The organism is Pseudarthrobacter sp. YAF2, from assembly GCF_052113345.1.
Classification (GTDB): domain Bacteria; phylum Actinomycetota; class Actinomycetes; order Actinomycetales; family Micrococcaceae; genus Arthrobacter.
Genome location: NZ_JBFRDA010000003.1, coordinates 1 through 55,723, shown reverse-complemented (window position 1 = coordinate 55,723; position 55,723 = coordinate 1). Strand labels below are relative to the sequence as shown.

Here is a 55,723-nt window from a genome sequence, read left to right as displayed (position 1 = left end):
ACTAGCTAGATGGGCTAGTTATATGTAAGCTTACGATTGTTCCCCGAAGCTGCTTCCCAACGGAGTCGTGAGTGAGTTGGTTACTTTCACCGAATTTTCACCGCCTGATCCGGGCGACGGCGTGGCTGTCCTGACCAGCCCCCTCCTGCTTCGACCATCCCTGGACGGCAATTCCGCCCCGCAGGGAAAGGCTGCGGTCCACTGTGGGACGGCAATGCGGCTGGTCACTCCCGCTCTGGGGCCCGAGGGCGCCAGCTACACGTTCGCGCCAGCCGGCGCCAACGGCATTGAACTTCCGCCGGTGTGGCGCTGCGGCTGCGGATTCCAGCTTGATGCGTGGCCTGTGAACGGTGCCCGTATGCGCTCGGCGGGCGATTCCCGCCAGGGATCCACCCCAGAGGCGCTCCGGGCATGACCGCCGTCGGGACGGTGATGCCCGCGGCAGTTCTGCAGCCTGTAGGTCCTGCCGAAGGCGTGGTGCTGGCCGGCCGGTACCGGCTTGGAGAGCGGCTCGGCCGCGGATCTGCCGCCGAAGTTTTCCGTGCGGTCGACCTGGCAGGCGGCCCCGATGCCGCCGTTAAGATCGCCACGGCTGACCACAGGAAACACCAACAGCGGATCCACAACGAAGCAGCAGTCCTGGCCGGGCTGGACCACCCCTCCATCGTGAGGTTTATCGCCGGCGGCGTCATGCCTGCCGGTGGCCCCTCGGCCGGGCATGCCTTCCTGATCGAAGAACTGGCTCTTGGGGCAAACCTCGCGGAAGCCATCCGTCTGCAGGGCCCGCGGCCGGCAGACGTAGCCGTGTGGGCGCGTGGCCTCTTCGGCGCGCTGGCGCACCTTCATGCCAGGGGCCTGGTGCATCGCGATATCAAACCGGCCAACCTGATGCTGAGCGGCCTGCGGAGGAGTCCGGTCCGCATCATCGATTTCGGAATCACTGCGGCGGCGGGGTCTGCTCCCGAACCGGGGATTTCCTCGGGAACAGTGCATTACATGAGTCCGGAGCAGGCCTCCGGCCAGGTAGCTGACCCGGCGTGGGACGTCTACGCCATGGGCCTGGTCCTGCTGGAGCTCCTCACCGGGACCAAGGCGTTCCCGGGGACGGCCATCGAGTCCCTCGTTGCCCGGACCCTGAGGTCCCCGAAGGTCCCTGACCACCTGGGCGACTGGGGCGTCCTGTTGCGCGCCCTGACTGCGATGGATGCCACGGAGAGGCCGACGGCGGCGGACGCCGCCGCGATGGCGGCGCAGCTTGTCCCCGCGGTTCCGCGGGGCAGCCAGGGCAGCCCGTGCAGGACGCGGCGGATCTTCCCCGGCCGGCGGCACCGGCAGCAGCTCTAGGGAGCCGTGACGTCCCGGCCGGTCGGATCCTCTGCGGCCGGGTCGGCCAAGGCAAGGCCGCCTACGGGACTGCCATCCCAGTGGATCAGGTTCCACCCGGCGTCCAGGCTGCCTTCGACTGCCACGATTCCGGTGTTCGCCAGGATGTGCCGTGCCGCGAACTCGTGGCCTGCACCCCGGGCCCGCAGGCCGGCCCAGGTGCGGATGGCGGCGCCGTGGCTGACCACGGCCGCCGTGCCGTGCTGTTCCCGCATCGCCCGCTCCACCACGTTCGCGATCGCAGCGTCGAAACGTTCGAAGAAGGCATGGCCGTCCGGCCCTGCCGGCATGCGCTGCTCCAGGTTCCCTGCAGCCCAGGAGATGACCGTCCCCATGTAGCGCTTGTGGGATTCGTGGTCCGTGAGCTTCTCCAGGGAGCCTGCCTCGATTTCATGCAGGCCGTCCAGGACCTCGATATCCAGGGAATGCAGCCGGGCCAGCGGGGCCGCGGTAATCTGCGTCCGGATCAGCGTGGAGGCGTAGAGTGCCCCGATGCGTTCGTTGGCCAGGGCCCGTGCCATGGCCTCGGCCTGGCGTTCACCCAGCTCGGTCAAGCCGGGGCCGGGGTGGTCGGTGTCCAGTTGGCCCAGGACGTTCCCGGGAGTTTCGCCATGTCGGATCAGAAGCAGCCTCATGATTCCAGTTTCCCACCCGATCGGACGCCGGCTCACACGCACCGCAACGGCGGGCAGGGCACACCGCGGGATACAAGGAAGGCGCCGGACCCTCCCGGGCCCGGCGCCGTCGTCGTACGTTCCTGCCCTGCTGCGGGCTTTACTTCAGGTGGTCCACCAGCTGGTCCGCGATGCCGGTGTACTTGCCGGGCGTCAGGGCCAGGAGCCGGGCCTCGGCTTCGGGGGACAGGCCCAGGCCCTGCACGAATTCCTGCATGCGGGCGGCGTCCACGCGGTGGCCGCGGGTAAGGTCCTTCAGCCGTTCGTACGGGTTCTCCATGCCGTCGACGCCGGCGATCGCCTCGGCGCGCATCACCATCTGGATGGCCTCGCCCAGGACTTCCCAGTTGGTGTCCAGGTCGCCGGCCAGCACGTCCTCGGCAACGTCCAGGCGCTCCAGGCCCTTGGCGACGTTCGAGATAGCCAGCAGGGAGTGGCCAAAGGCGACGCCGATGTTGCGCTGGCTGGAGGAATCGGTGAGGTCGCGCTGCCAGCGGGAAGTGACCAGGGTGGAGCCCAGGACGTCCAGCAGGCCGGAGGAGATCTCCAGGTTGGCCTCGGCGTTTTCGAACCGGATGGGATTGACCTTGTGCGGCATGGTGGAGGAGCCCGTGGCGCCGGCGACGGGGATCTGCGCGAAGTAGCCGATGGAGATGTAGCTCCAGATGTCCGTGCAGACGTTGTGCAGGATCCGGTTGAAGCGGGCGACGTCGGCGTACAGCTCGGCCTGCCAGTCGTGGCTTTCGATCTGGGTGGTCAGGGGGTTCCAGGTGAGGCCCAGCCCCTCGACGAAGGACTTGGAGACCTGCTGCCAGTCAGCACCCGGAACGGAGGCCACGTGCGCGGCGTAGGTGCCGGTGGCACCGTTGATCTTGCCCAGGTATTCGGTCTTGGCGATCCGGTCCAGCTGGCGGGTCAAACGGTGGGCGATGACCGCCAGTTCCTTGCCCAGGGTGGTGGGAGTGGCAGGCTGGCCGTGCGTACGGGACAGCATGGGTACCGCGCGGTTCTCCTCTGCCATCGTGCTGATCTGCGCCACGAGCTTGCGGGCTGCGGGCAGCCACACGTCCTCCACAGCACCTTTGACGCCGAGGGCGTAGGACAGGTTGTTGATGTCCTCGGAGGTGCAGCCGAAGTGGACCATGGCGGTCAGGTTTTCGATGCCGGCGGCCGGCAGGCGGCGGCCGATGTAGTACTCCACAGCCTTCACGTCGTGGACCGTGACGGCCTCGATTTCGGCGAGCTCCGCCACGGAGGCAGCATCGAATTCAGTGACGATCGCGCGGAGCTGGTCCTGCTGTTCGGTGCTCAGCGGGCCAGCGCCGGGAAGGACGTTGTTGCTGGTCAGGTGGATGAGCCATTCCACTTCAACGGCCACACGGTCCCGGTTCAGCGCTGCCTCGGACAGGTAATCGACCAGGGGCGCGACGGCGGGCTGGTAGCGGCCGTCGAGGGGTCCGAGCGCGATTTTTTCCGGCGACGCGGCGAGGGCCAGGCGTCCTGAGGGCGTACGGGTGTCAGCTGTGGCGGCAGTTTCAGGCATGTGCTGATTCTTTCACGAAGTCAGGCGGCGCCTTAAGCGGGCATCCCACGTTACTTTTCCACATAGCCGACGGCGGCCCTTATGCGCCGCGGGCCGTGTCCTTAGCGTTGGGGTTGGCAGGTGGCGAGGCGCGGGCGTCAACAGCCCGGAGGGCAGGGCAGGAGTGGGCATGGGGAATGATCTTGCGGACGGGATCTGGGGCAGCGGGCAGCGCTCCAGCAGTGAAGTTCAAGAGCTGGCCAGAAGAGTGGCGCATTGTGCCGACAGGACGGAAGAGGTCCTCGCCGGATTCCATGACATCCAGCTGTCAGACTGGGAATCACCGGCCGGAAAGGCATATCGCGATTCCGTCAGCCTTCAGGCCGTGGCGGTGCGAAGGACACTTGACCGGCTGCGGGAGGCCTCCGCCGCCGTAGCTGCCCATGCACTTGCAACCCTGACTTCCGAGTGTTCGCCGGACAGCCGCTTCTGATGGCCGACACAACGTCCGCCGGGTCGGGAGGCCCCATCCATGTGTCGCCCCCGCCCCCCGACGGCATCCTGGAGATCTCCGGAGGCGTGGGTGGCATCACTGTCCAGTTGGAGGAGCTCGATGCAGGCGCCGTCAAGCTCGATGGGTTGGCCGACAGGCTCGCCACCATCGAGATGGAGCTTTTCAACACATGGCAGCAGCTCGGTGCTTACCAAAACCAGCCGCGCATCACGGGGACCGCTGCACTAATTGCCGTTGGCGAAGCACGCGACGATGTCCAAAAAGTGCGCATGGAACTCCAGCGCACCAGCAGCCAGGTTCGCAGCTGCAGGAGTGAGTACGAATTTGCCGAAACTGCTGCGCGCACCTTGTGGATGCTGCGCCTGTCCGAACCGGGGGTTGAACTCCAGAAACACGTCGACTTCTGGCGCACGGGGTTCCTGAACGGGGACGCCACCGAGACGCTCGTGGCAAATGCGGCCGCAGTCCTGCCTGCGATCACACCGGGGGTTCAATGGGCCGTCCCCGCGCTGCATACCGGGACGGTCGTCGCCACGCCGGAAGAAAGCATGAGCATCGATCTCGATGCCACGCCGGCAGGGCTGTTGGACCGGGTCAGGCTGCTGGAGGAACGGGGCAGCGGCTTCATCGAAGTAATTGAGGTGGATAACAACGGGGCGAAAGCGTACGTGGTGATCATTCCCGGCACCCAGGTTCACGACCAAGACAGCGGAACCAATCCTTTCGATCTTGGCGGCATCGTCGACGGGATGGGCAACAATTCTGCGCAGGTAAATGCCGCCGTCCTCCAATCGCTGCGGGCCGCCGGAGCGCAACCGGGGGCGGACGTAGTGGGAGTGGGCTACAGCCAGGGCGGAATTCACGCCATGAACCTGGCGGCAGACGAGAGGTTCCGGAAGGAGTACCACATGAAGTACGTGCTAACGGCTGGATCGCCAATCTCGCGCATCACGCCTCCCCCCGAGGTCAGCACCCTTCACTTGGAGCACCGCACGGACTGGGTTCCGGGCAGCGATGGCCTTGCCAACCCGGACACCCGCAACCAGGTCACAGTCACCATGACCAACGACCTCTACGTTCGCGGCGGAGAAGACGCCGGGCTCGGACCGGGCCACAACCTCAGCGGCTATGAAGAGGCCGCCCGGCTCGTGGGTACCAGCAAGGACCCCTCTCTTGCACAGTCCACGGCCGTCCTCGGCGGCGTATTGGGTGCCGGAGGCGTTGCCACTGCCACGCGATTTTCCTTGGCGAAAACTCCGCCGCCCCCTCCACCCATGGAGCGCAGGGACCCCTTCTCTGGGCGCCCGCAACGGGGTGCCAAGTAGGAAGCGCGGCAAGACAGGCTCACGAGATCTGGGCGGCGTGCATTGCAGCGTAGGCATCGAGCGGGGCGGGCTCCGGCGGCGGGGGAGGGAGTGGCGCCGCAGGTGGCGGGGCGGCGGGGCACCGGTAGTTGTAGTCGAGGTCTCCGTCAGTGAACTGGGTCAGGGCTACCGTCCCGCCGGGCGCGAGGGGAGCGGCCCCGCATAGCTCCTGCGCTGTGGAGGTGGATTCCGCACCTGCCAGCCAGCTCCTAAGCCCGGAGAGCTTGCTTCCGGGAGTGATTCCGCCGGCGATTTCGCCGAATTGATAAGCCGTGGAGTAGATCCCGACCTCCGCGCCCGTGCTTTCCAGGTACGCCGCCATGCCTTCCAGCTCGGCTGCGTTGGCGGCCTTGTCCCAGAGCCAGCTGTTTCCGGTTTCGACATCCAGCCACCAAACGCGCCGCACCGCGCCGTCGCCCGCATCCTTCAGGATCACCACATCGTTGAAGGCCATGGCGTACCCGTGGACGTAGGCGCAGGCCGGGGATGCCGTGCCGTCGCACAATCCGTAGGGGTTGCCCACGTCGGTGCCCAGGTACGTGTTGCCCGCCGGCCACCACAGGGATTCCACCGGCCCGGTTGCGGCGGCGTTCACGTACACCGCCGCCGGAGTTCCCGCCGTGGCATCGGAGGTGCGGTCCGCCCAGGCCAGCTGGGCTGACAGGCACGGGTTGATCGTGTCCGGCCGTCCGCCGTTCACCCCCACTATCGCGAACGCCGGCGGTGCGGGGAGGCCGCCGCCGCATTGGGGCCAGGAGATGTCGTTGCCGAGCACAGCCCCGTCGTCAGGCGCCGGCCCTGCTGCGACTGCCCCGTGAGCCGGGTTCGCCTGCCAGGCGAAAAGCACGCAGGCGGCAAGCAGGATCCTTATCGCCTTCATTGATGGCCCCCGTTCCAGGAACTGACAGCAACGGGCCGTTCGGCGGCCCAACTGGCAGCAGCCTAAGAGGCCGCGTTCCGCGGGTCATGGGTGGCCGGTACTGCAGTTTCAGGAGGGTTTAGGGGAAGCGCACCTGCCGTGTACTTGTTTTGGGGCGTACCCCTACTTGGGACGGCAGATCCCGGACGGGCCGGCTCAGCGCCGGCCGCCTGGCAGGATGCCCGCCACCATGGAGACCAGGGAGATGATGATCGCAGCCAGCACCGCAGTCCAGAAGAAGGAGTCAATGGTGAGGTGCACGGGGGTGTAACTGCTGATCCATGCCGTCAGGTAGAGCATGGCGGCATTAATGACGATGGCGAAAAGGCCAAGTGTCAGGACAGTGATAGGCAGGGCCAGAAGCCTTACCAGTGGCCGCACAAAGGCGTTGACCACCCCGAAGATGAGACCGATGAAGAGATAGGCCAGGACAATCCCGATGGTGCCGGTATCCTGCGATATCCCGGACCTTGCCACCGCATCCGATGCTGCGGTGCTTGCGATGTCCATTCCCGGCAGGATCCAGCTGGCCACCCAGAGTGCTGCGGCGTTGACGATGACCCGAAGAATGAATGAACCCATGCCACCATGCTTCCACATGGCCCCGCGCGGTGGCTTGGGGTGCAGCCGGGATTTTGGAGTTTGCCTCCCGGGTGCCTCCGGCAGCCGCGAAGTAGGCTGGAACCATGACCTCATCTGAGACCAGGGCAGGCGGAATCGCGCCGCGCCCGGTGCTGGACCGGCTGCCCCGTTACGCCGCAGGAAAACCGCCCGCCGCCGTCAGCGGACTGGCCAGTTACAAGTTGTCATCCAACGAGAACCCGCTGCCTCCGATTCCTGCGGTGCTGGAGGCCATCGCCCGGCAGGATGACTTCAACCGGTACCCGGATCCGCTGAGCAGCAAGCTGCGGGCTGCGCTCGCCGGGTTCCTTGGCGTGCCGGCCGAGGACATTGTGACCGGTGCGGGAAGCCTGGGGGCCCTGAGCCAGATCCTCGCGGCCTTCGCCGGCCAGAATGAGGACGGCAAAGCCGATGAAGTGATTTATGCTTGGCGGTCCTTTGAGGCTTACCCCATCAGTGTCGGCCTTGCCGGCGCGGAAAGTGTGCGTATCCCCGTACTGCCGGACGGCCGGCATGATCTGGAAGCCATGGCGGCTGCAGTCACCGTCCGCACCAGGATCATCCTTCTCTGCACGCCGAACAACCCCACCGGCCCTGCCCTCACGGCAGCAGAAACCGAGGCCTTCATCCGGTCCGTGCCTGCCGATGTGGTGGTGGTGATCGACGAGGCCTACCAGGAGTTCGTCAGGGCGGCAGACGCCGTGGACGGGATTGACCTCTACCGGAAATACCCCAACGTCGTCGTGCTCCGGACGTTCTCCAAGGCACACGGCCTGGCAGGGCTCCGCGTGGGCTACAGTGTGTCCCATCCCGAACTGACCCAGTACCTTCGCATCGCCGCCACACCGTTTGCGGTGTCCCAAATTGCGGAGCGGGCCGCAATTGTTTCGCTCGAGAACTACGGCCAGGTTGTGGAAAGGGTACAAAAGCTTGTCGATGAGAGGGCACGCGTCACCGCCGGACTGCGGGATCTCGGCTGGGACATCCCCGACGCGCAGGGCAACTTCCTGTGGCTCGCCCTCGGCACCGAAAGTACCGCGTTTGCGGAGCTCGCCGGGACACGCGCCCTCTCCGTGCGGGCGTTTCCCGGCGAGGGTGTGAGGGTAAGTATCGGGGAGGCCGAAGCCAACACGCGTTTTCTCCAATTGTGTGCCGACTATACAAAGGCACCGGCCAGTTCCTAGCACTTAACAAGTAGCCCTTCCGCTACTTACCGAAGATAAAGTTAGGATCAGTAAGCCAATGTATATGCCGCAAGCGGAATGTATTCCCTCTGCTGCATATATCCCAGCGACATTTGCATTGCATCCGGATGCGGCAAGCAAGGAGACGGTATGGGCACTCATCTGCCTTCCACCGAGTTCGACGGAACAGCGGTAGACGACCAGCGGGAAGCTGATGCTGAAGCTGTCTTGGGCGAGCCCGCGGCCCATATGGTGCAGCTGCTCGGCCCCGATGGAAAGCTGGGCGCCGATCCGGTGTTCAGCAACTACGCGGATAAGCTCACCCCGGAGGCGCTGCGCGGCCTTTACGCCGACATGGCCGCGATCCGCCGGTTCGACGTCGAAGCCACCGCCCTCCAGCGCCAGGGCCAGCTGGCATTGTGGGTGCCGCTCACGGGCCAGGAGGCCGCGCAGATCGGCTCGGGCCGTGCCAGCCAGCCACAGGACTACATCTTCCCCACGTACCGCGAGCACGGCGTCGCGTTAACCCGCAACGTGGACCTTGCCGAGCTCCTGCGCCAGTTCCGCGGAGTCTCCAACGGGGGCTGGAACCCCAGGGACACCAACTTCCACCTCTACACGCTGGTCCTGGCTGCGCAGACCCTCCATGCGGTGGGCTATGCGATGGGAATCCAGCGCGACCAGAAGCTCGCCGCCGCAACCGGTGCTGCCGGCAAGGAACCTGATGCCGCCGTCATCGCCTACTTCGGCGACGGCGCCAGCTCCGAGGGCGACGTCCACGAGTCCATGGTGTTCGCCTCCTCCTACAACGCTCCGGTGGTGTTTTTCTGCCAGAACAACCACTGGGCCATCTCCGTGCCCAGCAACGTGCAGACGCGGGTTCCGCTCTCCAACCGGGCCAAAGGCTACGGCTTCCCGGGCATCCGGGTGGATGGCAATGACGTGATCGCCGTGCACGCTGTCACCGAGTGGGCGCTGGAGCACGCCCGCCAGGGCAAGGGTCCGGTCCTGATCGAGGCGTTCACGTACCGGGTGGGCGCGCACACCACCGCCGACGATCCCACCAAGTACCGTGAGTCGGCCGAAGAGGATGCGTGGCGTGCCAAGGATCCCCTGGCGCGGCTCGAGAAGTACCTGAGTGCCGAAGGCCTGGCGGACGACGCCTTCTTCGCCAAGGTCAAGGCCGACGGCGACGAGCTCGCCGCCTACGTCCGGCGTACCGCCCACGACCTCGAGGACCCGGACATCCGGCAGTCGTTCGCCAACGTCTACGCCGAGGCGCACCCGCTGGTGGCCGAGGAACTGGCGTGGTTCGAGGAATACAGCGCAGGATTCGCCGGCGAGGAAGAGTCCGCCGGGCAGGCAGCAAAGGCAGGCCACTGATGACCACCATGACCATCGCGAAGGCCATCAATGAAGGCCTCCGCGCCACGCTGGCGGCCAACCCCAAATCGCTGCTGATGGGCGAGGACATCGGCCCCCTGGGCGGTGTCTACCGGGTAACGGACGGGCTGATTGGCGAATTCGGCCCCGACCGGGTCGTCGACACCCCGCTTGCCGAGTCCGGAATCATCGGCACCGCGATCGGTCTGGCCCTGCGCGGGTACAGTCCGGTGTGCGAGATCCAATTCGACGGGTTCGTCTTCCCCGGCTTCAACCAGATCACCACACAGCTGGCCAAAATCCATTCGCGCAGCAACGGCAACCTCAGCGTGCCGGTCGTCATCCGGATCCCGTACGGGGGAGGCATCGGCTCCATCGAGCACCACTCCGAATCCCCTGAAGCCTTGTTCGCGCACACGGCCGGCCTGCGCATCATCACCCCGTCCAACCCGCATGACGCCTACTGGATGATCCAGCAGGCCGTGGAGTGCAAGGACCCGGTGATCATCTTCGAACCCAAGCGGCGCTACTGGCTCAAGGGCGACGTTGACGTCCAGGGTCCCGGCCCCTCGGAAGACCCCTTCAAAGCCCACGTCCTGCGGGAGGGAACCGACGCCACCGTGGTGGCCTACGGCCCCCTGGTGCCCGTGGCCCTGGCCGCCGCGAATGCCGCGGAGGAAGACGGCAGGAGCCTTGAGGTCATCGACCTCCGGTCCATCTCCCCGATCGACTTCGACACCGTCACCGCATCCGTCCGGAAGACCGGGCGGCTGATCGTGGCCCACGAGGCCCCCACGTTCGGCGGAGTGGGCGGCGAGATTGCCGCCAGGATCAGCGAGCGGGCGTTCCACTCCCTCGAGGCGCCGGTGATCCGCGTCGGCGGATTCCACATGCCCTACCCCGTTGCCAAGGTGGAGGAAGACTACCTTCCGGACATCGACCGCATCCTGGAGGCGCTGGACCGCGCCCTCTCCTACTGAGGACACCATGACCCTTAACAAGTTCAACCTGCCCGACGTCGGCGAGGGCCTCACCGAGGCTGAAATCGTCTCCTGGAAGGTCAAGCCGGGCGACGCCGTCGCCATCAACGACGTTATCTGCGAGATCGAAACCGCCAAGTCGATCGTGGAGCTGCCGTCCCCCTTTGCCGGGACCGTCAGCGAGCTGTTGGTGGCGGAGGGTGTGACCGTCGACGTCGGCACCGCCATCATCAGTGTCAGTGACGAAGTTTCCGGTGATCCCACCCCTGCCGACGTCCGCGCGCCGGAGGCCCCGGTGCAGCCGCTGTACGGCAAGCTCCCGGAGGATTCGGCAGAGGAGCCGACGGCGGCCGGCAGCGGGGGCGCCCCGGCGAACGCGCCGTTGGTGGGTTCCGGACCCAAGGCCGACGCCGTCAAACGGCGTCCCCGGAAGAACCCACCCGCCGCTGCCGTGACGGTCAATGCTCCAGAGGTTGAGCCTGTGCAGCCGCGGACGCCCGCCGAGGTGTCCGGCAACGAACCCGCCGGCGGCGACAACCGTCCCACCCTTGGCGGCACCATCACGGGCCTGGTCAACCGGGTCCTGGCCAAGCCGCCGGTCCGCAAGATTGCCCGCGACCTCGGCATCGACCTTGCGGATGTGGTGGCCACCGGTTCCCGCGGCGAGGTCACGCGCGAGGACCTGGTCAGCTACCAGTCGCAGCGCGATGCCGAACTGGACAAGGCCGATGGCTTCTGGGGCAAGGCCGGCAAGCCGCAGGACCAGCGCGTGGAGCGCATCCCGGTCAAGGGTGTCCGCAAGGCCACTGCCAAGGCGATGGTGGAATCGGCCTTCGCCGCCCCGCACGTCAGCATCTTCGTGGACGTCGACGCCAGCCGCACCATGGAGTTCGTCAAGCGGCTCAAGGCTTCCCGTGACTTCGAGGGCATCAAGGTCTCCCCGCTGCTCATCCTGGCCAAGGCCGTCATCTGGGCGGCCGCCCGGAACCCCAGCGTAAATGCGTCGTGGGTGGACAGCGAAGACTCCGACACGGCTGAAATCCATGTCAAGCACTTCATGAACCTCGGCATTGCCGCCGCCACCCCGCGCGGTTTGATGGTGCCGAACATCAAGAACGCCCAGGATCTGTCGCTGAAGGAACTGGCCCTGGCGCTGAACAACCTGGCCACCACGGCCCGGGCAGGGAAAACCCAGCCCGCGCAGATGCAGGGCGGCACGCTCACGGTCACCAACATCGGCGCCCTGGGCATCGACACGGGAACGCCCATCATCAACCCGGGCGAAGTTGCCATCGTTGCCTTCGGCACCATCAAGCAGAAGCCCTGGGTCCTGGACGGAGAGGTGATTCCGCGCTGGATCACCACACTGGGCGGATCCTTCGACCACCGCGTGGTGGATGGTGATTTGTCCGCCCGCTTCATGGCCGACGTCGCGGCCATCCTGGAAGAGCCCGCGCTCCTCCTGGACTAGGCCGTGCCCGTCAACACCGTGTCGCTGCGGACTAAGAACCGCGCGGCCACCTGGGTGACCGAGGTGTTCCAGCCTCCGGTGGTGGTCAGCATCCAGCTGTTGATCAGCCCGCTGGCCGAGCAGGGATTTCCTGGAACCATCGGCTACGGTGCACTCGCGGCCTTGTTTGTCTGCGTGCTCCCGCTTATCGTGCTGCTGGTCCTGGTCCGGCTGGGAAAGGTCACGGACCACCACGTGAGCGACCGCAAGCAGCGTGCGCCCGTGCTTCTGATGGCGCTGGCGTGCATTGCCGTCGGACTGCTGGTGCTGGCCGCGGCCGGCGCACCGCAAAGCGTGGTTGCCATGGTCCTGGCGGTGGTGGGCGGCGTGGCGGTGATGGCCGCCGTCAGCCCGTTCTGGAAAATGAGCGGCCATGCCGCTGCCGTGTCCTGCGCCACCGTCGTATCGGTGCTGATGCTCGGTGCCGCCTGGGCACCGCTGCTGGTCCTGGTTCCGGCGGTTTGCTGGTCACGGGTTGTGCTGCGGGCCCATACCGTGGCCCAGGTAGTCGCGGGTGCGCTCTTCGGCGGGGTGGTGATGGCCGGTATCTGGTGGCTGCTGCGGGCCTGGCTGGTCGGCTGAAGGCCCCGGCGGCCGGGTCCCTAGTAGGCGGCGTAGGCCGTGAAGGCTTCGAGCACGGCCGGGTCAGCGGTAGTGCCCAGGACAACGGTGGCGGCCGTCATCAGGCCTCCCAACAGGGCGGCAGCACCCGCCCAGGCGCTGAGGACCTTCCAGTCATCGCGCAGGACGCTCCGCACGGTCTGGGGCAGCTGCAGTCCGGGGGCGATCAGGTTGGGCGCGCTGTCCAGGCTGCCGTCGTCAAGCAGCGCCACCACCCTGCCGTTGCTGCGGTCCACGCGCATGGAGCAGATGTGGTTCCCGTGGCGGGCCAGGAGGATGTCGTGGCCGACGAGCTGACGGCGCTGCAGAGTAATCAAGGGGAGGCCTTTGCTGGAGGTGGATTGGCGGTGTCCACGCCTTTGGGGGCCTATCCAATTTTATCGTTGCAGACCGCGCCGCACCGCCGTTTCGGCGGTGAGAACGGACACCCCCCGCAGCGATGTCCGCCACCACGGGGAGTGTCCGCCGTTACGCTTTAGTCGGCGTCGTAGGTGTTGGCGATGTAGACGTCGCAGGGTGCGTTGTGCGCCACGCTGTTGGCCACGCTGCCAAGGACCCGGCCGATTCCGTGCATCCGCCGGTTTCCCACCACAATCATGCGCGCATCCACGCGCAGGGCTTCCTTGATGAGGGCGTCTGCGGGCCGTCCGCGTGCCGCCGAGTACGTCACCGTGATATCCCGGCCCAGGGATTCTGCCACGGTCCGGGCAACCTGCTCTGCGGCATCGGCGTCGGACACGATCCAGCGGTCGCTGCCGCTGCCGAACACCTCGGTGCGGTCGCTGTCGAAGGCCGACACCACGTGCAGCGAGGCGCCCAGGGCCGCGGCCAGGTCCTTTGCCGACTCGGCCGCTTTCTTTGCCGTTGCGCTGCCGTCAACCCCTACAACGATGATTCCACCCATGTACATGCTCCTTTGCTCGGTTTTCGGCACTCGTGAGCCTTACGCTACAGCGCCGCAATCGCTTCCTGAAGCACCGGCGCCAATCGGCGGACTCCCTCCGCGATGGCGTCCGGGGGAACGGCGCTGAAGGCGAGCCGCAGCTTGTTGGACGGCTCGTCCGACGGCGTGAAGGCCGCCCCGGGGATGAACACCACCCCGGCGTCGATCGCTTTATGCAGCAGCGGGTAGGTGTCCACGCCTTCAGGCAGCGTCACCCAGACGAAGAAGCCGCCCTGCGGGCTGGTCCAGGTGGTTCCGGGCGGCATGTACTCCTTGAGGGCGGCCAGCATGGCCTGGCACCGTTCGGCATATAGGGCGCGGTAGGTCTCGATCTGGCCCCTCCAGTCGTACTCACGCAGGTACGCGGAGACCAGCATCTGGTTCAGGGCCGGCGGGCAGAGGGTGACGGATTCGGCGGCGAGGTAGTAGCGCCGCTGCAGGTGTTCCGGGACCAATGCCCAGCCGATCCGCAGGCCGGGGGCGAAGATCTTGGAAAAGGAGCCCAGGTAGATGACGTCATCAGGATTGGCGGCGCGCAGGGGTGCCACCGGTTCGCCCTCGAAGCGGAGGAGTCCGTAGGGGTTGTCCTCCAGGACCAGAATATTTGCCCTGCGGCATATATCCACCACCTGCTGCCGGCGCTCCCTGTCCAGCGTGATGCCGGAGGGGTTGTTGAAGTTGGGGATCGTATACAGGAACTTGATGCTTTTGCCTGCGAGTTGGAGGGCCGCGATCCGCGCCTCCAACAGCTCTGGGACCAGGCCATACTGGTCCATCTCCACCGTCTCCACCTGAACCTGGTAGGCCTCAAACGTGTTGAGCGCCCCAACGTAGGTGGGGTCCTCCACCAGGACCACGTCGCCGGGATTGCAGAAGAGCTTGGTGGCCACGTCCTGCGCCGACTGGGAGCCTGCTGTAACCACCACGTTCTGCGGTTTTGCATCGAGGATGCCTTCCGCGGCCATAACCTCGCAGATCTGCTCCCGGAGCTCTAAGGTGCCCTGCCCGGCCCCGTACTGGAGTGCCGTCAGCCCGTCGTTGGCGATGATCGAGGCCGCCGTCGCCGCCAGACGGTCCAGCGGGAGCGACTGCAGATAGGGGCTGCCGCCGGCCAGCGATACCAAGCCCGGGCGCAGGGAAATGTCGAAGACATCCCTGACGGCCGACTGGCGGATGTTTGCCGCCCGTTCGGAGAACAGCTCCTCGTGGCGGTGTGCCGAGGTGGCGGCACGTTCAATCGCATCGATGGCCTCGGCGGGCAGCGTGCCGGCGGAAGCGTCAAGTGTTTCGTGGGTCACAGACCCAGAATACAGCCGTCTGTTGCTCTCAGGGAAACATTTGTTGATTCCTTATTTACGGCTTCGTTGGCACCGGCGCCCCCGGAGACGCCGGTGCCCGGCACGCATGACGCGTACCGGGCCCCACGTGGCTGGCTGCCCTAGGCTGCCGGGGTGGAAGCGGCGAGGGAGTCGAAGATGCCCTTGATCTGCTCCACAACCTCTGCGTCGTCCTTGGGGTGGACTTCGGCGAAGCGGACCATGGAGCCCGGCACGGCGAGCTTGACGTCTTCCAGGATCCGGGCACCGGCGATGCCCGCAGCCTTTCGTGCCTCATCCTGGGCCCAGACGCCGCCGTACTGGCCAAACGCGGTTCCGACGACGGCGGTCGGCTTGCCCGTCAGCGCGCCGGCGCCGAAGGGGCGGGACAGCCAGTCGATGGCGTTCTTCAGGGCTGCCGGAACGGTGCCGTTGTGTTCCGGGGTGACCAGCAGGACGGTGTCGGCCTCGGCGGCTGCGGCGCGCAGGGCTGCGGCTGCGGCCGGCACCTGGCCTTCGATGTCGATGTCCTCGTTGTAGAAGGGGATGTTGCCCAGGCTCTCATGGATAACGACATCCACCTGCTCCGGCGCGTTGAGCTGGATCGCTTCCGCCAGCTTCTGGTTGGTGGACTCGGCGCGGAGGCTGCCGACGAGGGTCAATACTGTGCTCTTGGTCATGGGAACTCCTGGCTAGGGGCGCGGCGGGGGCCGCGATCGGTCAAAGGTCAGGCTCAGGGAGCCTTCGCCCAGCTAAACGGACCGCAGTCCGGTTATATTCCCCGCGGCTACACTGGCCTTGTGAGTTCCATCCCCATGCGGCCGGGAATGACACCGGTGACGGCCGCGGAACGCAGCGATGCTGCCCGCAACCGGGAGCGCCTCCTGCTCGCTGCCCGCGACCTGATCGAGCAGGACGGTGCCGCCGCGCTCACCATGGACCGCCTGGCGGAGCATGCCGGGGTGGGCAAGGGGACGGTCTTCCGGCGTTTCGGCAGCCGTGCGGGACTCATGCTGACCCTGTTGAACGACTCGGAGGCCGCTTTCCAGGCCCGCTTCCTGTTTGGCCCGGCGCCCCTCGGGCCGGGCGCTCCGCCCCTTGACCGTCTTATTGCCTTCGGTGCCGAACGGATCGCCTACGTCGTGGAGTACGGGGACCTGGTCCTGGCGGCCGCGAACGCCTCCCGGGGCAGGTTTGAAGTCCCGGCCGTGGCCCTGTGGAACCGCCATGTTGAGATGCTGCTGCGCGCCGGGGGCGTCGAATCCCGGGAGCCCGGGCTGCTGGCTGGTTCCCTGACGGCGACCCTCGACCCCGAGCGGCTCCTGCACCTCATCCGCGAGCATGGCGTCACGAGTGAGCGCCTGGTTGCGTCGTGGCGCGAACTTGTCACACGCGTGGCAGGCGGAGCGTAGATTACGCGGTGGAATGCGCTTACGTCCAGTCAAGCCAACTTCACAGAACTATTCATAACGATCTGATACGGGCCGCGGTATTTCGGGGGATTACAGCCCTTCCGGAGTTGTGGCTTGTGATAGTTTCCTCTGGAATGTGACCCGCAACATAGTCCAACAGGACGTGCCCCAAAGGCGGCGGGAGGTCAGCTATCCGCTGGCCGCAGGTCCCGGGGAGGCCGGCACAACCCGTGCTCGTCCGGGGAAGACGGAAGGATCCAGCAGTGATGGTTGATGTGGGCGGCATGGCTTACCAGCGGACACCGGAGTGTTCCTCCGTCCAGCACCCGGCGGTGCCAAAGAAATAGCGCCCCATGCTCAAATACCTTGCCAAGCGCGGCATCACGTACGTGGTGATGATCTTCCTCACCACGTCAGCCGGTTACTTCCTGGCGGTCAGCTCGCTCAAGCCGGCGCTCCTGGAGCAGGAGCGAATCCCCAGGCCAACTCCGGAGCAGGTTGCCAACTCCATGCGGCTCAAGGGCCTGGACCCGGACCTCAGCCCGTGGGAGCGTTACGTTGACTGGCTCACCGGCATCGTCACCCGCTGGGACTGGGGCCGGAGCCCCAACGGCGCCTTCATCAACGCCGAGTTCGGGGACCGCGTGTGGATCTCCACCCGGCTCTTCCTGGCCTCGATCATCCTTACCCTGGTCATCGGCGTCGCGCTTGGCGTGTACTCGGCGTCGCGGCAGTACAAGTTCCACGACCGGGTCATCACGTCCTACAGCTATCTCGCCTACATTGTGCCCGCGCCCATCGCCTATTTCCTGGTGCAGCTGGGGGCCATCAACATCAACGAATCCGTCGGTGACCGGATCTTCTTCGTCACGGGCATCTCCACCCCGGGTATTGCCCCCGGCTGGCCACAGTTCACCGACCTGCTGGGGCATTACGTGGTGCCGACAGTGGCCATCACCCTCGTGGGCTGGGGGGCCTACCAGATAGCCCAGCGGCAGTACCTGCTGGACAACGTCAACGCCGATTTCGTCCGTACCGCCCGGGCCAAGGGCCTGAGCCGGAACCAGGCCATCGCACGGCACGCGCTCCGGGTTTCCTTCATCCCGGTGGCCCAGAGCATCGCCTTCACCATTCCGGCCATCTTCGCCGGGGGCTTCTTCGCCGAAAAGATCTTCGCCTGGCCCGGCGTCGGTTCCTGGAGTATCGACGCCATCTCACTGCAGGACGTCAATGCCGCCACCGCCACGCTGGCCTACGGCTCCGTGATCTTCGCCCTGGGCGCCATCCTGGCGGACTTCGCCACCACCCTTGTTGACCCGAGAGTGCGGGTGTAGCCATGACCAACCTGAACGCCGTTGACCCGGCAGCCGTGGCGCAGGACGCGCACCTGGAAAGCGCCGACGTCGTCATTGGCAAGTCCACCATCATCCTCCGCCGGTTCCTGCGCAACAAGACCGCCGTGACGGGCCTTGCCATCTTCGTTGCCCTGACCGTCTTTTCGTTCATCGGGGGATTCTTCACCCAGTGGGACAAGGAGGCGATCGACCCCTTCAATATCGGGATGCCGCCGTCTGCCGAGCACTACCTTGGCACCTCGCAGGCGGGTATCGACCTGTACGCCATGACGGTCGAAGGAACCAGGATCTCCATCCTGATCGGCCTGGTGGTGGGCCTGGTGTCGGTGCTGATCGCCGCCGTCTACGGGTGCACCATGGCCTACTTCGGCGGCAAGGTGGACAAGGTCATGCTGTTCATCCTGGAGGCGCTGATCATGATGCCGGCGCTCCTGGTGGTGGCCGTTGCCACCAGCGGTGGAGGGGCTGGCCTGAAACGCGACCTCCCCTCATGGCTGCTGCTGATCATCGTGCTGCTCGTGTTCAGCTGGATGGGAACCGCCAGGTTGATCCGGTCGATGTCCATGTCCCTCATGCAGCGCGACTTCGTCAAGGCGGCGCAGTACATGGGCGTCCCGCCGCGCCGGATCGTGTGGCGGCACCTGGTGCCCAACATCGGCTCGCTGCTGATCCTTGACATTACCCGCGGCGTCACCGCGGCCGTCCTGGCCGAGGTTGCCTTCTCCTTCATCGGCATCGGCATCAAGGTCCCCGACGTGAGCCTGGGCGTGCTGATCGGCCAGGCCACCTCCCAGGTCTCCACCTTCCCGTGGATGTTCTGGGTGCCCCTGACCGTGATGTTCCTGCTGACCGGCTCCCTGGCCATGATGAACGACGGCCTGCGCGACGCCTTTGACCCCAGCTCCACTTCCAGCGGCAGAACCAAAAAAGCCAAAGCCCGGACCATCCGTGCGGAGAAGAAGACGCCATGAGCAGCGAAACCACCACCGGAGCCACGGACCCGCGTTCAACCGTGGAGCGCCTGCACGTGGCAGGGCTGCACGCCCCCGGTGACGCCGTCCTGTCCGTCCGTGACCTGAACGTCCGCTTCAATACGGAAAACGGTATTGTGCACGCCGTTCGGGGCATCGATTTCGACCTGCTGCCCGGCCGCACCCTGGGAATCGTAGGTGAATCGGGTTCCGGCAAATCGGTCACGTCCCTGGCCATCATGGGCCTCCTCGCGCCGACGGCGGAGGTCACCGGGTCCGTCCGGCTCAAGGGCCGCGAGTTGCTGGGACTGAGCGATAAGGCCATGTGCAAGTACCGGGGCAACGATCTCGCGATGGTCTTCCAGGACCCGTTGTCGTCCCTCACCCCGGTGTTCACCGTGGGCACCCAAATCATCGAAGCGCTCACCATCCACAACCCCGCCATGAGTAAAAAGGCCAAGGAAGCCCGCGCCGTCGAACTCCTGGCCATGGTGGGAATCCCCAGCCCCAAGGACCGGCTCAAAGCCTTCCCGCACGAATTCTCCGGCGGCATGCGCCAGCGCGTCATGATCGCGATCGCCATCGCCAACAACCCGCGCGTCCTGATCGCGGACGAGCCGACGACGGCCCTGGACGTCACCATCCAGGCCCAGGTCCTCGAGGTGCTGCACAAGGCGCAGGAGGAGACCGGCGCCGCCGTCGTCATGATTACGCACGACCTCGGCGTGGTGGCCGGAATGGCCGACGACATCATGGTCATGTACGCGGGCAAGCCCGTGGAAACCGGGGCCGTGGACCACATTTACTACAATCCGCGGATGCCCTACACCATGGGCTTGCTCGGGGCTGTCCCGCGCGTGGACGTGGCAGAGAAGTCCTCGCTCGTCCCCATCGAGGGGATGCCGCCGAACCTGCTCCACAGCCCCACCGGCTGCTCCTTCGCGCCGCGCTGCCCCCTGGCCTCGGATGCCTGCCTGGACGGCGAACCCGCCCTGGCGCCGGTCGGCGGCGATGGGCTGCACCGCGCCGCCTGCATCAAGTCCGAATCCCTCGGCGGCACGGTGGACGTGCACGACGTCTTCGCCGCCCCGCCGGTACCCGTCTCCCGCTTCGATGCCATCCCGCGGGCGGAACGGGCCACCGTCCTGCAGCTCACCGACGTCCGCAAGCACTTCCCACTGACCAGGGGCGCCCTGATCAAACGCAGGATCGGCACCGTTAAGGCGGTGGACGGCCTGAGCTTCGACATCCGCGAAGGCGAATGCTTCTCCATCGTTGGCGAATCCGGCTCGGGAAAGACCACCACCCTCCTGGAAATCATGGAGTTCCACCCGGACCAGGACGGCGAGGTGGTGATTGGCGGCCTGAGCAACAAGCAGGCGGCCGACGCAAAGACCAAGGGCAAGATGCGCCGCGAACTACAGATGGTCTTCCAGGACCCCACAGGTGCCCTGGATCCGCGCTTCACAGTCTACGAGGTTCTGGCCGAACCACTGCAGAACGCGGGAATGGACCGGACTGCCATCAAGAAGCGGATCATGGAGCTGATGAAGCTCGTGGGCCTGCAGCCGGACCACGTCAACCGTTTCCCCAATCAGTTCTCCGGTGGCCAGCGGCAACGGATCGGGATCGCCCGCGCGCTGGCCGTGAACCCCAGACTGGTGGTTTTGGACGAGCCCGTCTCCGCCCTGGACGTATCGGTCCAGGCCGGCGTCATCAACCTCCTGGACCAGCTCCGCGCGGAACTGGGCCTGAGCTACCTGCTGGTTGCGCACGATCTGTCGGTGGTACGCCACATTTCCAACCGCGTGGCGGTGATGTATCTCGGGAAAATCGTGGAGGTCGGGGCTGTGGACCGGGTTTTCGACAACCCCCGCCACCCCTACACCCGTGCACTCCTGTCGGCCATCCCGGTGCCCGATCCGCAGCTGGAGCGGACCCGCGAACGCATCATCCTCCAAGGCGACCTGCCGTCCCCGCTGCAGGCCCCCAAAGGCTGCAACTTTGCCACCCGCTGCCCGGTCTTCGCCGCGCTGCCGCCCGCGAGGCAGGAAAAATGCCTCACACTCGAACCGCCCCTGGAAGCCGCGGCGCCTTCGGCGGCCGTGCAGGCCCTGCAGCAGGTTCCCGTGCCTGCGCCGGACCAGCAGTTCGCCTGCTTTTATCCGGACGGGGAAATTGATGAGGACATGCTGGTGGTTCATGAACCGGCGGACCACCTTGCGCCCTAGGATTTTTTTCGAACCACCCGCACCACCACTCGCACCAATCGAAGGGAAAACCATGAGGAAACTGAACAGGATCGGCGGGGCAGCAGCCATTGCTGCCGCCCTGACGCTGACGGCCTGCGGAGGTGGCGGTGCCAGCGGCCCCGAAACAGCCAAGGGGCAGGAGGCAGGCAGCGACCTGTCCAAGCTGATCAGCATCAATGAGAAGCCGGCAGCCGATCTCCAGCAGGGCGGCAAGGTTACCCTTCCGCTGGGCAACATCGGGCCGGACTTCAATGGTTTCTCCAACAACGGCAACAGCAATGACAACTCGGCCCTGCAGATTCCCATGAACCCGGTGGCTATGAACAGCGGCGGCATCGGCGGCTGCTGGAAGCTGGACTTCAAGGGCAAGGTCACCCCGAACACCGATTTCTGCGAGTCGGTGAAGAGCGAGGTGAAGGACGGCAAGCAGACCATCACCATCGAGGTCAACCCCAAGGCCACCTACAACGACGGCACCCCGATTGACGTCAAAGCCTTCAAGAACACCTGGAACATCCTTAAGAGCCCGGATGCCGGTTACGACATCGTCAGCTCCGGAGCGTACGAATTCGTTGACTCCGTTGAGGCCGGCAGCAGCGACAAGGAAGTCATCGTCAAGACGTCCCGCCCGGTCTTCCCGGTCGATTCGCTGTTCTTCGGACTGATCCATCCCGCCGTCAACACCCCGGAGATTTTCAACGAGGGCTTTAACGGCAACATGCACCCGGAGTGGATGGCAGGCCCCTTCAAGCTGGACCAGTACGACACCGCGGCCAAGACCGTCACCCTGGTTCCGAACGACAAGTGGTGGGGCCAGAAGCCGGTCCTGGCAAACGTGACCTTCCGCCAGCTGGAAACCAGCGCACAGATCGCCGCCTTCAAGAACGGTGAAATCGATGCCATGTCCGCCAACACCATCTCGCTGTACAAGCAGCTGGACGGCACCAAGGATTCAGACATCCGCCGCGGCCAGCGCCTCTTTGCCGGTGGCCTGAACCTCAACGCCCAGCGCATCACCGACGTCAACGTCCGCAAGGCCATCTTCGCCGCCGTAGACCGCGAGGCACTCCGCAAGGTCCGCTTCAACGGCTTGAACTGGGAAGAGCCCAGCTCCGGTTCCATGATGCTGCTGCCGTTCTCCGAGTACTACCAGGACAACTACCCGGTCAAGGAAACCGGCCCGGACGCCGCCAAGAAGGTCCTCACCGACGCCGGCTACACGGCCAACGCCAACGGCATCATGGAGAAGGACGGCAAGCCCGCCTCCTTCAAGATCAGCAACTTCGGCGACGATCCCACCACCCTGGCCGTGGCCCAGACGCTGCAGAAGCAGCTCCAGGCCGGCGGCATGGATGTGGGCATCGACCAGCGCGCCTCCGCCGACTTCGGCAAGGTCCTGGGCAGCCGCGAGTTCGACCTGAGCATCTCCGGCTACACCGTGGGCCCGGATGCCACCGACGCCGTCAAGCAGTACTACGACTCCAAGACCAACGAGAACAAGCTGGGTGACGCCGATCTGGACAAGAAGATCGCCGACCTCGCCTCCATCGAGGACAACGCAGCGCGCAACAAGGCTGCCATGGACGTGGAGAAGGAACACATGGCGAAGTACTTCTCCATGGGCGTGGTCTTCAACGGCCCGCAGATCTCCTTCGTCCGCACCGGCCTGGCCAACTATGGCCCGTCGCTCTTCCAGAGCACCTCGCAGGTCCCTGACTGGACCACCATCGGCTGGGAAAAGAAGTAACCAGCCCGCAATCCGCTCGACAAACCGGCACCCCTGGCCACCAGGGGTGCCGGCCCCGTTTAACGGTGTGCACCCCCGGGGTAGCGTAGCTTCCATGACCGGAACTGAAGTCGACCCCCGCACCATCCGCACCGCCGTCGTCGGCTACGGGCTGGCAGGGAGCGTGTTCCACACCCCGTTGCTCGCAGCCAACGGCAGCTATTCGCTGGACATCATTGCCACGTCCGACGCCGGGCGGCAGGCGTCTGCCTCTGCCCGGCTTCCGGGGGCGGACGTTGTGCGCGACGGCGGCGCCGTCCTGGGGCGGGCAGCTGACCTTGACCTGGTGGTCCTGGCAACGCCGCCGGAGACGCACTATCCGCTGGCCAAGGCGGCGCTGGAGGCGGGGCTGGATGTGGTGGTGGACAAGCCGTTCGCTGTGACCAGCGCGCAGGGGCAGGAACTCGTTGACATGGCGCGGCAGCTGGGCCGGGTATTGACGGTGTTCCACAACCGGAGGTGGGACGGCGATTTCCTGACCCTGCGGAAATTGCTGGACGCCCGGGCCTTGGGCGGGGTGACCAGGTTCGAGTCCCGGTTCGAGCGCTGGCAACCCAGTATCGCCAAGCCCTGGAAGGTGCGGGCCACCGCCGCGGACGGAGGAGGAGTCCTCTTCGACCTGGGCAGCCATCTGGTTGACCAGGCGCTGCAGTTGTTCGGCCCCGCCGCGGTGGCCCACGCCGAGCTGGCGGCGCGGCGGTCCGATGAACGGGCCGATGATGACGTGTTCCTGGTCCTGCGTCACGATTCCGGCGTGACCAGCCACCTGACCATGAACATGCTGTGCGCGCAGCAGGGGCCCCGCTTCCGGGTGCTCGGTTCCGTGGGTGGGTACACGAAGAACGGGGTGGACCCGCAGGAGCCCTACCTTGCCGCTGGCGGCAGCCCCCTGGATCCCGGGTACGGGCAGGAAGCGCCGGAATGGGCGGGGCTGCTGGGCCGTGACGGCCACTTGGACCGGCTCCCCACCGAACGCGGAGCCTACCCGGAGTTCTACCGCATCCTGGCGGCCAAGATCCTCGACGGCGGCACAGCGTCAGCCCTGCCCCTCCCCGTAAACCCGGAAGACGCCGTCGAGGTCCTGAAGATCATAGAAAAAGCCCGCGAACTGGCTTAAAAAGATCGGTGGTTGAGCTTGTCGAAACCCCGGTTTCGACAAGCTCAACCACAGGAGCGGACTAAGCCGAAACCAGTTCGTGCCAGTCGGAAACCAGGGGCAGGTTGTGGGCCTCGGACACGGAGTGGTGTGCCACGTGGCCGGCGGCGATGTTGAGCCCGGCGGCGAGGGCGGGGTCGCGGTCGAACGCGGCCTTGACACCCAGGTTGGCCAGGGACACGGCGTAGCGCAGGGTCACATTGGTCAGCGCGTACGTGGAGGTGTTGGGCACCGCGCCGGGCATGTTGGCCACGCAGTAGAAAATGGTGTTGTGCACCTTGTAGGTGGGTTCCTGGTGCGTGGTGGGGTGCGTGTCCTCGAAGCAGCCGCCCTGGTCCACGGCGATGTCCACCAGGACCGAGCCGGGCTTCATCCGTGCCACGAGGTCGTTGGTGACCAGCTTGGGGGCCTTGGCGCCGGGGATCAGGACGGAGCCGATCACCAGGTCCGCGTCCACCACTGACTTTTCGATCTCGTACTTGTTGGAAGCGACCGTCTTGAGCCGGCCCTGGTACTGGGCATCGAGTTCGCGGAGCCGGTTGATGTTGATGTCCAGGATGGTCACGTCGGCACCCAGGCCCAGGGCCATGGCGGCGGCGTTGGTTCCGGCCACGCCGGCGCCCAGGACAACCACCTTGGCCGGGCGGACGCCCGGGACGCCGCCCAGCAGCACGCCCTTGCCGCCGGCCGGAGCCATCAGTGAGGTGGCGCCCACCTGGACAGACAGGCGTCCGGCGACCTCGGACATCGGGGCCAGCAGCGGCAGGGTACGGCCTTCCTGCACCGTCTCGTAGGCGATCGCGGTGACGCCGGAATTAATGAGCTCCTGCGTCAGTTCCGGCTCGGCCGCGAGGTGCAGGTAGGTGAAGAGGATCAGGCCCTTGCGGAAGCGGTGGTACTCGGACTTGATGGGCTCCTTGACCTTCATCACCATGTCGGCACGGGCCCAGACGTCGTCCGCGTCGTTAACGATTTCGGCGCCGGCGATCGAGTATTCCTCGTCGGTAATACCTGAGCCCAGGCCGGCCCCGCGCTCCACCAGGACGGTGTGCCCGTGAGTAAGGAACTCGTGGACGCCGGCTGCGGTGATGGCCACGCGGAATTCGTTGTTCTTGATTTCTTTGGGGACGCCGATGATCATCGTCTGCTCCAATGTATGGGGGCCGATAGGCCGGAAAAGCGGAAGGAATTTCGTGTTTCAACGATAAATCCGGTTGTGAGCCAGCTGACATGTTCCACCTGACCGACGTGCGGCAAAACCGCGGAATGAAGCGGATTTTGTGGGCTGCAGCTCGACAGATGTCGAGTCCTGGAGCGTCAGGTGTCGCCTCGTGTTGGTTCGTCGGGCCGGCTGCGCAGGCAGTAGGGTGAGCCCATGCAGCAGCAGGGTGTGGAACAGCTCGTCGAACAGGTGGCACAGAAGCTGGGCCGCGGCCTATCCCTCGAGGACCTGGACGGCCTGCTGCTCGCCTACAGCTCCAACCAGTCCCACGCCGACCGTGTGCGGGTGAATTTCCTGTTGAGCAAGAAGGTCCCGGCGGACGTAAGCGCCTGGCAGCTCTCCCACGGCATCGCCACCGCGGTCCGGCCTGTGGTGATTCCGGGGAATCCGGACCTGGGCATGCTGGGCCGGGTCTGTGTCCCGCTGATGGTGCGGGGTTTCCGCGTGGGCTACCTGTGGGTGCAGCAGGATTCGGCGGAGGAAAGCCCGACGGCGATCCTCACCCAACTGCCGGGCGTCAACCACGAGCTTGAGCTGCTTTCGGGGCTCCTGCTCGACTCCAACACGGCGGAATCCGAATTCCGGCGGGGCCGGGAGCGCGAGTTCCTGGCAGCCTGCGCGGGGGAACCGAACGCCGTGGCGGCGGTGGCGGGCTGGAAGGAAGTCCAGGGCCGTGGCCCCTGGCAGATGGTCACCATCCTCGATGCGGACGGCTGGGCCAGCGGGCCGGACCCCATCGCCTCCGCCCTGATCCACCGTTCAACGGCGCTGCAGGCAACGGTGGGGGTGGATGCGGCGCTCTTCAGTGCCGGCACCGACACCCATTCGGTGGTGCTGTTCCGCGAATCGACCGGGCGGGCCAACCACGCCCAGGTGCTGGTGCACTACCAGCTGGAGCTGGCCAAGCGCTCGGGCCGGCCGGTCCACCGGATCATCCTGGGGATCAGCGAGGGTTTCGCCAGGACGCGCCAGCTCGCGGAGGCCTACCGGCAGTCCCGGATGGCAGCCCAGGCCGCGGCCGTCGACCCGCAGCTGGGCGAGCTGGTGGACTGCCGCGCCACCGGCGTCTACCAGCTGCTCGCCTCGGCCGGTGGGGGAGTCGGGGCGTGGGCGGACTCCGGGTCCGTGTACTTCCGGATGCTCGAGGACCACGACCGCAACGGCGAGCTCATTCCCGTCCTGGAGCTGCTGTATGACAATGACGGCTCGGTCCAGGACGTGGCCACCCGGCTTCACCTGCACCGCAGCAGCATCTACAACCGGCTGGGGCGGATCCGGCAGCTGCTGGGGGTGGACCCGCTGAAAGGATTGCCCCGGCTGGAACTGCACGCCGCGCTTAAGATGCGGCGCTGGGCGGCAAGGCCCAGGATCTGACGCCGGAAGTCCAGGGTTACCGGGAGGCGGCCGCTGCGAAGGACCGGATGGCGTCCCCCACCTGCTGCGGGCGCAGGTGCTGGACCACATGCCCTGCCCGCGGTATTTCCACGAAGCTTCCCTGCGGTACGGACTGGGCGAGCCGAATGCACCACTCCGGCCCGGCCACTTGGTCGTGGTTGCCGCGGAGGACCAGGACGGGCACGTTGATGCCGGCCAGCCGCAGCTCCGTGGGGTAGCCCATCATCACCGGCACTTCGGTGAAGTACCAGCGCGGTCCGCAGCGGAAGTAGTCGGTGAAGACGATCCAGTTGGATGAGGCATTTTCCCGGAGCATCGCGTCCAGGAAAAGAGCCAGGCCCTGCCGCAGGACGCTCCGGTGCCGGGAATCCACCACAGGCCCCATCAACACCAGTTGCAGCGCTCGTTCCGGTGCGTAAAGCGCGGCCTCGATGGCGAACTGCACGCCCATCGAGTGTCCCACCAGGATGTAGGAGTCGATTCCTGATGCCTTCAATGCCTGGGCGATGAAGGCGCCGTAGTCCGCTGCGGACAGCTGCCTGCCGGGCTTGGGTGTTCCGGCGAAGCCCGGCAGGTCCAGCGAGTAGGTGGGGGCGGCGGCCAGTTCGCCGTGGAGGCGGCGGAGGTAGCGGTGGGAGACGCCGATGCCGTGGATGAGGACGTACGCCGGTCCGGCGGTTTTCCCGGCGGCCTGTTGTCCGGGCGGGGGTGTCCCGCCGGCCCAAAGCAGCCTGCCTGTCAGGCCATTGGCCTCCACGTCGGTTTGGTGCAGCCCGACGTCTTCCCGGCCCCGCCGCCCAAGGGGAAACCGCACTACTCTGCCTGCCCGGCGGCGTCCCGGGCGGCCTTGTCCTGCTGGCGCTTCTGGTCCTCATGCTTCTGGTGTTCCAGCCACGCCATGATGTCAGCCTGCCGGATCCGGCGGTGCGAGCCGCGGTACTCCACCGGGATCTCGCCGCGGTCCGTCATGTTGCGCAGGTACGTGTGCGAGATGCCCGCCAGTTCGGCCGCCTGGGAGGTGGTCAGCATTTCCTCCACGCTGCTGACGGTCACTGTTTCGCCGCGTCCCAGCCGTGCCAGGAGATCCACGACGGCGTCCCTCGCCTGCGCGGGCAGGCGGTGGACGGTGCCGTCCACGAAGACGGTGATGTCGTTGCTGTCCTCAAGTGCGCGCGCAAGGCGGCGGGCCTCGCCTGCGGGCAGGCCGGCCGTAACGCGGGGGGCTATCAATGCCATGGACGTAGCCTATCCCGCGTACGGTGCCTGCCCGCCGGCGGTCAGTTCCTCCGGATCAGAGCCCGAGTTCCTCAAGGACCGGCAGTTTCTCCCGCACCCATGCCCGGGCTTCCGTGGCGCTCGGGGCGGAGAGGGCCAGCTTTGCCAGTTCCTGGGCTTCGGAGAGGGTCACTGTCTTCAGGACGGCGGCCACCGCGGCGAGCGAGCGGGCGGTCATGGACAGGGTGTTCACCCCAAGGCCGGTGAGGACGACGGCGAGGGCCGGGTCCGCGGCAGCCTCACCGCAGACGCCTACCGGCTTGTTGTGGCCTTCGGCCCTGGACCCTTCAACAGTGAGCCCGACGAGGCGCAGGACTGCGGGCTGCCAGGGGGTATTGAGGTTGGCAAGAGGGCCGAGCTGGCGGTCGGCGGCCATGGCGTACTGGGTGAGGTCGTTGGTGCCCAGGCTGGCGAAGCCCACTTCGCGGAGGATCGCTTCGGCGGTGAGGGCGGCGGACGGGACCTCCACCATGACGCCGGGTGTCTTGATGCCGGCGTCTGCGCACATGGAAGCGAAGCGCGCGGCTTCCTCGGCCGTGGAAATCATGGGGGCCATGACCCAGACGTCGGCCTCGGACTCTTGCTGGGCCAGCGCGATGGCTTCCAGCTGCCGGTCCAGGACGCCGGGGGTAGTGAAGTCGGTGCGGTAACCGCGGACGCCCAGGGCGGGGTTGGGCTCCGTGGAGTCTGTCAGGAACGGCAGGGGCTTGTCGGCACCGGCGTCCAGGGTGCGCAGGACCACCTTCTTGCCGGGGAAGGCATCGAAGACGCTCTTGTAGGCCGCTGCCTGTTCCTCCACGCTGGGTTCGGTATCGCGCTCCAGGAAGCAGAACTCGGTGCGGAACAGGCCCACGCCCTGCGCTCCGAGCTTGGCAGCGGCTTCGGCGTCCTTGCCGCCGCCCACGTTGGCGAGCAGCGGCACCAGGTGGCCGTCCGCCGTCGTGCCCGTGCCGTTGAACTCGGCCAGCAGCGACGCCGTGGCGGCCCACGCCTCGGCGGTAGCCCGGAGGGTCTGGTCCGGTTCGGACGTGATGTTCCCGGCGGCGCCGTCAACGTACACCTCGGTGCCGTCCGCGAGTTCGTCAACGCCGACGGCGGCCACAACTGCAGGCAGGCCCAGGGACCGGGCGATGATGGCCGTGTGGGACTGGGGGCCGCCACCGGCGGTGACGAGCGCCAGGACCTTGTTGGGGTCCAGGGTGGCGGTGTCGGCCGGGGCAAGGTCCTCGGCCACCAGGACGAACGGGGTGTTGGAGGCCGGGATGCCCGGCGCGGGAACACCGCGGAGCTCTGCGACGATCCGGGCGCGGACGTCCAGGACGTCCGTGGCGCGTTCGGCCATGTAGCCGCCCAGGTTGTGCAGCATCTCGGAAACCGAGGAGCCGGATTCCCAGATGGCGCGTTCGGCGGAGGTTCCGCGGGCTACAAGCTTGGCGGCCCCCTTGATCAGCATGGTGTCCTTTGCCATCAGTGCGGTGGCTTCCAGGACTGCCTTGCCATCACCCACGGCATGGGTGGCACGGTCCTTCAGTTCGTCGTGCACGGCCTGCGCTGCCGCTTTCAAGGCGGCGGTGGCTTCTTCGGCAGTGGTGTCGGCGGCCAGCTGCTCGCCGGCGGGCGGCTCGCTGATCGGTTTGGGCATCTGGCGGACGGTGCCGATGACGCGACCTGGACTGACGCCTACTCCTGGGAAGTTCTGCACTGAAGGTCCTCATTCTCTGCCGGTAGACAGGCCCGCCAAGTTCTCCGGCGCCGTGCCGGGTCCGCCGGAGGACTGCTACGTCCAGGGCGGGAAACGTGCCTGAAAAAATTGTATGTGATTCAGTTCATATAGCAACGCTATAGGTGCTAGGGTAGCGGTTATGAGTTTGGATGGCCAGCTTCCCCCCAAAATGCGGCTGCTCCGCGCAGCCGCGGAGTTGCTGGCAAATTCCGCGGGGGCGCCGGTGTCCACCCGCCAGATCACCCAGCTGGCTGGGGTATCGGCGCCAACGCTGTACCACCACTTCGGTGACAAGGAAGGTCTGTTCGACGCCGTCGTCGCCGCAGGGTTTGAGGAATATGTCGCGGGCGAAAGGGATTTTGCCCCTTCCGGACAGCCGATTGAGGACATCCGGAGAATGTGGGACAACCATGTCCAGTTCGGGCTGAACCAGCCCGAGTTGTACCTGGTGATGTTTGGCAATATCCGCCCGGAAAGCCGGCCTGCCATCGTGGCGGACGCCGAGGCGCTGATGGAGGAGATGCTGAACAAGGCTGCGGCTGCGGGCCAGCTGAACGTCCAGCCCAGGGAGGCGGCCAGGTCAATCCTGGCGGCCAACGTGGGCGTGACGTTGATGCTGATTGCGGAGTCCGTCGCCGAAAGGAACCTCGAATTGTCCACCATGACCCGGGACGCCATGATCTTCGCGGTGTCCGCCGAGCCCGCCAGCGGCTCCGCCGGGGGCAGCACCGGGAAGTCCTCGGTGGTGGTGGCAGCGATCGCCCTGAACGCCGCACTTCAGGCTTCGCACTCTGACCAGCTTTCGAGCTCGGAACTCAAGCTCTTCCTCGAATGGCTGCACCGGATCTCCACCAGCACCGCCGGTTAGGCCCCAATCAGCGCATTACCCAGCACTACGTCGTCGTAATCATTCGGACCATCCTGCGGAGCAGCAGGAATGACGGTTAGGAAATCACATGGCAACAGAGACAGTTGCGAAACCCCGCACCAGCGCGCGCGTGCACGTCCAAAAGTTCGGGACATTCCTGTCCGGCATGATCATGCCCAACATCGGGGCGTTCATCGCCTGGGGCATCATCACCGCCCTCTTCATCGAGAAGGGCTGGCTGCCTGTTCCGCAACTGGGTGGTTTCGGCGAGACCGGCGGCAAGCCCAACATCGGCCTGGTAGGCCCCATGATCACCTACCTCCTGCCGCTGCTGATCGGCTACACCGGCGGCAAAATGGTCTACGACGTCCGCGGCGGCGTGGTCGGTGCCATCGGCACCATGGGCGTGATCGTCGGTGCCGGCATCCCCATGTTCATTGGCGCCATGATCATGGGCCCGCTGGGCGGCTGGACCATGAAGAAGATCGACATGCTGTGGGACGGCAAGATCCGCCCCGGCTTCGAGATGCTGGTCAACAACTTCTCCGCCGGCATCTGGGGCGCCTTGCTGGCCATGTTGGGCTTCTATGGCATTTCGCCGCTGGTCACCGCTTTCAGTGAGCAGGCAGGCAAGTTCGTCGAGTTCCTGGTGCAGAACGGGCTCCTGCCGCTGACCAGCATCTTCATCGAACCGGCCAAGGTCCTGTTCCTCAACAACGCCATCAACCACGGCGTGCTCACCCCGCTGGGCGTGCAGCAGTCCCTGGAGCAGGGCAAGTCCATCCTGTTCCTGCTTGAAGCCAACCCCGGCCCCGGCCTGGGCCTCCTGCTCGCGTACACGTTCTTTGGCCGCGGCGCCGCCAAGGCCTCGGCTCCCGGCGCAGCCCTCATCCAGTTCTTCGGCGGTATCCACGAGATCTACTTCCCGTACGTCCTGATGCGCCCGCTGCTGATCCTGGGTACGATCGCCGGCGGCATGACCGGCATCGCCACGCTTGCCGTCACCAACTCGGGCCTGGTGGCCCCGGCCGCGCCTGGCTCCATCTTCGCCGTGCTGGCGCAGACCTCCCGCGACAGCTACTTCGGCGTGATCCTCTCCGTGGTGCTGGCGGCCACAGTCTCCTTCCTGGTGTCCTCCGTCATCCTGCGAACCACCAAGCACAGCGATGAGACGGACCTGTCCGACGCCACCTCCCGCATGGAGGAGATGAAGGGGAAGAAGAGCTCGGTTGCCTCCACCCTGACCGGTGCCGGTGCCGGCGCAGGAGCCGCAGCGGGTGCCGCTGCCGGCCGCCGCGGCGGAGTAGGCGTCCTGGCCGGCCCGGTGCGCAACGTCGTGTTCGCCTGCGACGCCGGCATGGGCTCCAGCGCCATGGGCGCCTCGGTGCTGCGGAACAAGATCAAGGCCGCCGGGTTCCCCGACGTCAAGGTCACCAACGCCTCCATCGCCAACCTCACCGACAGCTACGACGTCGTGGTCACCCACCAGGACCTCACCGAACGTGCCAAACCGGCCACGTCCAGCGCCGTGCACTATTCGGTGGACAACTTCATGAGCAGCCCGCGCTACGACGAAATCGTGGAGCTGGTCCGCGAAAGCAACACCGAGCGCGGTGACACGGCCGACGCCGGCGCCACCCACGGTGCGCACGCCGCCGATGCCCCGGTGGATGCTGCGCCCGCTGCCGCGGCAGGAACCGCGGCTGCGGCTTCCGGTGCCGGAACCTCCGAGATCCTGGCTCGGGAGAGCGTGGTCATGCGGGGTTCCGCCACCACCCGCGATGCCGCGATTGACGAAGCCGGCCGGCTCCTGCTGGCCCGCGGGGCCGTGGACGAGGGCTACATCGCCGCCATGCATGAGCGGGAAGAGTCCGTGTCCACCTACATGGGCAGCTTCCTGGCGATTCCACACGGTACCAACGCCGCCAAGGACCACATCCGCAAGTCCGCGGTGTCCGTGATCCGCTACCCCGAGGGCATCGACTGGAACGGCAAGGAGGTCAAGTTCGTGGTGGGCGTCGCAGGCATCAACAACGAACACCTGCACATCCTGTCCTCCATCGCCAAGGTCTTCACGAACAAGGAGCAGGTGGCCCGGCTCGAGGCTGCCACGTCCGAGGATGAAGTCCTGGAGCTCTTCGGAAAGGTCAACGCTTAATGAAGGCAGTACATTTTGGCGCCGGCAACATCGGCCGCGGCTTCGTGGGCCTGCTCCTGCATGATGCCGGCTACGAGGTGGTGTTCGCGGACGTCGCCGAGGAACTGATCACCCGGCTGGCGGCAGCGGACAGCTATGCGGTCCACGAGGTGGGCGAGAACCCCGCCGTGCGGACGGTGGACAACTTCCGGGCGTTGAACTCCAACACCCAGGAAGCGGAGCTGGTCGCGGAGATCGCGACGGCGGACATCGTCACCACGGCGGTGGGCCCGCACATCCTGAAGTTCGTGGCGCCCGTGATCGCCAAGGGCATCGTCGCCAGGGAGCCCGGCCGGGCACCCCTGCAGGTGATGGCCTGCGAGAACGCCATCAATGCCACGGACATCCTGGCCAGGGAGGTGGCCGCCCAGCCGGGGGCCGCCGCCGGAGCCCTGGACGGGAAGGTGGTGTTCGCGAACACCGCCGTGGACAGGATCGTGCCCAACCAGGAAGCCGGGCAGGGCCTGGACGTCACCGTGGAAACCTTCTACGAGTGGGTCATCGACCGGAGCGCCTTCGGCGATGCCGCACCGGTGATACCCGGTGCCACGTTCGTTGACGACCTCTCGCCGTACATCGAGCGGAAGCTGTTCACCGTGAACACCGGGCATGCCTCTGCGGCCTACCTGGGCTTTGAGGCGGGGCTGGAAAAGATCTCCGATGCCATGGCGGACCAGGATGTGGCCGAGGACGTCCGGGCGGTGCTCGAGGAGACCAAGCAGCTCCTCGTGGCCAAGCACGGCTTCAGCAACGACGAGCAGGAAGCCTACGTACAGAAAATCCTGGTCCGGTTCTCCAACCCGTACCTGCCGGACACCGTCAACCGGGTGGGCCGGGCGCCGATGCGGAAGTTGAGCCGCCACGAGCGCTTCATCGGCCCGGCGGCGGAGCTCGCGGAACGCGGCGTGGTGCCGGAGGCCCTGCTGGGCGCCATTGCTGCCGCGCTCCGCTTCAACGACCCCGCCGATGCCGAGGCCACTGAGCTGGCAGGCATCCTGGGCTCCGCAAACCCGTCCGATGCCACGGCCCGGATCACCGGACTGGAGCCGGACCACCCGCTGTTCAACGCCGTCGCCACCCTGGTGGAGGAGCGGCAGGCTGAACTCGCAGGCGCCCCCGCCTGAGGCACCCTGGCACGCGCCATTACAACGACGCCGGCACTTACCACTTCATTACAGTGGTGGGTGCCGGCGTCGTTCGTCGTGCAGCACCCCGGAAACCCCCGCTCACCTTTCGCGTGTTTTACCGCAACGCCCGCTCACCTTTGGCAGATTTTCCCCAGACCCCCGCTCAGATCCTGTGCCAAGCTGGGCAGGTGACCGATACCCAAAGAGCCGTGACTCCTTTGCTGACCGCCGACGTCGACGGCGGTACGTTCCGTCTCCGCCACGCCACCCCTGCCGACCTCCCGGCCATGGTGCGGCTGCTCGCCGACGACGCCTTGGGTGCCGGCCGCGAGACCGCGCGGGACATGGAGCCGTACCAGCGCGCTTTTGATGCGATCAACGCCGACCCCGCCCACCTCCTGATCGTCGGCGAGACTGTTCCGCCAGGGAGCCAGGCCGGGCCGGTGGTGGCCACCTTCCAGCTCAGCTTCCTTCCCGGCATCTCCCGGCAAGGTGCATGGCGCTCGCAGCTCGAAGGCGTCCGCGTGGCTGCGTCCCTTCGGGGGCAGGGCTTCGGAAAGCTCATGGTGGGCTGGGCCATCGGGGAGTCCCGGCGCCGGGGCTGCACCCTGGTGCAGCTGACTACGCACCACAGCCGCTCCGCAGCGCACCGGTTCTATGAGCAGCTGGGCTTTGAGGCCAGCCATGTCGGGATGAAGTTGACTCTCTGAAGCTTGACTGTTAGGTACCCTAAATGTTAGGCTACCTAACGATGAACGACGATAACGCACTGCAGGAACTTGCCAGCGGGTTCCGCGAAGCCCTCCGCCACAGCGTGTACCTGGTCCGCCGCCTGGACGCCGACGGCGAACTCAGCGCCGCCCAGCTCAGCACCCTCAAGATGCTGCTCGACGAGGGCCAGCGCGTCGGCGAGATCGCTCGGAACCTCGGGGTCCGCGTCCCCAGCGCCACCGAGCAGATCATCAAGCTCGAACGTGCCGGACTCGCACGCCGCGAGCCGGACCCGAACGACTCCCGCGCCGTCCGGGTGATCCTGACCCCCGAAGGCCGGGACGCCGTGGACTCCGCGAACCGGCGCCGCAACCGGGTAATGGCAGGCATCCTGAGTACCCTCAGCGACCAGGACCGCAAAGCGCTGGCGGACGCGCTGCCGGTCATCGACAAAATCAACGCTTCCCTCCAGAACTGAACCAGTGACGAATTTAGGAGCACCCTCCATGGACGGCCAGCTCGCAGAAACCCTGCCGGCACCAGAAAACACCTTGCAGGCTGAAAAGGCCTCATTCCTTAAGCAGCCGAAGGCTGTGTGGGCCACCGCGCTCGCCGCAGTGTTCGCCTTCATGGGCATCGGCCTGGTGGACCCCATCCTTCCGGCCATTGCCACAAACCTCCATGCAAGCCCCAGCCAGGTCTCGCTGCTGTTCACCAGCTACTTCCTGGTCACCGCGCTGGCCATGCTGATCACCGGTTATGTTTCCTCCCGCATCGGCGGCAAACGGACCTTGCTGATCGGCCTGGCCGTGATTGTCGTCTTCTCCTCGCTCTCCGGCCTGTCCGCCAGCGTCGGTGAGCTGGTGGGCTTCCGCGCGGGCTGGGGCCTGGGCAACGCCCTGTTCGTGGCCACGGCCCTCGCCGTGATCGTGGGCGTCGCCAGCGGCGGCGCCGGTACCGCGATCATCCTTTACGAGGCAGCACTGGGCCTGGGCATCTCGCTCGGCCCGCTCCTGGGCGCCCTCCTGGGCGGCTGGCAGTGGCGCGCACCGTTCTTCGGCACCGCCGTCCTCATGGCGGCCGCCTTCGTCGCCCTGATCGCCCTGCTGCCCAAGACGCCCCTGCCCGAGCGCAAGGTCCGCCTGCGCGATCCCCTGCTGGCATTGGGCCACAAGGGACTGCGGACGACGGCGGCGAGCGGCCTGTTCTACAACTACGGCTTCTTCACCATCCTGGCCTTCACCCCGTTCATCCTGGGCATGAACGCCTACGGAATCGGCGGCGTCTTCTTCGGCTGGGGCGTGGCCGTGGCCGTCTTCTCCGTCTTCGTGGCACCGCCGCTGCAGGCCCGTTTCGGTGCCGTCAAGGTACTGACCGGCACGCTGTTCCTACTCATGCTGGACCTGGCCGGGCTGGGCCTGGCGGCGGGGCACTCGGTGCCGGCCGTCGTCGTCCTGGTGATCGTTGCCGGTGCCCTGCTGGGCGTCAACAACACCATTTACACCGAACTGGCCATGGGTGTCTCGGATTCACCCCGCCCCGTGGCGTCCTCCGGCTACAACTTCGTCCGCTGGATGGGCGGTGCGCTGGCCCCGTTCGCGGCCGCGCAGCTCGGTGAGCACTTCGGCCCGCAGGTTCCGTTCTTCGCGGGTGCGGCAGCCATGGTGGTCGCCATCCTGATCGCCCTCGGCGGCCGGGCCTACCTCTCCTCGCACGAACCGCACGTGGTGTAAGCGGCCGGACAACAAGCAAACCCTCCATCACGCCAGGTGATGGAGGGTTTGTTGTCTTCCGGCGAAAGCTGAAGGGGCGTTACAAGGCCTTCTTGGACCCCTTGGGCACGAACAGCGTCTCGGCCTGCTCCAGGGACATCCCGTTGGTCTCCGGCACCTTGAACATCACGAAGAAGAAGGACGCGGCCGCGAACAGCGCGTACATGGCATACGTCAGGGGCAGCGAGCCGGTGGCCATCACCGGGAAGCTGAGGGTGATCGCGAAGTTGGCCACCCACTGCGCGGCAGCGGCCAGGCCCAGGGCCCGGGCACGGATCCTGGACGGGAAGATTTCGCCCAGGAGCACCCACACCAGCGGCCCCCAGGACGCGCCGAAGCTGATCACGAACACGTTGGCTGCCACCAGTGCCACGGGACCCCAGGCGCCCGGCAGGGTGATGTTCTCGCCGCTGCCCGTTGCCGAGGAAAACGCGAGGGCCATGGCGCCCAGGGAGACTGCCATTCCCACGGACCCGGCGAGGAGGATGGGGCGGCGCCCAACACGGTCCACCAGGGCGATGGCCACCAGGGTGACCAGGATGTTGGTGACCGCCGTTGCCACGGAGATGGCCAGGGAGTCCTTCTCCTGGAACCCGACGGCCTTCCAGAGCGTGGTGGAGTAGTAGAAGATCACATTGATCCCCACAAACTGCTGCAGCACGGACAGGATGATGCCCACCCAGACCACGGTCTGCAGGCCGAACGTCTTGCCGCGGAGGGAACCCTTTTGCCCGGCCAGCTTGTCTTCCTCGATGGCTTCCCGGATGTCGCGGATGTGCCGGTCGGTATCCTCGGCGGGCGCAATCGAATCGAACACCTTCCGGGCCTGGTCTTCTTTGCCCTGGAACACCAGGAAGCGCGGGGATTCGGGCAGCGTGAAGGCCACCCAGCCGTAGACGATGGCCGGGACGGCGGCGGCAAGGAACATCCACCGCCAGGCTTCGATACCGAGCCAGAACGACTGGCCTGCGCCGCCGGCGGTCGTGGCCAGGAGCGCATCGGAGAGCAGGGCTGCGAAGATACCGGTGGTGATGGCCAGCTGCTGCAGGGAGGCCAGGCGCCCGCGGACCTTTCGCGGGGAGATCTCCGAGATGTAGGCGGGCGCGATCACGGACGCCAGGCCGATGCCCAGGCCGCCCACCAGGCGCCAGAAGATCAGGTCCCAGACGCCGAAGCAGAAGCCGGTGCCCACGGCGCTGATCAGGAAGAGCAGTGCGCCAAGCTTCATGGCAGGGATACGGCCGTAGCGGTCGGCCACCTTGCCGGCCAGGAAGGCCCCGGCGGCGCAGCCCAGCAGGGCGATGGCAACGGCGAAGCCGGTGACGGCCTCGGACAGGGCGAATTCTTCCTTCATGGCGTCCACGGCGCCGTTGACCACGGATGAGTCGAAGCCGAAGAGGAATCCACCCACCGCCCCCGCGAGCGCCAGCCAGATCACCCGCCGCGGTATCCGGGTGGTTGTCTGCTCCTGTGCAGTGGGCATGGTTCTCCCTGGTGTTGGAGGTTTATGGATGCGGTGCGGACGTCGTCGGCTGCGGTACCGGCAAAAAGGGCCGGCGCACACGCGCTAAACAGTGTGGCACGTCACCGCCGCAGGTTCCACTTGGCGCCCCGGCTCCAGAACGCAAAACGACGACGGCGGGCCGTGCCGCCGTCGTCGTTTGTTCCCTGCGCTTCCGGGTCTAGTGGGCCGGGATCTGCAAGTCGTCCTTGTCCTGGGGCGAGGCCTTCTGGTCCGTCAGCTTCTTCCGGGGCAACGCGAAACTGATGAGGAATGCCAGGCCCGTCAGGGCTGCCGCCGTCAACATCACGGTGTCGATCGAAGTGGCGAAGCCTTCGGTGATGGGCCTGGTCAGGGTGGTGTTGGCGGTGTGCAGCCAGCTGGTGTCATTCAGCGAATCGTTGGAGGCGCCGTTCTTGAAGAAGTCGTACAGCTTGGCGTTGGCCGGATCGGAGGCGACGGCAGGGTCCTTCAGGACGGCCAGGTAGGCGGGATCCGTGGCGGCGCTCTTCATGCCGTCAGCGATCCGGCTGGCTGCCAGGCTGAAGAGCATGGAGATGAACACAGCCGTTCCCACGGCGCCGCCCATGGAGCGGAAGAAGGCCGCCGAGGAGGTGCCCACGCCCATGTCGCGCGGCGGGACGGAGGTCTGCATGGCAAGGGTGAGGGGCTGCATGCAGAAGCCCAGGCCGACGCCGAAGAACACCGCGATGAGCCCGGGGACCCAGAGTCCGGTGTCCACGCCAAGGGAGAAGCCCATCACCAGGGCGGCGGCGGTCAGGATGCCGGTGCCCATGATGGGGAAGATACGGAACGTCCCGGACGCCGAAATGGTGCGGCCTGCGGTGATGGAGCCGAACAGGATGCCCACCGTGAAGGTGATCATCATCAGGCCGGCCTGGGTGGGCGTGAGGCCCTTCACCAGCTGGAGGTACATGGGGAGCATGGCGATCGCACCGAACATTCCGATGCCGATGATGAAGTTCAGCAGCGAGGACAGCCCGAACGTGACGTTGTGGAAGAGCCGCAGCGGGATCAGTGCGTAGTCACCGGCCCGCTTTTCGGCGAGCAGGAACCAGGCAATGCCCACCACGCCCAGGCCGTAGCAGAGGAAGGAGTTGACCGAGGTCCAGCCCCAGGACCGGCCCTGCTCGGCCACCAGCAGCAGCGGAACGATGGCCACCGTGATGGCCGCGGCACCCCAGTAGTCGATCTTTTGCTTCAGATGCTTGGCGGGCAGGTGCAGGAACAGGAACACGACCGTCAGCGCGGCGAGGCCAATGGGGATGTTGATGAAGAAGACCCACCGCCAGCCGTCAAAACCCAGGATGTTCGCCGAACCGGCGAACGCCCCGCCCACCACGGGACCCAGGACCGAGGAGATGCCGAAGACGGACATGAAGTAGCCCTGGAACTTGGCGCGGTCCTTGAGCGAGACGATGTCGCCGATGATGGTCAGCGCCAAGGCCAGCAGGCCGCCTGCGCCCAGGCCCTGGATGCCACGGGCAACTGCGAGTTCGGTCATCGAGTGGACCGAGCCGGCGTACAGCGAGCCCACCAGGAAGATGAGGATCGCCGTCAGGTACAGCGGGCGGCGGCCGAAGATGTCGCTCAATTTGCCGTACAACGGGGTGCTGACCGTGGACGTGATCAGGTACGCGGTGGTGGCCCACGCCTGCAGCGAGAGCCCGTCGAGATCGTTGGCGATGGTGTAGATGGACGTTGAAACGATGGTCTGGTCAAGGGATGCGAGGAACATGCCCAGCATCAGGCCGACCATTACCGTGACGATCTGGCGTTGCGTCAGTGTTTCTCCGGCGCGGGGCGCGGCAGAGGCTTTAGACATGGGTTCTCCAGGGGAAGAAAAGGATATAAGCAGCGATAGTTGCTTTCAGTAACTATCTTACTCGCTCTTTTTATTCCCGGTTCCGCAAACTTTTGCCTCTGCGTTTCGCTGCGGCGCGGTGCCCGCCTACGCCTCCACGAGGATGCCGTCGGGGTCGCACCAGATGTCGGCCCCCGGGCGGATGGTGACGCCGTCGATCACCACATCCACGTCAACCTCGCCGGCGCCCGTCTTCAGGCTCTTCTTCGGGTTGCTGCCAAGTGCCTTGACCCCAAGGTCCAGCCGGGCGAGTGCCTCCCGGTCCCGGATGGCGCCATTGATCACGACGCCGGCCCAGCCGTTCGCCACGGCGCTTTCGGCAATCATGTCCCCCATCAGGGCCGTCCCCAGCGATCCGCCGCCGTCCACCACCAGGACGGCGCCGTTGCCCGGGGAAGCAAGCGTCGATTTCACCAGGGCGTTGTCCTGGAAGCAGCGGATGGTCCGGGCCGGTCCGTTGAAATGCGACCGGCCGCCCAGGGACTGGAACTGCAGGGAGATCGATGCCAGTTCGGAGCCGCGTTCGTCGTAGAGGTCTGCGGTGTTCACGGCTGCGCTTTCTGCGGGGGTGGGTGCGTTCATTTGCTGCTCCTTGGTCTTCGGCAACGGGGCGGCCGGGGCGGTGCCTGCCGGCCAGGTACGGCCCACGATAGTCTGATTCCCACCGCCAACCGGCCGCACCAGGGGAGCAAAGCCAATGAGTCTGTCCAAGAAGCCCGCGCCGCCGGGCGGCACCTCCCCGGAAAGTTCGACGGCGGCGCTCGCCGAGCCGGTGCAGAAGGTCACCGCGCGGTGGGTGACCGGCCTGGTGCTGGTCAATGTCGGCATCAATGCGGCCTTCTTCGGTCCCATCAATGTGTTTATCGGGCAACAGGCCATCAGTATCGATGCGCCCAGCAAGGAAGCCATCCTTTCCCTGGTCACGGCCTGCGGTGCAGCTGTGTCCCTGGTGGCCAACCCGCTCTTCGGTGCATTCTCGGACCGGACCACGTCGCGCTTCGGCCGCCGCGCCCCGTGGGTGCTGGCCGGGGCTGTGCTGGCGACGGCGGCCCTGCTGGCCATGTCCTTTTCGGGCGGTGTGGCCCTGATGGTGCTCTTCTGGTGCCTGGTGCAATTGGGCGCGAATGCCGCCTATGCCGCCATCACCGCCGCCGTCCCGGACCGTGTGCCCGTAGCCCAGCGCGGCGGAGTCGGCGGGCTCGCGGCCATGGGCCAGACCCTGGGCATCCTTACCGGCGCCGTCTTCGGTGCGGTGGTGGCCGGCAACTTCATGGTGGGCTACTGGCTGTGCGCGGCTGCCCTGCTGCTGTCCGTCGTGCCGTACCTGTTCCACCGGAACGATCCCGCCCTGCCGAAGTCGGAACTGGAGGCTTTCCGCCCCCGCGTTTTTATCAAGGGCTTCTGGATCAGCCCGTTTGTCTATCCGGACTTCGCGTGGGCCTGGCTGACGCGTTTCCTGGTGAACGTTGGCAACCAGCTCACCATCGTGTACCTGCTGTTCTTCCTGCGGGACGTCATCGGCTACCCGGATCCGGCCACCGGGGTGCTGGTCCTGACCGGCATCTACGCGGTGATGGTGATGATCACCGCCGTGCTGGCCGGCCCCTGGAGCGACAAGGTGGGCAAGCGGAAGCCGTTCGTTATCGGCTCGTCAGCCACCATCGCCATGGCCGGGGCCATCATGGCGTTCTTCCCCGTGTGGCCGGGCGCCCTCGCCGGGGCCGCCGTCCTGGGCATCGGTTTCGGCGCCTACCTGGCGGTGGACTTCGCGCTGCTGACCCAGGTCCTCCCGTTCGCCGTCAGCCGGGGGAAGGACATGGGCGTCATCAACGTGGCCAACTCCCTGCCCCAGGTGGTTGCCCCGGCCTTGGCACTGGTGGCCGTGACGTACGCGGGCGGCTACCGGACGCTGTTCCTCACGGCTGCTGTCATCGGGCTTCTGGGTGCCGTCTTCGTCGTCAAGATCAAGGGCGTGGACTGACCCGCAGGCGTCCGAAAGTAAGCCCGCTGACCAACCTGCTCCGCACCGGTGCCGTATAGTTGAACCGGGCTGCAGGGTGGTACGGAAGTGGGGGCACTCCTGGCCGCAGTCCCCTAAAACACAACCCCGGAATGCTGATGCCCGAGACTTTTTCAGACCATCCGCCCATGGCCGCCCGGCCTTCCGCTCCCCGCCAGCGCCTCCGCTACGCGCGCATCCTCGATACGGCCGCAGGGTTTGCCCGCAAGGGCCTCGATGCCGTGGAGCTGTCAGAAGTCGCCGAAAAAGCAGACGTCCCGCTGGGCACGCTCTACCGGTATTTTCCGTCTCCCACCCACCTGATGCTGGCGCTCTTCCGGCAGCAGCTTGACGAGCTGCAGGCCGGTGCCCGCGGCTCGTCCCCGCGCTTCCGCGGCCGCGCCCTCTCCGGCCTGGCGATGGAGATCTTCCACATGCGCGTCATGCAGCCCGCGGTGGAGCAGTGCCTGAGCCGGGGCGTATCCCTGCCGGAGCGGGACACCACTGAGCTCCTGCGCGAGATCGACGCGCTCAGCGAGAAGCTCCTTGCCGGCGCCTGCGGCGATGCCGTGGGTGCGCGGGTTCTCCTCCTGGCGGTCACTGGTCTGGTCCAGTCCGTGCGGAACCGCCGCCTGTCCCTCTTCGAAGCCGAGGAAGACCTCAAAAAGGCGTGCGGGCGGTTGTCTTCGGGGGCAGAATCCGGATTAACAGTCACCAAAACTGCGTAACTGGTCTAGACCAATAGACAATTAAATACGCCATAATGCGGTGATCTGAGTCACTAACTTGCCTGCTTAAACCTTTTGGCACCGAAAAAGCTGCTCCTGCGCGTTCCGGCTGGCCCTTTGGGGATGCCTACCATGGTCGCAACGGAGCGGCAGGGCGGAAACACCCCCGGCGTTCCCCTGGACCCGCCACCCTTGGGTTTCCTGTCGCACTACTTTTCCCGCTGGGCCCGGCCGGGCTCCAGCTCCATGTGCCGTGCGCCCACGGCGAGCACCAGGAGACAACGACGTGTCCATTGACGCAGTTACAGCCACCGACAATTCAGCAGCAACGGCCCTGACCGAAGAGGAAATCTTCGGCGCGCACCAGGGCGGCAAGCTGTCCGTGACCAGCACCGTTCCGCTCTCCAACAAGCGGGACCTGTCCATCGCCTACACCCCGGGGGTGGCCGAGGTCAGCCGCGCTATCCACGCCAAGCCTGAACTGGCCCGCACCCTCACTTGGGCCGAGCGCCTGGTGGTCGTGGTCAGCGACGGCACGGCCGTCCTTGGCCTGGGCAACATCGGCCCCAGCGCCTCCTTGCCCGTCATGGAAGGCAAGTCGGCGCTCTTCAAGACATTCGGCGACCTCGACTCCATCCCGCTGGTCCTCAACACCACCGACGTGGACGAGATCGTGGAAACCCTGGTCCGCCTGCGCCCCAGCTTCGGCGCCGTCAACCTCGAAGACATCTCCGCGCCACGCTGCTTTGAACTCGAGGAAAAGCTGATCGAGGCACTGGACTGCCCCGTCATGCACGATGACCAGCACGGGACCGCCGTCGTGGCCCTCGCAGCCCTCACCAACGCCGCCAAGGTAACCGGCCGAGGCCTCAACGGGCTCAAGGTGGTGGTGTCCGGCGCAGGCGCCGCGGGCATCGCCGTCGCCGAAATCCTGCTGGCCGCCGGCATCACCGACGTCGTCCTGCTGGACTCCCGCGGCGTCATCAACAGCAGCCGCGCCGACCTCGCAGCCGATACCGCAAGCAAGAAGGCGGACATCGCAGCCCGCAGCAACCCCCGTGGCATCAACGGCGGCCCCGCGGAAGCACTTGCCGGCGCGGACGTGTTCATCGGCGTCTCCTCCTCCAAGCTGGCTGAGGAGCACCTGGCCCTGATGAACCAGGACGCCATCGTGTTCGCCCTGTCCAACCCGGACCCCGAAGTCCTGCCCGAGGTAGCCGTGAAGTACGCCGCGGTGGTCGCCACCGGCCGCAGCGACTTCCCCAACCAGATCAACAACGTCCTGGCCTTCCCGGGCATTTTCCGCGGTGCACTTGACGCCGGCGCGCGCCGCATCACGCCGGCCATGAAGCTGGCAGCCGCCCGCGCCATCGCGGAGCTCGCCGCCGAGGACCTTTCAGCCGACTACATCGTGCCCAGCCCGCTGGACCCGCGCGTCGCCCCCGCCGTCACCGCGGCCGTCGCCGCTGCGGTGGAAGCGGAGTAAATCCGCGCCTGCGGATAGTACGACGGCGGTGCCTCCTTTGCGGAAGGAGGCGCCGCCGTCGGGCGTTAAGGGAGCGCCCCTAGACTGGGGACCATGACCTCCGAAACCGTGGTGACCATCCTGTGCGGCCTGGGAATCCTGGCGGGCGTGGCGGGCACCATCATCCCTGTCCTTCCCGGCAGCGTTCTGGTCGGCATCAGTCTGCTGGCATGGGCCATCTGGGGCGGCGCCGGGACGGTGGGGTGGGTGGTCTTCGCGGTGGCCATGATCTTCGTTGCCGCGGGCATGACCGCCGGCGCTGTGCTCACCGGCAGGAAGCTCCGGCAGCACTCCATCCCCAGCCGCAGCATCGTGGTGGCGCTCGTGGCGGGCGCAGTGGGGATGTTTATCATCCCCGTACTGGGACTCTTCGTTGGTTTTGCGGCCGGCTTGCTGGTCAGCGAGTTCGTCCGCACGCGGAATTTTCCGACGGCGGCCAGATCCAGCTGGGCTGCCCTGAAGGCCACCGGCCTGGGGATGCTCGCGGAATTCGGGTTGGCCTGCCTCGCCGCCAGCACCTGGGTGGTCGGGGTGTGGATTACTGCAGCCGGCCGCTGACCGGGCGGCTTGGACCCCGCCGCTTCCCGGCTAGCATGGAATGATGAGCGCCGGGGAAACCGCACCGATCTACTGGGACAGCCGCGACCTCACGCCCTTCGGGCACGCCCAACTGCGGACCCCGGTCCATGACCTCGCCGGCGGGGTGGGCGGCCTGCTCACCGGAGTGCTGGGCGGCCGGAATCCGGCCCTGCTCTCCCTCGACGGTGAGGTGCCGCGGCTCAAGCGGTTGCCGTCCAAACCTGCCAAAGCTGTCCACGAGGCCGTCTTCACCAGCCGCGAACCCGAGCGGCTGATCTACCTGGCGCGGACCTACCCCGGCTGGGCCGGGCTGTGCTACTTGATGGCCGGCCTGCTTGAGTACAAGCACGGCGGCTACCTCCGCGCCTCCGAACTCCTGCAGCGCGGGCTGACCACCAGGAACGATGAGGAGGCGAACCGCTACTCGTCCACGTACCTCACCAGGATCGTCACCCGGATTGAACTCGCCGAACGGGTGGAGATCCCGGTGCTGTTCAGCGAGGAGTCGGTATTCCTGGCACTGGCCCACTCGCTGCGCGAAACAGGCCGCACGGAAGCTGCCCTGGATGCACTGGCCGGGTTGCCGCCGTCGCTCCCCATGGCACTGGCCCGCTGCTCGCTGGCCCTGGACCTGGGCCGGAGCCGCACCGTCATCGACTGGACGGAGGGACTGCTGAACGCCGACGACCTCTCCGCCGCCCTGCTCCTGGTCCGTGCGCGGGCGCTGCGCCGGGAAGGGCGGCTGGACGCGGCGCACCAGGCAATCGCCGAGGTCCTGCGCCGCCGCAAGACGCACCTGGCACTCCGCAATGACGCCCTGACGGACCGTGCGTTGCTGGTCTTGGATTCGAGCCGACGGTCCCTGAACCCGCGCGACTGGGGACGCCGGCGCGGGGACCCGGAGCCGCAGCGGGAAATCGGGGCGCCGGTCCCCATCCGCAAGGACGAGGAAATGCGGCGGATGTGGGAGCAGGACTGGAAGGAACTCAGCGGGGACTAGGAACGGCCGGCAAGGAAGGGCAGCAGCTGTTCACCGAGCAGCACGGCCCCCAGCACCACCATGATGAGGCCGCTGGCGAGGGTCACCACGCGCGCAGCACCTGGCCTGCTCTGCAGCAACGTCCGCGACAGGAGCGCCACCGCCGTGTACACCAGCCCCGCCAGGGCCACGAACGTCATTCCCAGCAGCCCCGACTGCACCGGCACCGGCAGGGAGGCATCGGCGCTGACGAACTGCGGAATCAGCGCCACGTAGAACAGCAGCCCTTTAGGGTTGATCCCACTGGTGCCCATGCCCTGAAGGAAAGTGCGCAGCTGGGTTCCGGAGCCGCCTGCCGCCGCGGCGCCAAAGCTTGCACCCCGCCAGGACCGGAGGGTCCCAATGCCGAGCCAGAGAAGGTAGGCCGCGCCGGCCAGGGTGATCCAGCCCAAGAGGCCGGGCATTCCGGCCAACAACGCCGCAAGGCCAGCCACCAGCAGGACGGTATGCAGGACATAGCCGCCGCAAAGCCCCGCCACCGCCGGTACGAAACTGCGCTGCCGGAGGCCGGCCGCGATGGTGTAGGCCCAGTCCACTCCCGGCGTGCAGGCCAGGGCTGCGGCCACCACGATAAAGGCCAGGAACAGCTGCGGATTCATGGGATTCTCCTGTCGACGGCGTCTCAAGAGCAACCATAGGGAGAATTCGGCCATAAGTGCTGTCCGGTTTTAGCCCGCCTCGCGGTAAGGGCAGTATGTTTATTGCGTGATAGATCGCATTGACAGGAATATTTTGCGTTACCTGCAGGAGGATGGCCGGATGACTGCCACCGCACTCGCCGCAAAGGTGGGCCTGACGGTGGCGCCCTGCCACCGGCGGCTGCGTGACCTGGAGCAGTCCGGCGTGATCCGCGGCTACAAGGCGGACATTGATCCGGCGGCCGTGGGCTTGGGGTTTGAGGCGATCGTGTTCGTCACCCTGCGGCAGGTGGACCGTCCCACCATGGAGATCTTCGAGAACCGGGTGGCGGACAACCACAATATTGTGGAGGCGCAGCGGTTGTTCGGTTCCCCCGACTACCTGCTGAAGATTATCGCCGCGGACCTGCCCGCCTACCAGCGCTTTTACGACACCGAACTGACCTCGCTCCCGGGCGTCGAGCGGCTGACGTCAACGCTGGTGATGAAGAACCTCAAGTCCAACGCCGGGCCGCCGGTGTAACAGCTGGTTAAGGTTTACCCGTGGCAGCGATGCCGGCCTCCGCCTCAGGGGTGTAGTACTTCCCGGCGAGGTGCACGGAGTAGATGAACGTCATCCGGCCGGTGTCGTGGTTGGGAAGGATCTCGGCGGAAAAGACTGTTCCTGTCTTGTTGCCCATTCCAGGGTTCCACTGCTCCTTCCCGGAACCGTCTTTGAAGTCTGCTCCAATGGGTTCGGCGTCCTGAAGAATGACGAAACCCAGTTCATCCACAGCCCGCCTGATTTCAGCGTTGGCGTCCTGGGCGTCAGGGTAGTTGATGAATATGTCGATGTGGTCCACCGTGTTGTCCGCCCCGGGACGGACACGAATGGTGTCCGTACGCATTTCAACCACGCCGTGGGGCGTGGTCATCCTTACGTCAATCAACTTGTCGGAGTCAGCTGCCACCAGGGCTCCGTCGGAACCTGTCGAAAACCCAAGAGCGGACATGTCCATAGGCAGGCTGGTGAAATCGAAGACCGCTTTCCCGCTGCTCTTGATGGCCTCGATGCCTTCCGGCGTGAACTGGGAATTGCCGTTAGCCACGATCTCTTCCTTTTCGATTGAATGTGCATCAGGGAACATGCCGCAGCCGCTCAACAGCGCCGCGAGCAAGGCCGTGAGGACGATACGCAGCTTCACGGGGCACCCACAGCCTTGCGAACGTCCGCCGGCACCATCCGGTACTCCTCCACCCGGTCAGGCATGGGTTTCACCATCTCACCGTACGGGTCTTTCTCTCCGTGCAGCCAGTTCTCGTAGGCGCTAAGTGTGTCCTGGTCGATGAGGCGCCAGCGATCCTCCCGGACAGAGATGTTGCCGTGATGGACATCGATACCGACGGGCGGGAACCTGCTGATGTCAACGTACGGGGTCGCCGCCGGGAACTGCTCGTAGTAAGACTTGGCCCCTTCGATACTGGGTTCACCCAGGACGGTCATGGCCTCGGTAAACACCGTTCCAGTAGTGCGTCCGCGGATGTTGTCGTAGTCGTCGGCGATGATGTAGTTCTGCTCCTGGTCCGCCATGTTGAAGGATGCTTGATGAAGGGCCGTCTGCTCGGCCGGCGACAACTGGTGGTAGCCCTCCGGGCCCGGATATGCCGGGACAGAATCAATGCCGGCCCACGCGTCATTCATGCGGGTGCTCACCATCCCGGCGCGCTCCAACCTCTGGATCTCGGCAATGCCTCCTTGCTGGTAGGCAAAGTGCAGTGATCCGATGTCCGTGAAGATCTCTTTCTGCATCTGCAGGAAGGTGGTTTCGTAGTAGCGCAGCTCAGAGGTGCTGAACTCAGCCAGTGCAGCCAGCGCGGCCCGCTTGACCGGGTCTCCTCCTGACAGCAGCGGAGTAATGTCACGGCCGGTCTCCGCCATGTGGCGGAGGAATGCGATGTCTTCAAAGCCGGCGATGAAGGTCGGCCCCACTTGGTTGGCCATGCCGATCCACTCCATGCGGGGGTCGTTCTTGTACAGCTCAGCGTAGAAGGCGTACACCTTGTAGATATCGGCGCGGTTGTAGTCAACGCCCTTGGACGGATCCCAGTGGTTGGGGTCGATCCCGGCTTGCCGCATGGCGGATTCCGCCCAGTACTGCTGGAGGAACCGGCCGTAGGCGTTGACCTTGCCGCCTGGGCCGGTCGGCGGCAGGGCGCCGGAGTCCACCAGGCCGTCCAGGATGCCTTTCGCCGCATCGGCGTTGGCCTGGTTTTGCCGGACCCATTGCCCGAATTCCTCCGATTTCAGGTAGGCATCGCGTTCCGCAGGCGTCATGCCGCTGAGTTTGTCCGTCAGCTCCCGGGCGGCGTCGTCCGTCGACGACTTGCCGCCGCTGTCCGGTCCCCCTGATCCACCGCCCGCAGGAGTGCTGCTGGCACGGTCCTGCTCGTCGGCATTCTGCAGAAGCGCCTTGGATGCGCTGCGGACGCCGGCTGCCGCCGCTCTCAGCGTGCGTGCGTGGGAGCCGTTCCAGTCGCCGCGGAAGCGCTCGCCGTCACTGCCTTTCCAGCTCGTGGAGGCAATGGAGCCGCCGAGTTGCTGCCCCAGCTGCTCCAGCCGGCCGGCGCCCCTGGCCAGCTCCTTTGCCATCTGGCGCAGCTGTCCGACGTCCGCGCCATAGAAGTTTCCCGCCATTATTTCCCCCAATGGATCTTTCGCTGCCAGCCTAGCCGCAGCGGATGGTCGGCGGCGATGGGGAGAGCTGCCCTCTGGGTGCCCGTCTACCCCTGCTCGTCCTGCAGGAGCCCGGTGGTCCGGTACGGGATGACCTCGCGCAGGAACATGCTCGTGGAGGTGCGGACGATGCCGGGGCAGAGACGGATCTCCTCGGATACCCGGTAGAGGTCGTCAGGGCTTTTGGCCACCACGCGGATCAGCAGGTCCGTGTCCCCCGCGGGTGCATGGCATTCCAGGACTTCGGGGATTTCGCGCAGCGCGGCGATGGCCTCGTTCAGATGGCTCTGGTCCAGCTCCGCACTGACGGCGGCGGCCACCCCGCGGCCGAGCGCCGAGGGCAGCACCCGGCTGCTGTTGGGGCGGAGGGCGCCCGAGGCGGCCATCCGCTCCAGGCGTGACTGGACAGTGCCGCGGGCAAGGCCCAGCTTCTGCGCAAGCACCATGATGGGCACCCGGGGATCGTCGTCCAGCGCGGCCAGGATGCGCCGGTCGGTTGAATCGAGTTCCTGCAATCTGACCACTTCCTGCTTTAATATGAGTCGCCAATTAGTCATTTTGATCACTTCAAATCACTCCAGTTGCGCCCACTGTAGGTCATCTGCTGAAATAATGGCAATAAGGGATACAGGCTACCGCCGGCATCCCGCAGGCTACAGGAGCCCCGGCACACCACCCGGTCCCTGGACCAGGCTTCCCGCAAAGACGCTGCCGCAGATTGACTCTTGTTCACACCAATGTCATTCCGCATCCACGGCAAGAGCCCCTGAGCTACCGACGTCGGCATTCCCCGAAGTCATCGGTAGCTGAGGGGCTCTTGTGCTGTCCGGCCTAAGGTGGATCCATGACCTCCGCCGGACGTTTCGCCCCCAGCCCCTCCGGTGAACTGCACGTGGGAAACCTGCGCACTGCCATCCTCGCTTGGCTCTTTGCCCGATCCACCGGGCGGGAGTTCCTGCTGCGGGTGGAGGACCTGGACCGCGCCCGCGCCGGTTCAGAGGCGGGACAGCTGCGGGATCTCCAGGCCGTTGGAGTGACCTGGGACGGCGACGTGGTGCGGCAAACGGCACGCGGACCCCTCTACGCCCGGGCGATTGACATGCTGGAGCGCGCGGGGCTCACCTACGAGTGCTTCTGCACCCGCCGGGAAATCCAGGAGGCTGCCTCCGCACCCCATGCGCCCCAAGGTGCCTACCCGGGGACCTGCCGAAACCTGGACCGGGCGGAACTGGAGTTCAAGCGCTCCACCCGGCCCGCGGCCCTCAGGCTGCGGGCGGACGTCACCGAATTCACGGTCCATGACATCCGGCGCGGGAGGTTCACCGGGGTGGTGGATGACTTGGTGCTGCGCCGCAATGACGGTGTGACCGCCTACAACCTCGCGGTGGTGGTGGACGATGCCGCCCAAGGCATAGACCAGGTGGTCCGGGGTGACGACCTCCTCCCGTCCACGCCGCGGCAGGCCTACCTGGCGTCCCTGCTGAATATTCCTGTACCGGAATATGCCCATGTACCTCTGGTGGTAAACCGCGACGGCGCGCGGTTGGCCAAGCGCGACGGAGCGGTGACACTGGCGGACCTGGCAGCGGCCGGGGCGGACGCTGCGCGGGTCCGGGACACCCTCCTCGATTCGCTGGGGCTCCCGCCCGGACCGCTGGCGAATGCCCTGGCATCCTTTGACCCCCGTTCGCTCCCCGTGGAGCCATGGACATGGCCGGGCGTGCCCGGGGCGGGCGCGTAGGCTAGACCCATGCCAGAAACAGGAAGCGCGGACGCGAACCTCCGTGCGCCACGATTCACGGTGGAGACGGCCAAGGTCCTCGCCGAAGTTGCCCACAACCGCCAGAAGGACAAACTCAAGCGGCCGTACCGCGAGCACGTCCTGGCCGTGGGTGATGCCCTGGCGGATTTCGACGACGACATCCGGATCGCCGGCTACCTGCACGACATCGCGGAAGACACCCCGATCACCCGGCAGGCGCTGCTGGACATGGGCGTCTCCGAGCGCGCTGTGCGGATCATTGAGCGCGTTACCAAACGGCTGCACGACAACCCGGACGACTACCAGGCCGGAATCCATTTCATTGCCGAGGACCATGACGCCACGCTGGTCAAGATCGCCGACAACGCCCACAATTCGCTGCCGGAACGGGTGAAAGCCCTGGCGGAAAAGTGGCCCGACAAGCCCCCGGTCACCCGCTACGAGGACGCCCGGCCGGTGCTGTACGCGGCGGTCCCCGTGGAGGAAACCCGCAAGATCCTCGCCCGGATCAACCCCTGGCTGCTGGAGGAATTCGACGCCAGGCTGGACGAGGACGACGACACCGACTACGAGAACCTCTCCTACGACGACGTTTCCGGCAACTAGACCCGGCCCAGCGAGCCGATGTCCTCCAGGAAGTCCGCCTGCACCTCCGCGCTGACCGTGGTGCGCGTTTCACTGATCGCGTCCAGGTAATCCTGGGTGGACGGGCCCTTCCGCACCGCCTCGCGCACCGAAACCTCGCCGCCGGAAGCCAGCCCGCCGTCGTCGTACACTGCCTTTTCCAAGGCCCGCTGGGAGGCGCTGCGGGCGGCGTATTCGATGTCCGCCGGCGAAAAGCCCTCGGTGCGTTCCACCAGCAGTTCCACGTCCACGGCGTCCACCACGGCCGCGGGGATGAACCGCTGCCACATCGCCTCGCGCGCCTGCCGGTCCGGCAGGCCGATGGGAATCACGTAGTCGAACCTGCCGTGGCGCAGGAAAGCGGAGTCCAGCGCGCGGATGAAGTTGGTGGCGCACACCAGCAGACGGCCGGGCTGCTCGCGGAATGCCGGGATGATTTTCAACAGCTCGTTGGTCACGCCCTGCAGCGGTGACGGCGGATCACCGGCCCGCTGGGACGCGATCTCCTCCACCTCGTCGATGAACACCACGGCGTGCTCCAGCTCCGCGATTTCCAGGAAGGTCTCCCGGAGCGCACCCGCCAGGCCCTGGGGGTCGCCTGCCAGCCGGGACGGGAATACCTCCACGAACGGCCACTCAAGCCGGGACGCGATGGCCTTCGCGAAGGTGGTCTTGCCCGTGCCCGGAGGGCCGAAGAGGACGACGGCGCGCGGCGGCACCACGCCGAATTCATCCGCCAGGTCCGCCTCGGCGAGCGGAAGGACCAGGCGGCGTTCCAGCAGCTCCTTTTCCTTGCGCATGCCGGCCACGTTTTCCCACAGGTCGCGGGCCAGGACGCGGCCGCCCAGCTGGCCCAAGGCGCCCAGTTCCTGGCGCTGGACCGGGATGGTGCGTTCGAAGTAGCGCAGGTTCTTCTTCAGCGCGAAGCCCCTGCCCAGGAAGGCCCCCACCCGGGTTTCGGACTCGGGCATCAGTGCCGAGAGCTTGTTCAGCCCGTGCGGGGCCATCCGGTTCTCGACGGCGGCCAGCAGCGAGGTGCCGATGCCCCGGCCGCGGTATTCGGGGAGGGTGGCCAGGAACACGATCCAGCCTTGGTCGTGCGCGGCGCGTCCGACGGCGGCGCCCACCACCTGGTCGCCCTGCACCGCCACCACCGCATGGTCCTTCTCGCAGGACGCGAGGACCTCGGAGAGGGCGTACACGGGTTCGACGTTGTTCGCCTTCAGCGTCTCCCAGAGGTGCAGGATCCCGTCCAGGTCCGCCGAGTGGAAATCCCTGATCCGCCAGTTGGTCATGGGTTGCTCCTTTTGGTTCGTCGTTGAGCCAGTGTGGACATATCAGGTGAGCATATGTGAAGCGCGCAGCGGGAGGGGTTGCGGCGGCGTTGCATGACGCGGTCCGCCAGGGTCGCCCGCATCCTTCCTCCGCTCAGATCCCCAGCCTGTCCATGGTGTTCCGCAGGGTGTCCGCTGAATGCTGCAGGGCCGCCAGCTCGCCGTCGTCCATCGGCGTTTCCAGGACCCGGTGCACGCCGCCCCTTCCCACCACGCTGGGGAGGGACAGCGCCACGCCGGAAATCCCGTACAGCCCTGACAGTACGGTGGAAACCGGAAGGACCGCGTTGTCGTCGCGAAGCAGCGCCTCCACGATGCGGGCGCCGGAGAGGCCGATCGCGTAGTTCGTGGCCCCTTTACCGGCGATGACTTTGTAGGCGGCCTGCACCACGTCCCGGGCGGTGGTGGCCAAGTACTCAGGGGTGAAGATCCGCCCGCCGCCGTCCGTCCAGTCGCGGATGGGAACGGGGCCGATCGTGGCGCCGGACCACAGCGGAAATTCGGTGTCGCCGTGCTCGCCCACCATGCTGGCATGCACGCTGGTGACGGAAACACCTGCCCGCCGGGCGAGCAGCCAGCGCAGCCGGGACGTGTCCAGGACTGTGCCGGAAGAGAAGATCCGCTCCGGAGGAAGCCCGGAGATGCGCTGGGCGGCGACCGTCAGGACGTCGCAGGGGTTGGTGACCAGGACGTAGACGGCATCCGGAGCACGTTCAAGCAGCGGCGGCATCAGCTGTTCGAGGATCCGCACATTGGTGCCGGCCAGGTCCAGGCGGCTCTGGCCCGGGTTCTGCTTGGCGCCTGCGGTAATCACCACGACGTCGGCGCCCTCCGTGACGGCGATGTCCCCGCCGCCGGCCACCGTCGCCGAGGCCGCTGCGAACTGGCTCCCGTGGGCAAGGTCCAGGGCCTCCGCCTCAGCCTTGGGTGCATTGACGTCAAACAAGGCGATGCTGCTTGCCGAGCCGCGGATCAGCGCGGCATAGGCCAGTGATGTGCCAACGCTCCCGGCCCCCACCACTGCGAGTTTGGATCCTCCTGGCATGGTGACTTCCTTCCGGAATCGTTGAGTGTGTCCTACCCGAAGAGTAGCGTGGCCCACATCACACGAACCCCCACTTAGGAGCCACCATGCCACATTTCGGACGCCGGCTCGCCGCTGTCACCGCGGCGCTGGCCATCGGCGTGACCACCGGGGCCATCAGTCCCGCTGCAGCGGACCCCCGGCAGACCGACAAGAATCCCACGGCCACCGGGTACGGCGGCGCGGTCAGCACCGTGGACCCGGAAGCGTCGGCAGCGGCCATCGAGGTCCTCCGGAAGGGCGGGAACGCGGTGGACGCCGCTGTTGCCGCCGCAGCCACGCTGGGGGTCACCGAACCCTACAGCGCCGGCATCGGCGGGGGCGGCTACTTTGTCTACTACGATGCCAAGTCCGGGAAGGTCAGCACCATTGACGGCCGCGAAACGGCGCCGGCGGGAATCAAACCGGATGCCTTCATCAATCCCGCCACCAACAAGCCCTACCCGTTCACCCCGGAGCTGGTCACCAGCGGTGTCTCCGTGGGTGTCCCCGGCACCCCGGCCACCTGGGAACGCGCGTTGGAACGCTGGGGCAGCATCAGCCTGGGGGATGCCCTGAAGCCGGCCATCAAGGTGGCGGACCGCGGCTTCGTGGTGGATGAGACATTCCGCAACCAGACCCAGGACAACCAAACGCGGTTCGCGGCCTTCACCTCCACTAAGGACCTGTACCTCCAGGGCGGCAAGCTGCCGGAGGTGGGATCGGTCTTCAAGAACCATGACCTCGCGGAGACCTACCGGCTGCTGGCACGCAACGGCATGGACGCGTTCTACAACGGCCCGCTCGCCGAGGAGATCGCCAACACCGTCCAGAATCCGCCCAAGTCCCCGGACACCAAGCTCCCCGTTCCCGTAGGTTCCATGACCGAGGAGGACCTGGAACACTACAAAGCCCTGGACCAGGACCCCACCCACGTGAACTACCGCGGCTATGACGTCTACGGCATGGCTCCGTCCAGCAGTGGTGGCACCACCGTGGGGGAGTCACTGAACATCCTGGACGTTTTCGACCTGCCCGGATTGAAGGCTGACCAGCCGGCCGTCCTGCACCACTACCTCGAGGCCAGCGCCCTGGCGTTCGCCGACCGCGGGAAGTACGTCGGCGACCCCGCCTTCGTGAACGTCCCGACGAAAGCCTTGACTGACCCGATTTTTGGCAAGGAACGCGCCTGCGAGCTGGATCCCACCCATGCGGCGACCAAGCCGGTCCAGCCCGGCGACGTCACCTCCTACGACGGCACCTGCCCGGCAGGCCCTGCGGCACTCGCCGATGAGAAGGACACCGAAAACATCTCCACCACCAACATGACCGTCTCGGACAAGTGGGGCAACGTGGTGGAATACACGCTGACCATCGAGCAGACCGGCGGGTCCGGCATGGTCGTGCCCGGCCGCGGCTTCCTGCTCAACAACGAGCTCACGGACTTCTCCACGGTGTACAGCGCCACCGACCCCAACCGGATCCAGCCGGGCAAGCGGCCGAGGTCGTCCATGTCTCCCACCATCCTGCTGGAGGACGGCAAGCCCTTCCTGGCACTGGGATCACCAGGTGGCTCCACCATCATCACCACGGTGCTGCAGACCCTGGTCAACCGGATCGACCTGGGCATGAGCATCCCGGACGCCATCGCCGCGCCGCGGGCCTCGCAGCGGAACACGGCCAGCGTCACCGCTGAGCCTGCCTTCATCGACAAGTACGGTGCTGCCCTGACCTCCCGCTTCGGCCACACCCTGACCCCGTCCGGTGACTCGTTTACCTCTGCCTCGGAGATCGGGGCGGCCACCGCCATCGAGTTCCTCAAGGATGGCCGGACCCTCGCGGCCGCTGAGCCGGTGAGGCGCGGCGGCGGCTCGGCCATGGTGGTCAAACCGTCACAGTAGGCCGGCGTTAAACGCCCGACGACGGCACCCGGGTTCCGGAATGGACCTGGGTGCCGCCGTCGGCGGTTAAGGCGGCTACTTCTTGAAGGTATCCGCCGGCGCGTTGGCGATGACGGGGGAGGTTCCGGTGTAGCCGTCGCGGGTTTCGGCGATGTGGCGGATGCGGGTGCGGCAGGCGTACCAGCCGGCGATCATGAGGATGGAGGCGATGGCGGTGACGAGCATGGTCAGGGGTGAGTCGATGAAGACCATGATGAGGACGCCGATGAGGAAGAA

The 55,723-nt window shown here is 66.4% G+C and carries 52 protein-coding genes and 1 pseudogene; 31 read left to right on the top strand and 22 right to left on the bottom strand.

The annotated features are described in order from the left end of the window. Positions 1-67: 67 nt before the first annotated feature. The gene (locus AB4Y79_RS04150; RefSeq protein ID WP_441858998.1) at positions 68-415 is read left to right on the top strand and encodes a hypothetical protein; all 348 of its coding nucleotides are present in this window, start codon (positions 68-70) and stop codon (positions 413-415) included. Then, on the top strand, positions 412-1,344 hold the full coding sequence (locus AB4Y79_RS04145) for a serine/threonine-protein kinase (RefSeq protein ID WP_441858996.1): 933 nt from the start codon (positions 412-414) through the stop codon (positions 1,342-1,344). Before AB4Y79_RS04150 ends, AB4Y79_RS04145 begins: the two co-directional genes overlap by 4 nt. On the opposite strand, the gene AB4Y79_RS04140 is transcribed toward AB4Y79_RS04145, so the two are convergent. Together AB4Y79_RS04140 and purB are read right to left on the bottom strand one after the other, a co-directional pair. Next, complete coding sequence (locus tag AB4Y79_RS04140) at positions 1,341-2,018, bottom strand: histidine phosphatase family protein (RefSeq protein WP_441858994.1); 678 nt, start codon at positions 2,016-2,018, stop codon at positions 1,341-1,343. The genes AB4Y79_RS04145 and AB4Y79_RS04140 overlap by 4 nt on opposite strands. 139 nt (positions 2,019-2,157) lie before the next feature. Next, a complete protein-coding gene (gene purB / locus AB4Y79_RS04135) occupies positions 2,158-3,600 on the bottom strand; it encodes an adenylosuccinate lyase (RefSeq protein WP_441858992.1) in 1,443 nt (480 codons plus the stop codon). 169 nt (positions 3,601-3,769) lie between these two features. Here purB and AB4Y79_RS04130 point away from each other — a divergent pair, with 169 nt between their 5' ends. After that, positions 3,770-4,072, top strand: coding sequence for a hypothetical protein (locus tag AB4Y79_RS04130; RefSeq protein WP_308929347.1), 303 nt, complete (start codon positions 3,770-3,772; stop codon positions 4,070-4,072). Beyond that, entirely contained in the window at positions 4,072-5,418 is a 1,347-nt protein-coding gene (locus AB4Y79_RS04125; protein ID WP_441858990.1) for a hypothetical protein, read from the top strand. The genes AB4Y79_RS04130 and AB4Y79_RS04125 overlap by 1 nt, the downstream gene beginning before the upstream one ends. Positions 5,419-5,437: 19 nt before the next feature. On the opposite strand, the gene AB4Y79_RS04120 is transcribed toward AB4Y79_RS04125, so the two are convergent. Both AB4Y79_RS04120 and AB4Y79_RS04115 read right to left on the bottom strand, forming a co-directional pair. Further along, a complete protein-coding gene (locus AB4Y79_RS04120; protein WP_441858988.1) occupies positions 5,438-6,337 on the bottom strand; it encodes a hypothetical protein in 900 nt (299 codons plus the stop codon). 195 nt (positions 6,338-6,532) lie between these two features. After that, positions 6,533-6,958: a phage holin family protein gene (locus tag AB4Y79_RS04115; RefSeq protein WP_441858987.1), complete on the bottom strand. Its 426-nt coding sequence runs from the start codon at positions 6,956-6,958 to the stop codon at positions 6,533-6,535. 104 nt (positions 6,959-7,062) lie between these two features. Between AB4Y79_RS04115 and AB4Y79_RS04110 the strand changes: the two genes are divergently transcribed. The 5 genes from AB4Y79_RS04110 (at position 7,063) to AB4Y79_RS04090 (ending at position 12,636) form a co-directional block, all read left to right on the top strand. Next, the gene (locus tag AB4Y79_RS04110; RefSeq protein WP_441858985.1) at positions 7,063-8,181 is read left to right on the top strand and encodes a histidinol-phosphate transaminase; all 1,119 of its coding nucleotides are present in this window, start codon (positions 7,063-7,065) and stop codon (positions 8,179-8,181) included. A gap of 150 nt (positions 8,182-8,331) precedes the next feature. Continuing rightward, complete coding sequence (gene pdhA / locus AB4Y79_RS04105) at positions 8,332-9,564, top strand: pyruvate dehydrogenase (acetyl-transferring) E1 component subunit alpha (protein ID WP_441858984.1); 1,233 nt, start codon at positions 8,332-8,334, stop codon at positions 9,562-9,564. Next, positions 9,564-10,544 carry an alpha-ketoacid dehydrogenase subunit beta gene (locus tag AB4Y79_RS04100; RefSeq protein WP_441858982.1) on the top strand — a complete coding sequence of 327 codons (981 nt, stop codon included), beginning with the start codon at positions 9,564-9,566 and terminating at the stop codon, positions 10,542-10,544. The genes pdhA and AB4Y79_RS04100 overlap by 1 nt, the downstream gene beginning before the upstream one ends. Positions 10,545-10,551: 7 nt before the next feature. Next, complete coding sequence (locus tag AB4Y79_RS04095; RefSeq protein WP_441858980.1) at positions 10,552-12,015, top strand: 2-oxo acid dehydrogenase subunit E2; 1,464 nt, start codon at positions 10,552-10,554, stop codon at positions 12,013-12,015. Between the two features lie 3 nt (positions 12,016-12,018). Beyond that, positions 12,019-12,636, top strand: a complete 618-nt coding sequence (locus tag AB4Y79_RS04090; RefSeq protein WP_441858978.1) for a phosphatase PAP2 family protein — start codon at positions 12,019-12,021, stop codon at positions 12,634-12,636. Between the two features lie 20 nt (positions 12,637-12,656). On the opposite strand, the gene AB4Y79_RS04085 is transcribed toward AB4Y79_RS04090, so the two are convergent. The 4 genes from AB4Y79_RS04085 to AB4Y79_RS04070 form a co-directional block, all read right to left on the bottom strand. Further along, positions 12,657-12,992: a hypothetical protein gene (locus AB4Y79_RS04085; protein WP_441858976.1), complete on the bottom strand. Its 336-nt coding sequence runs from the start codon at positions 12,990-12,992 to the stop codon at positions 12,657-12,659. 158 nt (positions 12,993-13,150) lie between these two features. Continuing rightward, on the bottom strand, positions 13,151-13,579 hold the full coding sequence (locus tag AB4Y79_RS04080; protein ID WP_308929357.1) for a universal stress protein: 429 nt from the start codon (positions 13,577-13,579) through the stop codon (positions 13,151-13,153). Positions 13,580-13,623: 44 nt separating this feature from the next. Beyond that, a complete protein-coding gene (locus AB4Y79_RS04075) occupies positions 13,624-14,916 on the bottom strand; it encodes an aminotransferase-like domain-containing protein (RefSeq protein ID WP_441858974.1) in 1,293 nt (430 codons plus the stop codon). A 140-nt stretch (positions 14,917-15,056) separates the two neighbouring features. Then, the gene (locus AB4Y79_RS04070; RefSeq protein WP_441858972.1) at positions 15,057-15,614 is read right to left on the bottom strand and encodes an NAD(P)H-dependent oxidoreductase; all 558 of its coding nucleotides are present in this window, start codon (positions 15,612-15,614) and stop codon (positions 15,057-15,059) included. Between the two features lie 120 nt (positions 15,615-15,734). On the opposite strand from AB4Y79_RS04070, the gene AB4Y79_RS04065 reads away from it, so the two are divergent. From AB4Y79_RS04065 to AB4Y79_RS04040, 6 genes are all read left to right on the top strand, one after another. Continuing rightward, on the top strand, positions 15,735-16,346 hold the full coding sequence (locus tag AB4Y79_RS04065; protein WP_441858970.1) for a TetR/AcrR family transcriptional regulator: 612 nt from the start codon (positions 15,735-15,737) through the stop codon (positions 16,344-16,346). A gap of 353 nt (positions 16,347-16,699) precedes the next feature. Continuing rightward, complete coding sequence (locus AB4Y79_RS04060) at positions 16,700-17,680, top strand: ABC transporter permease (RefSeq protein WP_441858969.1); 981 nt, start codon at positions 16,700-16,702, stop codon at positions 17,678-17,680. A gap of 2 nt (positions 17,681-17,682) precedes the next feature. Continuing rightward, the gene (locus AB4Y79_RS04055; protein ID WP_441858967.1) at positions 17,683-18,672 is read left to right on the top strand and encodes an ABC transporter permease; all 990 of its coding nucleotides are present in this window, start codon (positions 17,683-17,685) and stop codon (positions 18,670-18,672) included. Next, positions 18,669-20,903, top strand: a complete 2,235-nt coding sequence (locus AB4Y79_RS04050) for a dipeptide ABC transporter ATP-binding protein (RefSeq protein WP_441858965.1) — start codon at positions 18,669-18,671, stop codon at positions 20,901-20,903. The genes AB4Y79_RS04055 and AB4Y79_RS04050 overlap by 4 nt, the downstream gene beginning before the upstream one ends. A 52-nt stretch (positions 20,904-20,955) precedes the next feature. Then, on the top strand, positions 20,956-22,671 hold the full coding sequence (locus AB4Y79_RS04045) for an ABC transporter family substrate-binding protein (RefSeq protein ID WP_441858963.1): 1,716 nt from the start codon (positions 20,956-20,958) through the stop codon (positions 22,669-22,671). Positions 22,672-22,765: 94 nt separating this feature from the next. After that, a complete protein-coding gene (locus AB4Y79_RS04040) occupies positions 22,766-23,827 on the top strand; it encodes a Gfo/Idh/MocA family protein (RefSeq protein WP_441858961.1) in 1,062 nt (353 codons plus the stop codon). Between the two features lie 61 nt (positions 23,828-23,888). On the opposite strand, the gene ald is transcribed toward AB4Y79_RS04040, so the two are convergent. Then, the gene (ald, locus tag AB4Y79_RS04035; protein WP_441858959.1) at positions 23,889-25,007 is read right to left on the bottom strand and encodes an alanine dehydrogenase; all 1,119 of its coding nucleotides are present in this window, start codon (positions 25,005-25,007) and stop codon (positions 23,889-23,891) included. Positions 25,008-25,241: 234 nt separating this feature from the next. Here ald and AB4Y79_RS04030 point away from each other — a divergent pair, with 234 nt between their 5' ends. After that, positions 25,242-26,462 carry a PucR family transcriptional regulator gene (locus AB4Y79_RS04030; RefSeq protein WP_441858958.1) on the top strand — a complete coding sequence of 407 codons (1,221 nt, stop codon included), beginning with the start codon at positions 25,242-25,244 and terminating at the stop codon, positions 26,460-26,462. Positions 26,463-26,478: 16 nt separating this feature from the next. On the opposite strand, the gene AB4Y79_RS04025 is transcribed toward AB4Y79_RS04030, so the two are convergent. Genes AB4Y79_RS04025 through ptsP form a run of 3 tightly spaced genes read right to left on the bottom strand, consistent with a single transcriptional unit; the run spans position 26,479 to position 29,460 of the window. Further along, positions 26,479-27,297: an alpha/beta fold hydrolase gene (locus tag AB4Y79_RS04025; protein ID WP_441858956.1), complete on the bottom strand. Its 819-nt coding sequence runs from the start codon at positions 27,295-27,297 to the stop codon at positions 26,479-26,481. Further along, positions 27,297-27,719 (bottom strand): helix-turn-helix domain-containing protein, encoded by a 423-nt coding sequence (locus AB4Y79_RS04020; protein WP_441858954.1) that lies wholly within the window; start codon positions 27,717-27,719, stop codon positions 27,297-27,299. The genes AB4Y79_RS04025 and AB4Y79_RS04020 overlap by 1 nt, the downstream gene beginning before the upstream one ends. Positions 27,720-27,774: 55 nt before the next feature. Then, positions 27,775-29,460 carry a phosphoenolpyruvate--protein phosphotransferase gene (gene ptsP, locus AB4Y79_RS04015; RefSeq protein WP_441858952.1) on the bottom strand — a complete coding sequence of 562 codons (1,686 nt, stop codon included), beginning with the start codon at positions 29,458-29,460 and terminating at the stop codon, positions 27,775-27,777. 160 nt (positions 29,461-29,620) lie between these two features. On the opposite strand from ptsP, the gene AB4Y79_RS04010 reads away from it, so the two are divergent. The 6 genes from AB4Y79_RS04010 (at position 29,621) to AB4Y79_RS03985 (ending at position 36,117) form a co-directional block, all read left to right on the top strand. Further along, complete coding sequence (locus AB4Y79_RS04010; RefSeq protein WP_441858950.1) at positions 29,621-30,349, top strand: TetR/AcrR family transcriptional regulator; 729 nt, start codon at positions 29,621-29,623, stop codon at positions 30,347-30,349. An 88-nt stretch (positions 30,350-30,437) separates the two neighbouring features. After that, positions 30,438-32,507: a PTS mannitol transporter subunit IICBA gene (locus AB4Y79_RS04005; protein WP_441858948.1), complete on the top strand. Its 2,070-nt coding sequence runs from the start codon at positions 30,438-30,440 to the stop codon at positions 32,505-32,507. Next, positions 32,507-33,670 (top strand): mannitol-1-phosphate 5-dehydrogenase, encoded by a 1,164-nt coding sequence (locus tag AB4Y79_RS04000; RefSeq protein ID WP_441858946.1) that lies wholly within the window; start codon positions 32,507-32,509, stop codon positions 33,668-33,670. Before AB4Y79_RS04005 ends, AB4Y79_RS04000 begins: the two co-directional genes overlap by 1 nt. Positions 33,671-33,891: 221 nt before the next feature. Continuing rightward, positions 33,892-34,383, top strand: coding sequence for a GNAT family N-acetyltransferase (locus AB4Y79_RS03995; RefSeq protein ID WP_441859501.1), 492 nt, complete (start codon positions 33,892-33,894; stop codon positions 34,381-34,383). Between the two features lie 41 nt (positions 34,384-34,424). Continuing rightward, positions 34,425-34,862 carry a MarR family winged helix-turn-helix transcriptional regulator gene (locus AB4Y79_RS03990; RefSeq protein ID WP_441858944.1) on the top strand — a complete coding sequence of 146 codons (438 nt, stop codon included), beginning with the start codon at positions 34,425-34,427 and terminating at the stop codon, positions 34,860-34,862. Between the two features lie 28 nt (positions 34,863-34,890). Beyond that, entirely contained in the window at positions 34,891-36,117 is a 1,227-nt protein-coding gene (locus tag AB4Y79_RS03985; RefSeq protein ID WP_441858942.1) for an MFS transporter, read from the top strand. Between the two features lie 79 nt (positions 36,118-36,196). Here the strand turns inward: AB4Y79_RS03985 and AB4Y79_RS03980 are convergent, their stop codons facing one another. From AB4Y79_RS03980 to rraA, 3 genes are all read right to left on the bottom strand, one after another. Beyond that, positions 36,197-37,639: a sugar porter family MFS transporter gene (locus AB4Y79_RS03980; RefSeq protein WP_441858940.1), complete on the bottom strand. Its 1,443-nt coding sequence runs from the start codon at positions 37,637-37,639 to the stop codon at positions 36,197-36,199. 199 nt (positions 37,640-37,838) lie between these two features. Further along, complete coding sequence (locus AB4Y79_RS03975; RefSeq protein WP_441858938.1) at positions 37,839-39,503, bottom strand: MDR family MFS transporter; 1,665 nt, start codon at positions 39,501-39,503, stop codon at positions 37,839-37,841. A 126-nt stretch (positions 39,504-39,629) separates the two neighbouring features. Beyond that, positions 39,630-40,124, bottom strand: a complete 495-nt coding sequence (rraA, locus tag AB4Y79_RS03970; RefSeq protein ID WP_441858936.1) for a ribonuclease E activity regulator RraA — start codon at positions 40,122-40,124, stop codon at positions 39,630-39,632. Between the two features lie 115 nt (positions 40,125-40,239). Between rraA and AB4Y79_RS03965 the strand changes: the two genes are divergently transcribed. From AB4Y79_RS03965 to AB4Y79_RS03945, 5 genes are all read left to right on the top strand, one after another. Beyond that, on the top strand, positions 40,240-41,523 hold the full coding sequence (locus AB4Y79_RS03965; protein WP_441858934.1) for an MFS transporter: 1,284 nt from the start codon (positions 40,240-40,242) through the stop codon (positions 41,521-41,523). A 137-nt stretch (positions 41,524-41,660) separates the two neighbouring features. Beyond that, the gene (locus tag AB4Y79_RS03960; RefSeq protein WP_441858933.1) at positions 41,661-42,269 is read left to right on the top strand and encodes a TetR/AcrR family transcriptional regulator; all 609 of its coding nucleotides are present in this window, start codon (positions 41,661-41,663) and stop codon (positions 42,267-42,269) included. Between the two features lie 286 nt (positions 42,270-42,555). Beyond that, positions 42,556-43,755 carry an NAD(P)-dependent malic enzyme gene (locus AB4Y79_RS03955; protein ID WP_441858931.1) on the top strand — a complete coding sequence of 400 codons (1,200 nt, stop codon included), beginning with the start codon at positions 42,556-42,558 and terminating at the stop codon, positions 43,753-43,755. Between the two features lie 93 nt (positions 43,756-43,848). Continuing rightward, positions 43,849-44,352 carry a DUF456 domain-containing protein gene (locus AB4Y79_RS03950; RefSeq protein WP_441858929.1) on the top strand — a complete coding sequence of 168 codons (504 nt, stop codon included), beginning with the start codon at positions 43,849-43,851 and terminating at the stop codon, positions 44,350-44,352. Positions 44,353-44,395: 43 nt separating this feature from the next. Continuing rightward, positions 44,396-45,373: a hypothetical protein gene (locus tag AB4Y79_RS03945; RefSeq protein WP_441858927.1), complete on the top strand. Its 978-nt coding sequence runs from the start codon at positions 44,396-44,398 to the stop codon at positions 45,371-45,373. Here the strand turns inward: AB4Y79_RS03945 and AB4Y79_RS03940 are convergent. Beyond that, on the bottom strand, positions 45,370-46,011 hold the full coding sequence (locus tag AB4Y79_RS03940) for a LysE family translocator (RefSeq protein ID WP_441858925.1): 642 nt from the start codon (positions 46,009-46,011) through the stop codon (positions 45,370-45,372). The two genes, AB4Y79_RS03945 and AB4Y79_RS03940, sit on opposite strands and share 4 nt — an antisense overlap. A gap of 106 nt (positions 46,012-46,117) precedes the next feature. On the opposite strand from AB4Y79_RS03940, the gene AB4Y79_RS03935 reads away from it, so the two are divergent. Continuing rightward, entirely contained in the window at positions 46,118-46,573 is a 456-nt protein-coding gene (locus AB4Y79_RS03935) for an Lrp/AsnC family transcriptional regulator (RefSeq protein WP_441858923.1), read from the top strand. A gap of 7 nt (positions 46,574-46,580) precedes the next feature. Here the strand turns inward: AB4Y79_RS03935 and AB4Y79_RS03930 are convergent, their stop codons facing one another. The 3 genes from AB4Y79_RS03930 to AB4Y79_RS03920 form a co-directional block, all read right to left on the bottom strand. After that, positions 46,581-47,234, bottom strand: coding sequence for a hypothetical protein (locus AB4Y79_RS03930; RefSeq protein WP_441858921.1), 654 nt, complete (start codon positions 47,232-47,234; stop codon positions 46,581-46,583). After that, the gene (locus AB4Y79_RS03925; protein ID WP_441858919.1) at positions 47,231-48,724 is read right to left on the bottom strand and encodes a WXG100 family type VII secretion target; all 1,494 of its coding nucleotides are present in this window, start codon (positions 48,722-48,724) and stop codon (positions 47,231-47,233) included. Before AB4Y79_RS03925 ends, AB4Y79_RS03930 begins: the two co-directional genes overlap by 4 nt. Positions 48,725-48,810: 86 nt before the next feature. Continuing rightward, positions 48,811-49,320, bottom strand: a complete 510-nt coding sequence (locus tag AB4Y79_RS03920) for an Lrp/AsnC family transcriptional regulator (RefSeq protein ID WP_441858918.1) — start codon at positions 49,318-49,320, stop codon at positions 48,811-48,813. Positions 49,321-49,607: 287 nt separating this feature from the next. Between AB4Y79_RS03920 and gluQRS the strand changes: the two genes are divergently transcribed. Next, entirely contained in the window at positions 49,608-50,504 is an 897-nt protein-coding gene (gene gluQRS, locus AB4Y79_RS03915; protein ID WP_441858916.1) for a tRNA glutamyl-Q(34) synthetase GluQRS, read from the top strand. A 9-nt stretch (positions 50,505-50,513) separates the two neighbouring features. Next, complete coding sequence (locus AB4Y79_RS03910) at positions 50,514-51,131, top strand: HD domain-containing protein (RefSeq protein WP_441858914.1); 618 nt, start codon at positions 50,514-50,516, stop codon at positions 51,129-51,131. Here the strand turns inward: AB4Y79_RS03910 and AB4Y79_RS03905 are convergent. Beyond that, on the bottom strand, positions 51,128-52,444 hold the full coding sequence (locus AB4Y79_RS03905; RefSeq protein ID WP_441858912.1) for an ATP-binding protein: 1,317 nt from the start codon (positions 52,442-52,444) through the stop codon (positions 51,128-51,130). The genes AB4Y79_RS03910 and AB4Y79_RS03905 overlap by 4 nt on opposite strands. A gap of 133 nt (positions 52,445-52,577) precedes the next feature. Beyond that, positions 52,578-53,528, bottom strand: a complete 951-nt coding sequence (locus AB4Y79_RS03900) for an L-lactate dehydrogenase (protein WP_441858910.1) — start codon at positions 53,526-53,528, stop codon at positions 52,578-52,580. Between the two features lie 86 nt (positions 53,529-53,614). Between AB4Y79_RS03900 and ggt the strand changes: the two genes are divergently transcribed. Next, entirely contained in the window at positions 53,615-55,447 is a 1,833-nt protein-coding gene (gene ggt / locus AB4Y79_RS03895; protein ID WP_441858908.1) for a gamma-glutamyltransferase, read from the top strand. 75 nt (positions 55,448-55,522) lie between these two features. Here ggt and AB4Y79_RS03890 read toward each other — a convergent pair. After that, positions 55,523-55,723: pseudogene (locus AB4Y79_RS03890) on the bottom strand (amino acid permease); the annotation flags it as partial.

Coding starts and splice junctions, on each gene's coding strand:
- AB4Y79_RS03940 (WP_441858925.1), bottom strand. CDS start 46,011: ATGAATCCGCAGCTGTTCCTGGCCTTTATCGTGGTGGCCGCAGCCCTG.
- AB4Y79_RS04095 (WP_441858980.1), top strand. CDS start 10,552: ATGACCCTTAACAAGTTCAACCTGCCCGACGTCGGCGAGGGCCTCACC.
- AB4Y79_RS03975 (WP_441858938.1), bottom strand. CDS start 39,503: ATGTCTAAAGCCTCTGCCGCGCCCCGCGCCGGAGAAACACTGACGCAA.
- AB4Y79_RS04100 (WP_441858982.1), top strand. CDS start 9,564: ATGACCACCATGACCATCGCGAAGGCCATCAATGAAGGCCTCCGCGCC.
- AB4Y79_RS04020 (WP_441858954.1), bottom strand. CDS start 27,719: ATGGCATTGATAGCCCCCCGCGTTACGGCCGGCCTGCCCGCAGGCGAG.
- AB4Y79_RS04060 (WP_441858969.1), top strand. CDS start 16,700: ATGCTCAAATACCTTGCCAAGCGCGGCATCACGTACGTGGTGATGATC.
- AB4Y79_RS04145 (WP_441858996.1), top strand. CDS start 412: ATGACCGCCGTCGGGACGGTGATGCCCGCGGCAGTTCTGCAGCCTGTA.
- AB4Y79_RS04080 (WP_308929357.1), bottom strand. CDS start 13,579: ATGGGTGGAATCATCGTTGTAGGGGTTGACGGCAGCGCAACGGCAAAG.
- AB4Y79_RS03925 (WP_441858919.1), bottom strand. CDS start 48,724: ATGGCGGGAAACTTCTATGGCGCGGACGTCGGACAGCTGCGCCAGATG.
- AB4Y79_RS03985 (WP_441858942.1), top strand. CDS start 34,891: ATGGACGGCCAGCTCGCAGAAACCCTGCCGGCACCAGAAAACACCTTG.
- AB4Y79_RS04055 (WP_441858967.1), top strand. CDS start 17,683: ATGACCAACCTGAACGCCGTTGACCCGGCAGCCGTGGCGCAGGACGCG.
- AB4Y79_RS03920 (WP_441858918.1), bottom strand. CDS start 49,320: ATGACTAATTGGCGACTCATATTAAAGCAGGAAGTGGTCAGATTGCAG.
- purB (WP_441858992.1), bottom strand. CDS start 3,600: ATGCCTGAAACTGCCGCCACAGCTGACACCCGTACGCCCTCAGGACGC.
- AB4Y79_RS04120 (WP_441858988.1), bottom strand. CDS start 6,337: ATGAAGGCGATAAGGATCCTGCTTGCCGCCTGCGTGCTTTTCGCCTGG.
- AB4Y79_RS03990 (WP_441858944.1), top strand. CDS start 34,425: ATGAACGACGATAACGCACTGCAGGAACTTGCCAGCGGGTTCCGCGAA.
- AB4Y79_RS04010 (WP_441858950.1), top strand. CDS start 29,621: ATGAGTTTGGATGGCCAGCTTCCCCCCAAAATGCGGCTGCTCCGCGCA.
- AB4Y79_RS04005 (WP_441858948.1), top strand. CDS start 30,438: ATGGCAACAGAGACAGTTGCGAAACCCCGCACCAGCGCGCGCGTGCAC.
- AB4Y79_RS03965 (WP_441858934.1), top strand. CDS start 40,240: ATGAGTCTGTCCAAGAAGCCCGCGCCGCCGGGCGGCACCTCCCCGGAA.
- gluQRS (WP_441858916.1), top strand. CDS start 49,608: ATGACCTCCGCCGGACGTTTCGCCCCCAGCCCCTCCGGTGAACTGCAC.
- AB4Y79_RS04140 (WP_441858994.1), bottom strand. CDS start 2,018: ATGAGGCTGCTTCTGATCCGACATGGCGAAACTCCCGGGAACGTCCTG.
- AB4Y79_RS04030 (WP_441858958.1), top strand. CDS start 25,242: ATGCAGCAGCAGGGTGTGGAACAGCTCGTCGAACAGGTGGCACAGAAG.
- AB4Y79_RS04130 (WP_308929347.1), top strand. CDS start 3,770: ATGGGGAATGATCTTGCGGACGGGATCTGGGGCAGCGGGCAGCGCTCC.
- ald (WP_441858959.1), bottom strand. CDS start 25,007: ATGATCATCGGCGTCCCCAAAGAAATCAAGAACAACGAATTCCGCGTG.
- AB4Y79_RS03900 (WP_441858910.1), bottom strand. CDS start 53,528: ATGCCAGGAGGATCCAAACTCGCAGTGGTGGGGGCCGGGAGCGTTGGC.
- AB4Y79_RS04125 (WP_441858990.1), top strand. CDS start 4,072: ATGGCCGACACAACGTCCGCCGGGTCGGGAGGCCCCATCCATGTGTCG.
- AB4Y79_RS03980 (WP_441858940.1), bottom strand. CDS start 37,639: ATGCCCACTGCACAGGAGCAGACAACCACCCGGATACCGCGGCGGGTG.
- AB4Y79_RS04000 (WP_441858946.1), top strand. CDS start 32,507: ATGAAGGCAGTACATTTTGGCGCCGGCAACATCGGCCGCGGCTTCGTG.
- AB4Y79_RS04110 (WP_441858985.1), top strand. CDS start 7,063: ATGACCTCATCTGAGACCAGGGCAGGCGGAATCGCGCCGCGCCCGGTG.
- AB4Y79_RS04115 (WP_441858987.1), bottom strand. CDS start 6,958: ATGGGTTCATTCATTCTTCGGGTCATCGTCAACGCCGCAGCACTCTGG.
- AB4Y79_RS04040 (WP_441858961.1), top strand. CDS start 22,766: ATGACCGGAACTGAAGTCGACCCCCGCACCATCCGCACCGCCGTCGTC.
- AB4Y79_RS03950 (WP_441858929.1), top strand. CDS start 43,849: ATGACCTCCGAAACCGTGGTGACCATCCTGTGCGGCCTGGGAATCCTG.
- rraA (WP_441858936.1), bottom strand. CDS start 40,124: ATGAACGCACCCACCCCCGCAGAAAGCGCAGCCGTGAACACCGCAGAC.
- AB4Y79_RS04070 (WP_441858972.1), bottom strand. CDS start 15,614: ATGACCAAGAGCACAGTATTGACCCTCGTCGGCAGCCTCCGCGCCGAG.
- AB4Y79_RS03945 (WP_441858927.1), top strand. CDS start 44,396: ATGAGCGCCGGGGAAACCGCACCGATCTACTGGGACAGCCGCGACCTC.
- AB4Y79_RS03960 (WP_441858933.1), top strand. CDS start 41,661: ATGCCCGAGACTTTTTCAGACCATCCGCCCATGGCCGCCCGGCCTTCC.
- AB4Y79_RS04050 (WP_441858965.1), top strand. CDS start 18,669: ATGAGCAGCGAAACCACCACCGGAGCCACGGACCCGCGTTCAACCGTG.
- ggt (WP_441858908.1), top strand. CDS start 53,615: ATGCCACATTTCGGACGCCGGCTCGCCGCTGTCACCGCGGCGCTGGCC.
- AB4Y79_RS03905 (WP_441858912.1), bottom strand. CDS start 52,444: ATGACCAACTGGCGGATCAGGGATTTCCACTCGGCGGACCTGGACGGG.
- pdhA (WP_441858984.1), top strand. CDS start 8,332: ATGGGCACTCATCTGCCTTCCACCGAGTTCGACGGAACAGCGGTAGAC.
- AB4Y79_RS04045 (WP_441858963.1), top strand. CDS start 20,956: ATGAGGAAACTGAACAGGATCGGCGGGGCAGCAGCCATTGCTGCCGCC.
- AB4Y79_RS03910 (WP_441858914.1), top strand. CDS start 50,514: ATGCCAGAAACAGGAAGCGCGGACGCGAACCTCCGTGCGCCACGATTC.